Annotated in this window: 52 protein-coding genes and 1 tRNA gene (2 of these 53 only partly in view); 15 read left to right on the forward strand and 38 right to left on the reverse strand. The window is 36.5% G+C overall.

Annotated features, from left to right (window positions below; genetic code table 11):
• The 7 genes from AB1278_RS17895 to queG all read right to left on the reverse strand — a co-directional run.
• Nucleotides 1-434: the 5' end (the start) of an efflux RND transporter permease subunit gene (locus tag AB1278_RS17895; RefSeq protein WP_330745565.1), read on the reverse strand. 2689 nt of this gene lie to the left of the window's left edge; the window shows 434 of its 3123 coding nt (coding positions 1-434); its start codon is at nt 432-434; its stop codon lies off the left edge, out of view.
• Between the two features lie 28 nt (nt 435-462).
• Nucleotides 463-1551 carry an efflux RND transporter periplasmic adaptor subunit gene (locus AB1278_RS17900; RefSeq protein WP_110009172.1) on the reverse strand — a complete coding sequence of 363 codons (1089 nt, stop codon included), beginning with the start codon at nt 1549-1551 and terminating at the stop codon, nt 463-465.
• A 61-nt stretch (nt 1552-1612) separates the two neighbouring features.
• Complete coding sequence (locus AB1278_RS17905; protein ID WP_202839668.1) at nt 1613-1945, reverse strand: hypothetical protein; 333 nt, start codon at nt 1943-1945, stop codon at nt 1613-1615.
• A 321-nt stretch (nt 1946-2266) separates the two neighbouring features.
• The gene (locus AB1278_RS17910) at nt 2267-2719 is read right to left on the reverse strand and encodes an SRPBCC family protein (protein WP_429816159.1); all 453 of its coding nucleotides are present in this window, start codon (nt 2717-2719) and stop codon (nt 2267-2269) included.
• Nucleotides 2720-2765: 46 nt separating this feature from the next.
• Entirely contained in the window at nt 2766-3413 is a 648-nt protein-coding gene (locus AB1278_RS17915; protein ID WP_429816162.1) for a murein L,D-transpeptidase catalytic domain-containing protein, read from the reverse strand.
• Nucleotides 3414-3416: 3 nt separating this feature from the next.
• Nucleotides 3417-4100 carry a TIGR02117 family protein gene (locus AB1278_RS17920; RefSeq protein WP_429816165.1) on the reverse strand — a complete coding sequence of 228 codons (684 nt, stop codon included), beginning with the start codon at nt 4098-4100 and terminating at the stop codon, nt 3417-3419.
• 360 nt (nt 4101-4460) lie between these two features.
• Nucleotides 4461-5399 (reverse strand): tRNA epoxyqueuosine(34) reductase QueG, encoded by a 939-nt coding sequence (queG, locus tag AB1278_RS17925; protein WP_429817395.1) that lies wholly within the window; start codon nt 5397-5399, stop codon nt 4461-4463.
• A gap of 164 nt (nt 5400-5563) precedes the next feature.
• On the opposite strand from queG, the gene AB1278_RS17930 reads away from it, so the two are divergent.
• Together AB1278_RS17930 and AB1278_RS17935 are read left to right on the forward strand one after the other, a co-directional pair.
• Nucleotides 5564-5863 (forward strand): rhodanese-like domain-containing protein, encoded by a 300-nt coding sequence (locus tag AB1278_RS17930; RefSeq protein WP_047377132.1) that lies wholly within the window; start codon nt 5564-5566, stop codon nt 5861-5863.
• Nucleotides 5864-5891: 28 nt separating this feature from the next.
• Entirely contained in the window at nt 5892-6512 is a 621-nt protein-coding gene (locus AB1278_RS17935) for an HD domain-containing protein (protein ID WP_429816168.1), read from the forward strand.
• 70 nt (nt 6513-6582) lie between these two features.
• Here the strand turns inward: AB1278_RS17935 and AB1278_RS17940 are convergent, their stop codons facing one another.
• The 11 genes from AB1278_RS17940 to AB1278_RS17990 all read right to left on the reverse strand — a co-directional run bounded on the left by AB1278_RS17940 (nt 6583) and on the right by AB1278_RS17990 (nt 19213).
• Nucleotides 6583-7353 carry an alpha/beta fold hydrolase gene (locus tag AB1278_RS17940; protein WP_429816171.1) on the reverse strand — a complete coding sequence of 257 codons (771 nt, stop codon included), beginning with the start codon at nt 7351-7353 and terminating at the stop codon, nt 6583-6585.
• A gap of 14 nt (nt 7354-7367) precedes the next feature.
• Nucleotides 7368-8357: an NAD(P)H-dependent flavin oxidoreductase gene (locus tag AB1278_RS17945; protein WP_429816174.1), complete on the reverse strand. Its 990-nt coding sequence runs from the start codon at nt 8355-8357 to the stop codon at nt 7368-7370.
• A 123-nt stretch (nt 8358-8480) separates the two neighbouring features.
• On the reverse strand, nt 8481-9848 hold the full coding sequence (locus AB1278_RS17950; protein ID WP_202839682.1) for a peptidylprolyl isomerase: 1368 nt from the start codon (nt 9846-9848) through the stop codon (nt 8481-8483).
• An 86-nt stretch (nt 9849-9934) separates the two neighbouring features.
• A complete protein-coding gene (locus tag AB1278_RS17955) occupies nt 9935-10858 on the reverse strand; it encodes a PfkB family carbohydrate kinase (RefSeq protein WP_079240824.1) in 924 nt (307 codons plus the stop codon).
• 27 nt (nt 10859-10885) lie between these two features.
• Nucleotides 10886-11443 (reverse strand): gliding motility lipoprotein GldD, encoded by a 558-nt coding sequence (gene gldD / locus AB1278_RS17960; RefSeq protein WP_110009162.1) that lies wholly within the window; start codon nt 11441-11443, stop codon nt 10886-10888.
• Between the two features lie 44 nt (nt 11444-11487).
• Nucleotides 11488-12522: an A/G-specific adenine glycosylase gene (gene mutY, locus AB1278_RS17965; protein ID WP_343643918.1), complete on the reverse strand. Its 1035-nt coding sequence runs from the start codon at nt 12520-12522 to the stop codon at nt 11488-11490.
• A gap of 250 nt (nt 12523-12772) precedes the next feature.
• Nucleotides 12773-13924: a hypothetical protein gene (locus AB1278_RS17970; RefSeq protein ID WP_216445118.1), complete on the reverse strand. Its 1152-nt coding sequence runs from the start codon at nt 13922-13924 to the stop codon at nt 12773-12775.
• A gap of 16 nt (nt 13925-13940) precedes the next feature.
• Complete coding sequence (locus AB1278_RS17975) at nt 13941-16652, reverse strand: glycoside hydrolase family 19 protein (RefSeq protein WP_429816179.1); 2712 nt, start codon at nt 16650-16652, stop codon at nt 13941-13943.
• A gap of 195 nt (nt 16653-16847) precedes the next feature.
• The gene (locus tag AB1278_RS17980) at nt 16848-17306 is read right to left on the reverse strand and encodes a hypothetical protein (RefSeq protein WP_238349606.1); all 459 of its coding nucleotides are present in this window, start codon (nt 17304-17306) and stop codon (nt 16848-16850) included.
• A gap of 78 nt (nt 17307-17384) precedes the next feature.
• Complete coding sequence (locus AB1278_RS17985; protein ID WP_062676366.1) at nt 17385-18746, reverse strand: DUF5458 family protein; 1362 nt, start codon at nt 18744-18746, stop codon at nt 17385-17387.
• A gap of 20 nt (nt 18747-18766) precedes the next feature.
• On the reverse strand, nt 18767-19213 hold the full coding sequence (locus AB1278_RS17990) for a type VI secretion system contractile sheath small subunit (RefSeq protein WP_041461881.1): 447 nt from the start codon (nt 19211-19213) through the stop codon (nt 18767-18769).
• A gap of 354 nt (nt 19214-19567) precedes the next feature.
• Between AB1278_RS17990 and AB1278_RS17995 the strand changes: the two genes are divergently transcribed.
• Nucleotides 19568-20614 (forward strand): hypothetical protein, encoded by a 1047-nt coding sequence (locus AB1278_RS17995; protein WP_227944041.1) that lies wholly within the window; start codon nt 19568-19570, stop codon nt 20612-20614.
• A 58-nt stretch (nt 20615-20672) separates the two neighbouring features.
• Here AB1278_RS17995 and AB1278_RS18000 read toward each other — a convergent pair whose 3' ends face one another.
• The 4 genes from AB1278_RS18000 to AB1278_RS18015 form a co-directional block, all read right to left on the reverse strand.
• Nucleotides 20673-22769, reverse strand: a complete 2097-nt coding sequence (locus AB1278_RS18000; RefSeq protein ID WP_429816183.1) for a M13 family metallopeptidase — start codon at nt 22767-22769, stop codon at nt 20673-20675.
• 357 nt (nt 22770-23126) lie between these two features.
• Entirely contained in the window at nt 23127-25184 is a 2058-nt protein-coding gene (locus tag AB1278_RS18005) for a M13 family metallopeptidase (RefSeq protein WP_110010726.1), read from the reverse strand.
• A gap of 172 nt (nt 25185-25356) precedes the next feature.
• Nucleotides 25357-28755, reverse strand: coding sequence for a polysaccharide deacetylase family protein (locus AB1278_RS18010; protein WP_429816186.1), 3399 nt, complete (start codon nt 28753-28755; stop codon nt 25357-25359).
• A gap of 88 nt (nt 28756-28843) precedes the next feature.
• The gene (locus tag AB1278_RS18015; protein WP_202839713.1) at nt 28844-30094 is read right to left on the reverse strand and encodes a CinA family nicotinamide mononucleotide deamidase-related protein; all 1251 of its coding nucleotides are present in this window, start codon (nt 30092-30094) and stop codon (nt 28844-28846) included.
• Nucleotides 30095-30208: 114 nt separating this feature from the next.
• On the opposite strand from AB1278_RS18015, the gene AB1278_RS18020 reads away from it, so the two are divergent.
• Nucleotides 30209-30682 carry a hypothetical protein gene (locus AB1278_RS18020; RefSeq protein ID WP_110010729.1) on the forward strand — a complete coding sequence of 158 codons (474 nt, stop codon included), beginning with the start codon at nt 30209-30211 and terminating at the stop codon, nt 30680-30682.
• Between the two features lie 79 nt (nt 30683-30761).
• Here the strand turns inward: AB1278_RS18020 and AB1278_RS18025 are convergent, their stop codons facing one another.
• The 3 genes from AB1278_RS18025 to AB1278_RS18035 all read right to left on the reverse strand — a co-directional run bounded on the left by AB1278_RS18025 (nt 30762) and on the right by AB1278_RS18035 (nt 34007).
• Nucleotides 30762-31304 carry a lipocalin family protein gene (locus AB1278_RS18025; RefSeq protein WP_202839715.1) on the reverse strand — a complete coding sequence of 181 codons (543 nt, stop codon included), beginning with the start codon at nt 31302-31304 and terminating at the stop codon, nt 30762-30764.
• Nucleotides 31305-31376: 72 nt separating this feature from the next.
• Complete coding sequence (locus AB1278_RS18030) at nt 31377-32111, reverse strand: LytR/AlgR family response regulator transcription factor (RefSeq protein WP_110010731.1); 735 nt, start codon at nt 32109-32111, stop codon at nt 31377-31379.
• A 102-nt stretch (nt 32112-32213) separates the two neighbouring features.
• Entirely contained in the window at nt 32214-34007 is a 1794-nt protein-coding gene (locus AB1278_RS18035) for a tetratricopeptide repeat-containing sensor histidine kinase (protein ID WP_202839717.1), read from the reverse strand.
• Between the two features lie 138 nt (nt 34008-34145).
• On the opposite strand from AB1278_RS18035, the gene AB1278_RS18040 reads away from it, so the two are divergent.
• Together AB1278_RS18040 and AB1278_RS18045 are read left to right on the forward strand one after the other, a co-directional pair.
• A complete protein-coding gene (locus AB1278_RS18040) occupies nt 34146-34820 on the forward strand; it encodes an SIMPL domain-containing protein (RefSeq protein WP_202839719.1) in 675 nt (224 codons plus the stop codon).
• Nucleotides 34821-35161: 341 nt separating this feature from the next.
• Nucleotides 35162-36352 (forward strand): VWA domain-containing protein, encoded by a 1191-nt coding sequence (locus AB1278_RS18045; RefSeq protein WP_429816190.1) that lies wholly within the window; start codon nt 35162-35164, stop codon nt 36350-36352.
• A 233-nt stretch (nt 36353-36585) separates the two neighbouring features.
• Here AB1278_RS18045 and AB1278_RS18050 read toward each other — a convergent pair whose 3' ends face one another.
• Entirely contained in the window at nt 36586-37791 is a 1206-nt protein-coding gene (locus AB1278_RS18050; RefSeq protein WP_343643745.1) for an NAD(P)/FAD-dependent oxidoreductase, read from the reverse strand.
• Between the two features lie 114 nt (nt 37792-37905).
• Between AB1278_RS18050 and AB1278_RS18055 the strand changes: the two genes are divergently transcribed.
• A complete protein-coding gene (locus tag AB1278_RS18055) occupies nt 37906-38286 on the forward strand; it encodes an STAS/SEC14 domain-containing protein (RefSeq protein WP_110010742.1) in 381 nt (126 codons plus the stop codon).
• Nucleotides 38287-38356: 70 nt separating this feature from the next.
• On the opposite strand, the gene AB1278_RS18060 is transcribed toward AB1278_RS18055, so the two are convergent.
• Complete coding sequence (locus AB1278_RS18060) at nt 38357-39556, reverse strand: MFS transporter (RefSeq protein ID WP_202839725.1); 1200 nt, start codon at nt 39554-39556, stop codon at nt 38357-38359.
• 183 nt (nt 39557-39739) lie between these two features.
• On the opposite strand from AB1278_RS18060, the gene AB1278_RS18065 reads away from it, so the two are divergent.
• Entirely contained in the window at nt 39740-40633 is an 894-nt protein-coding gene (locus AB1278_RS18065) for an AraC family transcriptional regulator (protein ID WP_202839727.1), read from the forward strand.
• A gap of 252 nt (nt 40634-40885) precedes the next feature.
• On the opposite strand, the gene lipA is transcribed toward AB1278_RS18065, so the two are convergent.
• Nucleotides 40886-41752, reverse strand: coding sequence for a lipoyl synthase (lipA, locus tag AB1278_RS18070; protein ID WP_002981042.1), 867 nt, complete (start codon nt 41750-41752; stop codon nt 40886-40888).
• 115 nt (nt 41753-41867) lie between these two features.
• Between lipA and AB1278_RS18075 the strand changes: the two genes are divergently transcribed.
• Nucleotides 41868-42500, forward strand: a complete 633-nt coding sequence (locus AB1278_RS18075; protein WP_429816194.1) for a hypothetical protein — start codon at nt 41868-41870, stop codon at nt 42498-42500.
• Between the two features lie 160 nt (nt 42501-42660).
• Here the strand turns inward: AB1278_RS18075 and AB1278_RS18080 are convergent, their stop codons facing one another.
• Nucleotides 42661-43221, reverse strand: coding sequence for an RNA polymerase sigma factor (locus tag AB1278_RS18080; protein ID WP_110010746.1), 561 nt, complete (start codon nt 43219-43221; stop codon nt 42661-42663).
• Nucleotides 43222-43349: 128 nt separating this feature from the next.
• On the opposite strand from AB1278_RS18080, the gene tyrS reads away from it, so the two are divergent.
• On the forward strand, nt 43350-44645 hold the full coding sequence (tyrS, locus tag AB1278_RS18085) for a tyrosine--tRNA ligase (protein ID WP_227944052.1): 1296 nt from the start codon (nt 43350-43352) through the stop codon (nt 44643-44645).
• A 73-nt stretch (nt 44646-44718) separates the two neighbouring features.
• Here tyrS and AB1278_RS18090 read toward each other — a convergent pair whose 3' ends face one another.
• Complete coding sequence (locus AB1278_RS18090; RefSeq protein WP_202839733.1) at nt 44719-45138, reverse strand: hypothetical protein; 420 nt, start codon at nt 45136-45138, stop codon at nt 44719-44721.
• Nucleotides 45139-45337: 199 nt separating this feature from the next.
• On the opposite strand from AB1278_RS18090, the gene AB1278_RS18095 reads away from it, so the two are divergent.
• Nucleotides 45338-47311, forward strand: coding sequence for a tetratricopeptide repeat-containing sensor histidine kinase (locus AB1278_RS18095; protein WP_202839735.1), 1974 nt, complete (start codon nt 45338-45340; stop codon nt 47309-47311).
• Complete coding sequence (locus AB1278_RS18100; protein ID WP_395972732.1) at nt 47301-47939, forward strand: response regulator transcription factor; 639 nt, start codon at nt 47301-47303, stop codon at nt 47937-47939. Before AB1278_RS18095 ends, AB1278_RS18100 begins: the two co-directional genes overlap by 11 nt.
• 49 nt (nt 47940-47988) lie before the next feature.
• Here the strand turns inward: AB1278_RS18100 and AB1278_RS18105 are convergent, their stop codons facing one another.
• Entirely contained in the window at nt 47989-48420 is a 432-nt protein-coding gene (locus tag AB1278_RS18105; protein ID WP_238349608.1) for a hypothetical protein, read from the reverse strand.
• Nucleotides 48421-48663: 243 nt separating this feature from the next.
• Here AB1278_RS18105 and AB1278_RS18110 point away from each other — a divergent pair, with 243 nt between their 5' ends.
• The 3 genes from AB1278_RS18110 (at nt 48664) to AB1278_RS18120 (ending at nt 51273) form a co-directional block, all read left to right on the forward strand.
• Nucleotides 48664-49302, forward strand: a complete 639-nt coding sequence (locus AB1278_RS18110; RefSeq protein ID WP_110010752.1) for an alpha/beta hydrolase — start codon at nt 48664-48666, stop codon at nt 49300-49302.
• 120 nt (nt 49303-49422) lie between these two features.
• Nucleotides 49423-50742 carry a PDZ domain-containing protein gene (locus tag AB1278_RS18115; protein ID WP_202839740.1) on the forward strand — a complete coding sequence of 440 codons (1320 nt, stop codon included), beginning with the start codon at nt 49423-49425 and terminating at the stop codon, nt 50740-50742.
• A 3-nt stretch (nt 50743-50745) separates the two neighbouring features.
• A complete protein-coding gene (locus AB1278_RS18120) occupies nt 50746-51273 on the forward strand; it encodes a hypothetical protein (RefSeq protein ID WP_137905441.1) in 528 nt (175 codons plus the stop codon).
• On the opposite strand, the gene AB1278_RS18125 is transcribed toward AB1278_RS18120, so the two are convergent.
• From AB1278_RS18125 to AB1278_RS18155, 7 genes are all read right to left on the reverse strand, one after another.
• Entirely contained in the window at nt 51266-52309 is a 1044-nt protein-coding gene (locus tag AB1278_RS18125; protein ID WP_181397984.1) for a L,D-transpeptidase, read from the reverse strand. The genes AB1278_RS18120 and AB1278_RS18125 overlap by 8 nt on opposite strands.
• Nucleotides 52310-52758: 449 nt before the next feature.
• A tRNA-Asp gene (locus tag AB1278_RS18130) sits at nt 52759-52832 on the reverse strand.
• A 267-nt stretch (nt 52833-53099) separates the two neighbouring features.
• Nucleotides 53100-54287 carry a glycosyltransferase family 4 protein gene (locus tag AB1278_RS18135; protein ID WP_429816201.1) on the reverse strand — a complete coding sequence of 396 codons (1188 nt, stop codon included), beginning with the start codon at nt 54285-54287 and terminating at the stop codon, nt 53100-53102.
• Nucleotides 54287-55420: a glycosyltransferase gene (locus AB1278_RS18140; RefSeq protein WP_202839744.1), complete on the reverse strand. Its 1134-nt coding sequence runs from the start codon at nt 55418-55420 to the stop codon at nt 54287-54289. The genes AB1278_RS18135 and AB1278_RS18140 overlap by 1 nt, the downstream gene beginning before the upstream one ends.
• Nucleotides 55420-56520, reverse strand: coding sequence for a hypothetical protein (locus tag AB1278_RS18145; RefSeq protein WP_202839745.1), 1101 nt, complete (start codon nt 56518-56520; stop codon nt 55420-55422). Before AB1278_RS18145 ends, AB1278_RS18140 begins: the two co-directional genes overlap by 1 nt.
• Entirely contained in the window at nt 56504-57421 is a 918-nt protein-coding gene (locus tag AB1278_RS18150) for a glycosyltransferase (RefSeq protein ID WP_429816204.1), read from the reverse strand. The genes AB1278_RS18145 and AB1278_RS18150 overlap by 17 nt, the downstream gene beginning before the upstream one ends.
• A protein-coding gene (locus AB1278_RS18155) for an O-antigen ligase family protein (protein WP_429816207.1) crosses the window boundary here: on the reverse strand, nt 57411-57671 show its 3' portion. The gene runs 942 nt beyond the window's last position; the window shows 261 of its 1203 coding nt (coding positions 943-1203); its start codon lies beyond the right edge, outside the window; its stop codon occupies nt 57411-57413. The genes AB1278_RS18150 and AB1278_RS18155 overlap by 11 nt, the downstream gene beginning before the upstream one ends.

Consider the following 57671-nt stretch of genomic DNA (forward strand, 5'->3'; position numbering starts at 1 on the left):
GTACTGGTGATATTAAGGTACATCAGCATACTGTTCACCTCTTTTTCAGTAGTTACCCCGGCTCTGATTACTTCTTCAGGAAGTTCATCAAGAATAGTCGTTACTCTGTTTTGAACGTTTACTGCAGCCACATCAGGATCTGTTCCTACTTCAAAGAACACCTGAATAAGGGTAAGCCCGTCATTGGAAGTCACCGTAGACATATATGTCATCCCCGGCACCCCGTTGATGGCACGCTCCAGAGGAAGGGCTACCGCATTGGCAGACACTTCGGCGTTCGCTCCTGTATATTTTGCTGTAACGGTTACTGAAGGCGGTACAATATCGGGAAACTGGGTGATTGGCATTTTCAATAACGCCATAATTCCCAGCAATACAAATAATATGGAAATAACCAACGAAAGAACCTTCCGTCTTATAAACATTTCTACCATAGTCGATTGATTTAAAGATTATGAAAGGTTAATACTTCTTTTTGATTTTGATGATATCTCCATCTTTTAAAGACTGAGTTCCTTCATAAATGATTAAATCTCCTTTTTTAAGACCACTTTCCACCATATAAGAATCTCTCAGGGTAGTTCCGATCTTAATATTGGTCATTTTCACTTTATTCTGTTTATCTACTACAAAAACATAGGTCTTATCCTGAATGGAGAAGGTCGATTTTTGTGGAATAAGGATCGCATTATCCTGCTGTTCGGAAATGATAAGCTTTCCGGAAGTACCATGTTTGATCAAACGGTCCGGATTCGGGAAAAGCACTTTATAGCGGATAGAACCTGTAGTTCTGTCGATTTCCCCTTCGGCTGTTTTCAAAGCTCCGTTGAACTGGTAATTGACTCCATTAGGCAACGTCAATTCAATTTTTTGATGATTTCCGATTTTATCGTTAGCTAAAAGTTCAAAGTATAAGTTTTCAGGAATGGAGAAATAAGCATACACTTCGTTCAGTTGTGAAAGTGTGGTTAATAATGTTCCGTTTTCCACTAAACTTCCGTCTTTATGAGGAATCACGTCAATCACTCCATCAAAAGGTGCTGTAATTCTTGTAAAACTTATTTTCTGAAGAACCGTTCTCTTTTCTGCATCGGCAAAGGCATGTTTTGCTTTGGCAGAAGACAGTTTTGCCTTTACCATTTCCAACTCGTTATTGGCTACAAATTTCTTAGCATGAAGGCTCTGAATCTGCTTCAGCTCTACTTCTGCGATGCGGACATCTGCTTCAGTCTGTTTTAATGCTGCATTGGCTTTCAGAAGTTCCATTTGCAGCTCAGCATCATTGATTTTGAATAAAGCCTGTCCCTGCTGAACAAACTGTCCCTCGTTGACATAAATATGCTGGATAATACCTCCGATTCTGGAACGCATTTCAACATTTTTTTTAGCCTGGATATCGGTGACAAACTGGTTGCTCACCAATGTATCTTTTTCCTTGATTTCCAGTACGGGAACTTCTTTATCTTTTTGATTGTTTTTTTTCTTGTCTTTACTGCATGACACAGCGAATAATGTTGCAAGAATGCAAATTATTACAGTTTTAAAATACATTTTTAAATGTTTAAGTTATAAGATTTCCGTTAAAATGATTTGGCATTCAGAAACTTAAAACCTAATACAGCTGGAGGAGATGGAGAAAGGATTTAACGCCGCAAATCGTGGAAACCGCAATCTCAGGAAGGGAAATTTTTGGAATAACTTTTAATATTCCTGAAAAGTCTGCAATGGCAGAATCATTTTTTTTAACTGAATGTTTTACAATTTTTGAAGCAGCAGGCAGCGCATGCGTGTTCATATCTGCTTCCTCGTAAACATCCAGAACATGAATATTGGTTACAGGAGGAACATGAGGGATATTTCTCAATGATTTTTCCGCCCAATTCGAATTGAAAAGGGAAAAAACCAGTATGATATAGAATAAGAAAAATGACCTCAGACCTGCCATGTCAATCAGAATACTTTAGTTTTTCAGTAAAAACGATAGTTGTGCAAAAATAGGCATTTCTCCTGGAAAATCCGGCCATGGAATTGTTAAAAAAACTTAAACAATTAGTGAATAATTCTACTCATTCGTATTTGAATTCCTGAGGAATGACAATTGACCGCGAAGTTTATTCATGCAGTCTGCCATTCCGCAGAGAATATACCTCTGCAATTCAGAATAAAATAAGCAATGTAATATATCTGATTATTGACTCTTTTAAGTTTTGACTCTAAATTTTGCTTTTTTTATCCAAGCGGGCTAAAGCCCATTTCTATTGAGTATTTAGAACAATTTGCTCAGTATTCTAAAACGGTAATCAAAGATATGTTCCAGTTTCTTTTTCACGAAAAGATCGTGGACAATTTCTCCTAAAAATCCCATGGGAAGTTCATAGTCTATAGTATCCTTCATCAATACGCCTTCTTCATTGGAAATAAATTCATGATAGTGGTTCCATAGTTTGTACGGACCTTTTTTCTGAAAATCAATGAAACTTTTCTGAAAATCTACGTGGGTGATCTCCGTCCGCCACTTCATTTTGATACCGAATAATGGAGAAACATAATAATCGATGAGCATTCCTTCGTAGATTTCATCGTTTTCCATTTCAGTCAATACAATGAAGCCCATGTCTTTCGGAGTGATTTCTGAAAGATTGTTGGCTGAGGAAAAGAATTTCCATGCCGTTTCTATATCACAATTGAGCTGTTGTTCGCGGAAAAGGGTATGTTTCATAAGGTGGAATCAGTTAACACGATTGTTATGAAACAAAGGTAAAGATTTAATTATAGATCCACATCAGTACAGGTTTTCCCGATTTCTGAATCATCGGATCAATTTCCTTCATCGCGTTGTTGGAAACAGTCGGGCATCCCCATCCTTCGGGAGATCCGTTTGGGAAAACTTCATTATCGCTCATCATATCCCATGAATGAAAGACAATAAATCTTTTTAAAGCATTACTGTTGGTTTCTTCGAGGCCGTGCATGAGGTATTTTATATTGATTCCCCAGTCGCTGTAGCCTCTTCCTTCCAATTTATACTTTCCTAAAGATGAAAGGTGACTTCCATCCTCATTGCTGAAACCCGGATTGGCTTTAGAATCATCTTTACTCCATGAATTGGAACCGCAGCCATGTCCTACCAGATATTTCTTTGATATTTTATTATTTTTAAAATCCCAGATAAAAAAACGGTTAACACCGGAATGAAGGCTCATATCAATAAGAATGCAGAAGTCTTTGCTGAGGTTCTTTGAATTACAGAATTCCAATGCTTCTTCCGCTTTACTTTTTATTTTCGAAAGATCGGCTTCAGGCTTCTTTTCTGCCGCCAGAGGTCTATTGGTTATTATTGTATTGCTTTTCCTTTCCTGGGAACATGAACCCATCCAAAAGATGATAATGAACAACAGATAAATCCTCTTCATGTATTATTTATAGTGTTGAAAAATTCCGAAATCTGAAGGTGTCCAGAGTGCGGCTTTTTGTCCTGCAGCTTTTAAAGCGTTATTGCTCCAGGTATTGCAGGTATAAAGAAAGCTGTACGTTCCTTTTGCATCGTAAAAGGCATCATTATCACCGTATACGGCATCTGTTGGAATCAACATGAAGTTTCCGTTCTGGTCTCTGTCAAATTTATCTTCTACAAATTTTACCAGATTCTGATATTGATTTCTGCTGATCATAATCATTTTACAGTCGTCGCCTTCTTTCATCGTATTATAATAGGTACAGTGCATTGCGGAATCACTTAGCCAGAATGCAGCTTTTATGGCTGTTGAAAATTTCAGATCTGCCCATGTGGGAGTATCAAGATAAAACCCTTTGTCTCCCCATCCTATTCCTATATACTGATAATCTGTCTTTTTTGATCTGGTATTGGCAAAAGGAATTTTCCGGCTCCAGTCCTGAAGGTCATTTTTTACAGGCATTACGACATCGGTATGCACTCCGTTGGTATAAATATAGATTGGGATTTCTTTCTTCTGTCCGTCATCTTTTGCTGAAACGGGAATATAGGGAATCAGCAGCCCAAGGATGACATAAATAATCACAATTCCTAAAATAATTCCTAGCACTTTCAGGATATACATTAATATCGTTTTCACAGTCATGTTTTTTAACAAAATTTAATCTTTAATTTTTAGTAAAAGTATTTGTTTTAATCGAAAAAATGGCTATATTTAGTTACGAAATATTCATAAATATGCGTAAAAATACTAAATCCCAAAAAAGATTTAAAATAAGAGTAAAAACTGCTCCTAAAAGAATACAGAAAAGACGTTGATTTTCGGTGAGATTTTGATCTCCTGAAAATCAATTTTTCTTTATAGGAAAGGCTTTTTAAGAAACTTATTGATATAAATCTTCACCTCCTTAAAGCGAAAAATTTAAGGAATGGTCAATTATCAGCTTGGGTTTGGAACTTCAAAAAATTCCAAAAGAGGAATTGTCACCGAAAGTTCAAAGAAAAATCAGTCGGAAGTCTTCTGTAAAAACTCAATATTTCTCTTGAGACCAGCAAACTTGGTTCGTTTTACGGGAGATTTTCTGAAGATTTCCGAGAAAATTTCCTGGGTAAGTTCTTTCCACTCTCCTTTTTTAAAGTTTTTCAAGGCTTCATTGGGCTGGAAACGGCTCTGTTTATTGGGTGCAGAGAATCTGTTCCAGGGGCAGACATCCTGGCAGATATCGCAGCCAAACATCCAGTCTTCCATTTTATCTTTAAAATAATCCGGAATTTCATTTTTGAGTTCTATGGTTGCATAAGAAATGCATCGGCTTCCATCTATAATCTTTTCAGAAACAATGGCATCTGTGGGACATGCATCGATACATTTTCTGCAGCTTCCGCAATGATCTGTAGTGGCGTGGTCAGGAATCAGCTCCAGATCGCAGATGATTTCGGCCAGAAAATAAAAAGAACCGCTCTGTTTGGTAATGAGGTTGGCATTTTTCCCTACCCAGCCTATTCCTGATTTTTTGGCCCAGGCTCTTTCCAAAACCGGCGCAGAATCTACAAAGACACGAAATCCAAATTCCCCTATTTCTTTCTGCAGCTCTGCAACCATTTCACGGAGTATTTCTTTGATTACTTCATGATAGTCTTCTGCATAAGCATATTTTGAGATTTTAAAGTTCTCCAGCGTTGAAATTTTTTCTTCAGGAAAGTAATTGTAAGAAAGTGAAATCACAGATTTTGAACCTTCTACCAAAAGTCTCGGATCAAGTCTTTTGTCGAAATGATTTTCCATATACTTCATTTCGCCGTTATAATTATTCTTCAGCCATTTTTCAAGATGAGGAGCTTCTTCCTCCAGAAAATCAGCTTTGGAAATGCCACAACTCTGGAATCCAAAACTTTTTGCCCTGGATTTTATGAGTTGGGAATATTTTTCAGCGTCTGCATTCATTAATTTCACACTGCAAAATTAAGATTATTTTATCAATCTTCAGATTTCTGTCAAAGCATATCCCACTGATGGTTCTTTTCTGAAAAAATTATGTTTTAATTAGGATTTTTTTCAAAAAAAAAATACGTAATTTCGTTTCTAATTTAATGTTTAAATCAACAACTATGTCTTTAATAGAAGTAATACAATCAGGAAACTATGAATTAATCGACGTTCGTGAGCCAATGGAGCTTGAAATGGACGGTAATATAGATGGTGCTAAGAATATTCCTTTAGGTGAAGTAGAAGACAGACAGGATGAGATCCTATCTATTGAAAAGCCTGTTATCTTATTCTGCAGAAGTGGAAACAGAAGCGGAAAAGCATTGGATTATCTTAACGCTCAAGGATTAAAGGACGGTTACAACGGCGGAGGCTGGGCTGAGCTGAAGGCTGTTCTGGAAGCAAATCAGGGAACTTTTTAAAAGTTCCTTTTTTTTATATCTTATTTCTATGAATCTGAAAAACTATTTTGAAACGCTTTGTTCTTCTTTCACCGAAAACAAACAGCTGATCGACAGCCTGTGGAACGAACTTGAAACCAGATATTCTGAAAAAGGCAGACACCACCACAATCTTCTTCATCTTGAAAATATGTTCAGTGAACTTGAAGCTGTGAAAAGCGAGATTTCAGATTTTACAGCCATTTCTTTCTCCGTGTTTTACCATGACGTTATCTACGATGCTTCTTCTAAGTCTAATGAGGAGAAAAGTGCTTCCAAAGCAGAAAAAAGGCTTGGAGAACTTCATTTGAACAAAGACAGAATTTCACTCATTTCTGCGCAGATTCTGGCAACAAAATCACATCAACGTTGTGATGATGAAGACACCAATTATCTGCTGGATGCTGATCTTTCTGTATTGGGCAAAGATTTTAAAACGTATCTGGAATACACTCAGAATATCAGAAAAGAGTATTCTATTTACCCTGATTTCCTGTATAAACCGGGAAGAAAAAAAGTGCTCAAACATTTCCTTGAGCTTGAAAGTATTTTTAAAACAGAATATTTTAAGGAAAAATATGAAGCCCGGGCAAAAGAAAATATTGCTGCCGAACTTCAGTTATTGAAATAAAAATAGATCAATCTTTTTATTTAACAAAACAAATACACCCGTTAACAGGTGCCTTGTCTGATATTGTATATTAGAAATAATTGCTGATAAATCCGGCCGCTTTCTCCAATACAAGCTCAGGCACTTCTTTATGCGGTGTATGGCCTGTACCGGGAATGATATATTTTTCCGACCTTCCACTGACCTGAGCCACTGTTTTTTCTACCTGATCCAGTGTTCCGTATTCATCAGCCTCTCCCTGAATAAATAACAACGGAGCTGTAATATCTTTCAGGAAATACTCTATATTCCAGGTTCTGTAATCATCCCGTGTCCAGGTTTCTGTCCAGGCTCTGAAAAGCATTTCTACTTTATCACCATGATATTTCTGTAAACGTTCCGGAAGATTGGTCGTTTTGTAAGCTTCCCAGGCGTCGTAAACACCTTTTAAAGTTGTTTCTTCTACAAAAATATGACCAGCTTCACAGATAACGGCTTTTATTCTTTCGGGATATTTTGCAGCGGTGATCAAGGCTATCGTCCCACCATCACTGTGCCCGAACAGGACAACGTTATCAATATTCATTTCAATCAGTACATCATTCAACAGATCTGCTTCCAGTTCCATATAATGTACAGGTCTTTCATGAGTAGGCATGGGGAATGATTTTCCATATCCTAACCGGTCATAAGCAAGGGTATTGCATTGTGTCGCTCCGGATAATTTAGCCGGAAAATCTCTCCAAAGCTGCACAGATCCTAATGAATCATGCAGAAAAACAATCGTAGGCCTGTCCCGAAGCTGATTATTGTGTTCGATATATAATTTTTGTCCCTTTACATCAATTATCCTTCCTTCCATCGAATAAGATCATATTAAAAAACCGGCATTTTCGTTTCTTCAAATTCTTTTAAAAGATGACTGAAAACAGTTTCCACCGGAAGAATTTCATCAATTAAAGCAGAAACCTGACCTATTTCAAGTTCTCCCTCTTCCATATCTCCTTCAAACATTCCTTTTTTTGCTCTGGCTCTTCCTAAAGAGGCAATTAAAGCGTCTTTATCTCTTCCGTTCACATAAATATTTTCCAGCTCATTGAAGAATTTATTTTTAACCATTCTTACAGGAGCCAGTTCTTTCAACGTAAGGTGTGTATCTCCTTCCTGGAGTTCTGTAATTTTCTTTTTCCAGTTTTCATGGGCACTAGCTTCGTGGGTAGCAGCAAAACGGGAACCGATCTGTACACCGTCCGCACCAAGAATCATTGCAGCCTTAATTTGTGAACCTAAAGCAATTCCCCCGGCAGCGATTAACGGTTTAGAAATATGTTTCTTTACATTCGGAATAAGACAGAATGTGGTGGTTTCATCTCTTCCGTTGTGGCCTCCTGCTTCGAAACCTTCTGCAACAATGGCATCTACTCCGGCATCTTCACATTTTACAGCGAATTTGGTGGAAGAAACGACGTGAGCTACTTTTATTCCTTCTTTCTGAAGGGTTTCCGTATAGGTTTTCGGGTTACCGGCTGACGTAAATACAATTTTCACTCCTTCTTCAAGGATGATCTGAATAATTTCCTCAATATTAGGATATAACATCGGTACATTTACCCCGAATGGCTTATCTGTTGCGAGTTTACATTTCCGGATGTTTTCTCTCAGGATATCAGGATACATACTTCCTGCTCCTATTATTCCCAATCCTCCACAGTTGGAAACCGCAGAAGCAAGTCTCCATCCTGAATGCCAGATCATACCAGCCTGGATAATCGGATATTTAATAGTAAAAAGGTGTGAAATTCTATTGTGTGTTCCCTCCATGTCATGAAGTTTTTTTGCAGCGTTAAAATCTATAAAATTGCTCATGCGTAAAAATACTAAAAACAATGGTTTTCCGGGAAATATCTGTCAATATTTTCTATCATGGATTTTAGTATTTATAAAGTTTGATGATAAAAAAAACCTTCAGAAATTCTGAAGGTTTTGATTTTATTTTGTTAAGGATTGTTTCTTCCAGTTAGACTTAAAGTTACAGCTGTCGTAACGTCCGTCAATTGAAATAAAGGTTGTCGGTAACTTGGAGTTGACAAACTTTTCAACCATTTCACTTTTCTTTTTATTCAGTGCCATCTGCTTGATTCTGCTGAAGTCTGTCTCCAGAGTAATCTGGTGAGAAGGAATCACATCTTCCACTTTGATGATCTTGATTTGTTTTCTCTTGTTCTCTTCATCTTCAAAAGCAGTAGTAATATCACCTTTATTTAAACCTGCCAATTCGTAGCTGATTGTTCCGGGGATACTTTCTCTTTCAATTTTATCAGAACCATCGGCTCCAGGAATGATCCCGGCGTTGAATTTTGTTCTTTTATCATCTGAGAATTTAAAAGCCGCATCTTTGAATGTTATTTTACCATCGATAATAAGACCTCTGATACTGTCTAATTTTGCTTTTGCAGTTTTGATCTCATCATCAGTAGGAACAGCTTTCAACAAGATGTGTCTTGCATCATATACTTTACCGGATCTTTTCACCAACTGAATAATGTGAAATCCGAATTCAGATTCAACAGGATCTGAGATTTCATTTTCCTGAAGGTTCAATGCAGCAGCTTCGAATGGCTTCACCATCTGCCCTTTATTGATATTTTTATATAATCCTCCGTTGGCAGCTGACCCTTCATCTTCAGAATAAATTCTTGCCTGGCTTTCGAAAGTTTCCCCTCCGATAATATCCTGTTTGATTTTTTTTAGTCTGTTGATAAGGTCTTGTTTATGAGCTTCTGTAAGTGACGGGTAGATCATAATCTGAGCTAAAGTAACTTCATCTTTTACCTGTGGCAGCTGTGTTTTATACATATTGTAAAAATCAGTTACCTCATTTGGAGTTACGTCTGCTTTATCAGTAACTCTCTGGTACTTCGCCTGTCCGTAATACTGGTCTGTATCTATTTTTTCAATAGCATTTTTCAGTTCATACGCATTTCTGAACTTATAGGCTGCAAGCATTGTTTTTTCATCCGGAAACTGGGAAAGCATCTGACGGTATTTTGCATTAGCCTGTTCTTTGATTGCTGCAGAACGGTTTTCAATTAACGTATCTTTTTTTGCTTCGTATACAAGAAGTTTATTGCTGATAAGATTTTCCAGGAACTCACATTTGTCTGTGTTGGCAGCTCCCTGCTGTTTACCATAATTCATCTGCTCGATTACATCAGATTCCAATACAATCTCATCCCCGATAACAGCTGCAATGCCATCCACCAGATCTCCTTGTTTTAGCTGAGCATTCATCATATTTGAAGAGAATATCATGATGAAAATCCCAAGAAGAAAAGTTATTTTTAGTTTATTTGTCATTTTACTATTTTAACAAGTTGCAAATTTAGAATTCTTAACGAATTTCCTTCAATTTTTTATTATAAATATTTCTTAAAAAGACTTATTTATTGCAGTTCAACATCAAATGTTGTCAATTCTTTGAATTGTCTCAATCTGCTGAACATATCAGCTTCGTTTACTTCCTCTATCCTTTCTGTTCCGAATTTCTCTACGGTGAATGAAGCCATTGCAGATCCTACGATAAGAGCAGACTTCATCGTTTCGAAATCAATTTTTCCTTTTTTAGCAAGATATGCCGCGAAACCTCCGGCGAAAGTATCTCCGGCTCCTGTAGGATCGAAAACATCTTCTAAAGGAAGTGCCGGGATAGCAAATACTTTATTGTCATGGAAAAGTAAAGCTCCGTGCTCTCCTTTTTTAATGATCACATATTCAGGACCCATAGTGTGGATCTTTTTAGCTGCTTTCACTAAAGAATATTCTCCTGAAAGCTGTCTTGCCTCTTCATCATTGATGGTAATAACATCTGTTTTTGCAATCATATCCATTAAGATATCCCATGCAGAATCCATCCAGAAATTCATGGTATCAAGGATAACCAGCTTAGGACGGTTGTTCATTTTTTCAAGTACAGATAACTGAACTCCAGGGTGTAGGTTTCCAAGTAGTAAAATTTCGGCATCCTGCATTGAATCCGGGATTTTCGGATCAAAGTTCTCCAACACATTTACTTCTGTAGCCAAAGTATCTCTTGTATTCAGATCGTTGTGGTATTTTCCGGACCAGAAGAATGTTTTTCCTTCTTTCACGATTTCAATTCCTTCAATGTTTACATCTCTGTCTGTGAACATATCCAGATGTTCCTGTGGAAAGTCTCCTCCTACTACAGAAACAATTCCGGATTTAACGCCTAAAATTGATGAAGTGATCCCGATATAAGTGGCTGCACCTCCTAAAATTTTGTCCGTTTTACCAAATGGTGTTTCAATTGCATCAAATGCAACACTTCCTACAACTAAAAGTTTCATATATTTTTCAATGTATATTAAAAGTAATTATTTTTTCCATTCAAAAGTGTCCAGCAGATGTTTCATATCATTTTTGATATAATTTACTGCGGGAGCAAGAGAGTCCGGTTTTGGCCTCGTGTTAAAGTATAAGTAAGCAGTTACGAAGTGTTTCGTACTGTCTGTAATGTAGAATTGCAGATTGGAAGCGCTCTGCCCTTTCAGTTCATAGAAGTTCCCGTATACTTTCTTTTCAGGGTATTCGAAGGATTTTGTATCTATAGAACTGGCTTTGATGGTATGTTCATACACCATTTTTTCAGCTTCCTTGATATGGTCAGCAAAGTCGTTTTGTATCGGATAATAAGTAACGAAAAGCTTAGCTTTCATTTTCGGATAGTTCAGATAAAACCAGCAAGGTTTTTTGGCTGGCGTTATGGAAGCAAAGTCCGAATACTCAAAGGTATAGGCGCAATCGTTTTCAAACTTCTGGTATTTCGGTGCGGGATATTCAAGACGCAGTTCTCCATAAGGTTTTGGTGAAGGGTCTTTTCCACATGAAATTAAAAGCAGCGATACAAAAATAAAAATGACTTTTTTAATCATTTTGCAAAAGTACAAATTAGATTTCAGATTTCAGAAGACAAATTTCAGTCTTTCAGTGCGTTTTGAATGTAAATTTCCAAAGGCTTCGGAAAGGATTTTTCATGAGAGTCTTCAAGGTCTGTAATCAGGTATTGATTTTCAGCGATAAAATCATTCCATTGTTTTTCTGAAGTAACCTCGACATTCCAAATTTCAATGCTTAAATTCTTATGAGTCAGTTTATGGGTAACTGTTTTTGAACCTGTAATGAAGGGTTCCATATCGGAAGGAATAGCTGTGGGAAATTCAAATAATTTCTTCCATATGAAGTCATCTGCTCTCTGACGGATCAGAAACTGTCCTTTTTTATGAACAAAATAATAGGTCAAAGCAAGATCTTCTGCTTTTACTTTTTTTGTTTTTACAGGATAATCTGAAATTTTTTGCATGGAAAATGCCAGACAATCTTCATTTACAGGGCATTCTCCGCACAACGGATTTTTGGGTTTACAGATTTCCGAGCCGATATCCATCATAGCCTGATTAAAGTCTCCTACATTTTCCGGCATTACAAGGGCGGCCAGTTCAGAAAAATAGGTAAACGCTCTTGAATTTGAAATATCAAAATCATCGGCAAAAAGACGGCTCAGAACACGGTAGAAATTTCCGTCAACGGCAGGCATTCTTCCCCCGAAGCAGATGCTTGAAACAGCTGCTGCAGTATATTTCCCTACTCCTTTCAGTTTTAAAATTTCTTCATATTCGTGAGGAAAGACACCCTGATAATCGTTCATGATCTGCCGGGCCGCTTTATGAATATTGATGGCTCTTGAATAATATCCCAATCCTTTCCAATAGAGTAAAACTTCGTTTTCTTCAGCTTCTGCCAATGTTTTTACATCGGGAAATCGTTTAATGAAATTATTATAATGATTCAATCCCTGATTGATTCTCGTCTGCTGAAATACAATTTCACAGATCCAGATTTTGTACGGATCTTTTGTCTGTCTGAAAGGCAGATCTCTTGCATTATTTCTGTACCACTCCAAAAGCCTGTTTCCTATATGAAGGAATTCTGAACCTGTTCTATTTTTTTCCAAAAACCAATCTTATTTTAAATCATTGAAGAGATGATTTTCTCTTCATCCTGAACATTGTTTCTATGCTGCAAAGATAGGTTTATTTTATTTTTCCTGTTTTTGATGTTGAAGGAGTTTTTTTGTGAATCCGTTATTGTATAACTTTTTTACTCTTATCTATTCCTACTATTTGCGTATGAAAAAAAGATAAATAATTAAAAAGTTCTCATCAGGATATATAGTTTATGAACTAGTTGATATTTATTAGGATTTATTGATAATCATCATCTTGGGGTGAAGTTGTACTCTCGTTTTCTAGGCCACCGCTTTCAATATATTTTTTTAAATATGGATAACCAAAATAGTTGTGTTTTTTTAAAATATCTAGTACTTCAGGGTGATTCATTGTGCTTTTATTTTGAAGGTAGAACAATGTAGTAGCTTGCGAGTTCCAAGAATCCGTATTTAAACCTTTATAGTTGTTGAATGCAGGGATTTCTATATTGGATATATTTGCTACAATTTCAGCCTTTTCATCAGGTGAAAATAGAGATTTTATACTGTCATTATAAAGTATACCAATCACATAATTTGATAATGCAGAGACATATTTATCATTATTTTTAGTTGTGTTTTTTTCTATATACTTAAGTAAGTTTTTTCTAATACTTAGTTTTCCTTCACAATTTTTTACAAATAAAATATTTCCTATTTTTTGAGAGGATTCTGGCGTTTCTTTGGAATATTCTTGAAATAGATCATTTAGAATTACTTCATTTATTTTATCCTCTTTATCAAAGCCAAAATTTACAAGTAATATTTTTAAAAAATCCTTGTCATTAGCTAATAACCAAGCCAAGTCTCCTTTACTGTTGTTAAATAAATATTTGTTTCTAGCAATAATAGTTTGATTTAAATTTACTTTCAAATTATTGTTTTTTAACTCCACAATATCATTTAAAAGAGGCAGATCTGTTAAAATTTTAAGATTGGGATAAACATATATATGATCATAAGTGTAATCAAATTCTGTTTGTTTAATATTTTGTTCCTGTGACGAATTGACAAAATAAGTAGTGAAATTTTGATGCTGCTTTACTGAGGTACATGAACAATCTTCCTGTGTTTCAAAAATATCCTTAATTTGCTTTGAAAAAAAGCTGTTTTCAGGTACTTTATAACCATTTTCTTTCAATCCTTGTAAGGTTAACTCTCCACCTAATTCTAAATCTTTATCTATTAGCTTATACTGATTTGATGTATTTGTGTCATTTTCAGAAAGCTCAATTTTTTCTTGAAGCCTCATATGTTTTTTTATAAAATCTATATCATTATTTATATTTTCAACTGTTGTATTTTTCTCTTTATTTTGACAGCAAATAAGACTTGTTGCTGAAAAGAAAATGATTACAAATTTTTTCATTTTTTATTATTACTAATTATCTATATCCGATATGAAAATGATCTTGATGAACACCGGTAGCTTTGCCAGTTGTGTTCTTTATTCCCTTTTTATATGCGTAGTTTTTTATAAATTTCCATTTGACAGCTACATCTAATATATTTTCTAAATCTTTTATGAATGCTTCTTCATTTTTATATGTTTTCATAGCATCCTTCCAAAGTGTTTGTGCGCCATTTGTACTTCCTGGATATCTTATATCAACATCATTTCCTGCTATGTTGTGTCCCGCATGTCCAATATTTCTGCCATCGTAAGCCGAAATATCATTAAAATATAGTGCTTTTGAATACTTATTTAATGGTAAAGAGTAAAAGAAACCTAATAATGCAGCACAGACTTTTTCATTTACCCAGTTATCTCCACCTTTATCTCTTGTTCCAAACCTTCCCCAATTAGGTCCTGTTTCGGGAAAAGGTAAAAGATTGTTACTGTTTTTTTTGATATTATAAGTTTTGATTTTCTGCCCTGATTGATAAATGTTATATTCATAATCCATACTATCGGATTTTGTGGTTATTTTTTTAACTTCAAAAGTATCTACATTAATGTCATATTGATTTTTATCTCCTTTTTCTGTATCATTATCTTTCTTTCCATATATGCATTCGTTTACTTTAAATAAAATAGATGTTATTTCATCGAATGATTTTTTCTTTCCCTTCCAATCTACATCTGTTCCAATTAATTTTGAAATTAAATTTACATTTTTTTCTCCATTAGCTTTTTTCTGAATTGTTCTTTCATCTGCAACCCAGTATCCCATACAAGCTAGCATTGCAACTTCTGCATTAGTGCCTACTTTATTAGCTCCTTCATCAGATATAATTTCAATATTAGCATATTTTTCAGTGTATTTACTAGCTGCTGTATAATTATTTCTACCTGTTAGTTGAATGAATCCTCTTCCTCGGTATCTCCAACCATCTCCATCTTTTGTATTTCCTAATTTGGCTTTAACTGGACGGTTCTTATCATCATATACTAAATTTGCTATCATCTCCTGATTAGCTTTTTGTATACCATTATCATTCGCTTTGTTTAAATCTTTTCGACCATATTTATTAGCATCTTCTTTATGAATGTCAAAATATGAGAAAGGCCGACTTTTAAATTCCCCGTCAAGATAGTAGCCTCCTATTTTTTTTATTGGGTCTCCCTTAACCCAATTTTTGCCTTTATATCTGTCACCTTCAATTAATCTCTTAACAGAATAATTTAAGCCTTCATCTTTAATATGTAAAGATGTTCCAGCTTCTATTCTGGTTTGTGCAAAAAAATGAGCCTTATTCCAACATGTATTCATCTGAAATTTTGACATATATTTATTATATGCTTCCATGACTGATTTAAGTTTAGTTTCATCTTGACAGTCAGGGAATATTTTTTTCATTTGATCTAAAGTAACATCTTTGTCACAATTCGGACATTTTCCGGTTTCAGGTTTAGGAGCTTGAGTCTTCTGCACCACCACCGCACTCTTCACCTTCTCCATTTCCATCAGTCCATCCGAATTTACCCCAAATTTCTGAGATTCTGCAGAAAGATCTTTGGAGATAATTTCTATAAAATAGTTTTGTGTATAGGAATTCAGATTGCCGATAGGAAAGCCTATTCCTTTTTCAGAACTCACTTTTGTAATGATAAATCCTGAGGTATCATATACATCGGCAGGAATTTTAATCATTGCACTTCTATAAACTTCATGAGTGGATGTGGAATCATATTTCCAGATGACATATTGGATGTGTTTTCCCACCATATTTTTGGAGTGAATTCTGACCCTAACTTTATCTCCTACAGCTACTTTGGAAAGCTCTTTTCCTGTATCATCAATGAAAACCGCTTCTATAATATTACCTTTAGGATCCGGCTGTTTGGGACCACCTTCTGGTCCGACAGGAAATTTTGGTGTGTGTTTCTCAGGCTGCGGCTTAGGTTTGGGTTGAGGTTGTCCCTTATAATCAGGGTTGACTACATCTACATTCACCTGGCTGGCTCCCTGAATTTGCCCTGAATAAGTGGCTGTAACATAATATTCATGATTCGCGCCTTCATTTCTGTCACCTTTCATCAGAAACTGATTAGCCATCTGACGAAGAATTTTTTCATCAGACATTAAATGAATAGATACTTCCGCAATTCCTTTTTCATTGACGCGAGCCTTATAGCTGCGGATGTGACGGTTGTTTTTGTTAATACCGGCATCGTGCCCTTTTCCAGGAGCGTCATCTTCCCAAAGGTGAAATTCAATTTCTTTATTAAACATTGCGATGCAGTGAGCCTGCGCAATAAGAGTATCACGGTAGCTGGCCGTATTGAAATCTTTTGTTCCTCTGTTAAAGAGGACTACTTTATCAATCTTCGGAACCTTGTTGCTGATAGGAACTATTATAAGGCTGCCAGCCAGTTCCCTGGTAACAGGAAGGCCGGGTAAAATCCCTTTTTTAATTTCATACACCTTCATTTGAAATTCTACTCCCAGCGCTATTTCTCCAAAGTTGTATGTCACTTTTTCACCGGTCTTGGGCTTTCCGGTGATGTCTTTCCAGCTTCCGTTTTTCTGTTTCTTATAAAGATACCATTCAAAGTCCCCATTCAGTACAAATGAAAGTACTGAAGGCTTTATTTCGTAGGAACATGTTGTTCCAACCCGAGGATTCTGATCCCCGGCAATATTTCCTGTCATCGCTGATAGAATTTAAATAGCTTTCAGTCGGAAGTTATTGGGACAGGTACTACTTTTCAGATTAAATTGTAGGAGAGGATGAAGGATTATATCCTCATACAGAGTTACATTCTTTTTCATTTTGTTTTTGTGTTTGTTCAAAAACAAAAGTAAAAAAAATCATGATATAGTGATATAAAAAACCTGAATTTAAAGTTAATTCTTCTCAACAGAATATACCGGAGCCGCTTTTAACCACTGATACTTAAGGTTTCTGTCTTTGGCTATAAAACGATACCCTTCAAGCTTCTTCAGATACACATACATAGAATCTGTATTTTTGATCTTTAATTTGTATTGAGATAAAAACAGCATTGGCATATCTACCATAGAATCTCTTACTGTTTTCAATACTTTTCCGGATTTTACTTTATAGAGATAGAATGATTTTCCGCGGCCTTTTGAACTGTCTGAAAGTTTTACCTCTGAACTTGCAAGTACGAGTTCACTTCCATCAAAACATTCATCTTCATTCATGATGTATGCTTTTCCTTCCTGACGTTCCTGTGCGAAAAGATCATTTTCGTAAGTGCCCGGACTTTGGTATTTTTTTTCACAACTTATCAAAAGCACCATTGATAACATAGGTAAACCAATGATAAGTTTCTTATTCATATTCAATTTCATAGGTGTTGGTTGAAAAAAAACCGATGTAATATTGCATCGGTTTTTGTTATGTAAAGTATGTTTATGTTACTCCTGAGTATATTCTGCATCCCATTCGTTACCATCATCTCCTTTGTGTCCGTCCAATTTAATAACGAAACTTTTTGTAGGGAAATAAGGGGTCATACGGATATCCAGCCATACTCTGTCTTTGTTTACTCTATCCTGCTCGAAACGAACAATTTTGAATTTCTCGATCAGCTTGTCCGGTCCTTTGATATTGTCAAGGAACGTTACAATCTGTCTTCTTAAATCGTCTTCGTTTTTAGCATTCCAGTTTTCGAAAGCTCTTCTGTTAAGGAAATCAAGTAATACTTTGGTTACATAGTCGAATACACGAACTACGGAATACGTCTGAAGACCGATATTGTCTCCTGTAAATAAGGTCTTCGCTGAGAAAGCCATAATTTTTCCGTATTCGTTAACCATTGGTACAAGACCCATTTTTTCCAGCTGAGAAATTTCACTTTTCTTAAGCTCGAATTTTACAGCGTCTACTTCGTTGATATTACCATGTTTTTTACCTGCTGCTACCTGAGACATCAGTGTTTTATGGATTTTTCCTGCTAATGAAGTGGAAGGTGGAAGTTCTACGTTTTCTTCTTCCCCCACTTCTTCAGCTTTACCACGTCCTACCAGCCAGTTACACGTCATAATAACGTTACTTCTGTGAAGCTCACCTCCTGTAAGGTTGGCAGAGTGGAATAAGTCTACTACATCATCCGGCTTATCAAGGTTGGCGAAGTCTGTAACCATCATTACTTTGTTTTCGTTACAGATTTTTGCCCACTTCTCGATGACCTTGTTTGATCCTAAATATCCAGGTATGGCAAGGATTGAGTAGTTATCTCTAAGGTCAAGACGATCATAATAATTTTTGAATTCTTCTGAAATAGCATCAATGAACAAAGGATTATCCAGATCGGAAACCTGCTCAAGGCTTGCATTGACGATACTTACGTTATCCACTTTATCCAATTCCGTATTTTTATAGAATTGAGCTACTGTTCTGTAGTTGGTTTCCAGCATACGAACAGCATCCAGTGTATTTTTTAAGTTTTTCTTTAAATTCTCGTCGGCCTGTTGTGCTTTACTTTTGCACGTATCAGCCATTTTATCAGCAGATTCGCTACCTTCTAAAAGGTTTACCCAAAGGTTGATCTTCTGAAGAAGTTCTTTTCTTTCTTCTGCTTTATTGCTATCGTTCAGGAAGATTTCTTTTCTTGCCTTTCTTGTGGGGTTCATATTGGCAATACCGTCTACAACGGATTCAACAAAGCCAAATCCTCCCATTTTATTGAGCTCTGCAAGCGGGTTACCCTTCGGCTGCCCTGCGTGTTGCTGCTGACCCTGCTGCTGGCTTTCTTGTGCCTGTAATTTGCTATCCATGATTTAATGTAAGTCTTTAATTATTTTTCAAGTTCTTGTGCCACTTCTTTCAATACCTCTATGAACGCCGCTCTTGTCTGATCGTTCTCCAGCATATTGCGCAGAATTTTGTTTGTTTTCAGCTGACGTACTATTTTATTGTACTGCTCCTGTTCCATGCTCAATTGCTGCAGATAATCTGACTTCTGAGTAAGGCTTTTAGGGGTAAAGTCTCCAAGGTTTTGAAAACGGAATTCTTCTTCTACCACTCCACCATCTTCTGTTTCGTGCTGTACCGATACTGAAGGCTGGAAATGTCTGAAAACGTCTTCCACTGTTTTTAATCCTGTTACGATTTCAGGGGTATAAGACTCTTCTGTTGTAAGCTGGCTTACTATCAGTGATTTATTTTCCTGTATTTCCTGAATAGCTTCATTAGCGTCTACTTTTACCTCGTTTCCGCCAACACCATAATTAAACATTGCCATATTATTGTTATTTTGAGATTTACTATTTTGGTTTGGATCTGTCCTCGAGTAATTTACCGATGAATCAAATAAATTACCAATCCAATGTTTAAATTTAAAAAAAAACTGTAACATACAAAATTTTACTAAGATTTTTCTTGGATCATCTAAATTCTTCTGCATTTATTCAACATAAAATCACCGTATTACGATATCACTAAGCTATGAAAAAATAAATAAAGTCTTCCAAGAAAAATAAAATAAAATTTTTGTCCGCTTTACTCTTTTAAAAACATGTCTGATAAATGTTAAAATAAGAATTGCTAAGATTTTACAAAAAATTATTCTTTATATTTAAACAAAGTGAACAGTGTCATGAAAGATGTAAAAATAGCATTCAGAAAACCGATATTTCCAGTTTCAGAAGCATTACAGCAATATTTGGAAAAGTACAACAGAACCACCAAAATTAAGTTTCTGTATGAAGATCTTTTGAGATTTAATGATAGTGTGAGTATTCTGGATAAGGAAGGAAAAGATACCTTATGGCTTGGAGTATTGTATTCTGAATATGAGTTTAAAGAAATAGAAGCTAATTTAAATAAAATTTACACCCTCCTTCATTCTGATGGAGATACCGCTACGCTACCTTATCTGACAGTGGATACCATCGATTTTTGTACTTTCGGAAATTCAAAACCCTTCCGGATCCGGGTGAGAAATGTACTGAATGATAATTATACCTATTTTTATATTAAACAGGCTGATGCTTCCCGGATATTCGGGCTGGAACTTGAAGACCTGCTTTCTCCCAACCGGATTAACTTTCTGGTGTATAAAAACACTCTGATTGAAGAGCATATCCTAGGAATTCCCGGGGATGTCTTTATTCAGAAACATCTGCCCAACTGTACAGAACTGGAAAAAGCACAGATCTCCAAGGAATTTGTGAAATTCAATGAACGCTGCCTTATCGGGCTTCTTGGGGACATGCGTTCTTATAATTATGTGGTGATTCCCATCCATGATTTCGACCAGGTGATTTACAGAATCCGCCCCATCGATTTTGATCAGCAGACTTACGAGGGAAATCTGAAAGTATACCTTCCCCAGTATTTTAAAGAAAACAATCAGATGGTGAATATGGTTCTGGAAAAACTAAAGCCAAGTTCTATAGAACAGTACCGTAAGGAAGTGCGTTCGCAGATCGTAAAAAGAGTTACGAGCAGCCAAAACAGGTTTTATGAGCTCATTTCTATTATGAAAAAAGATAATATTGCGCCGGAAGCCAATGTCATAGAACTAAGGACAGCCTTACAAAAACTCACCTACGATGTCAATTTCAAGTATTGTAAAACCATGGGAGATATTATGGAAACCGGAATAAAGTTTGTGCTCCGGAACTATAAGAAAGAATATTAAAAAGAGAATCCGCCTCAAGTGAGGCGGATTCTTTCTTGTCTAACAATTTAAGGTAAAATTACCAGATTTTTATTCTGTCCTGAGGAGCTTTATACATTTTGTCTCCCGGTTTGATATCAAATGCTTTGATGAATGAGTCCTGATTGACCAACGGACCAAATGCCCTGAACATTCCCGGAGAGTGAGGATCGGTTTTCACCTGGTTGATCATATACTGATCGGTAGCTTTCGTTCTCCAAACCGTTGCCCAGCTCATGAAAAATCTCTGATCCTGAGTGAATCCGCTGATCTTTCCAGGGTTTCCTTTATCTTTTAAATACATCTGAAGGGCATCGTAAGCCACTGCTACTCCACCTAAGTCACCAATGTTTTCACCACTTGTAAATTTACCGTTCACGAAGCTTCCTTTTACTGGTTCATAAGCACTGTACTGAGCAGCTAACTGACCTACTTTTGCATCAAAGTTTTTACGGTCTGCATCCGTCCACCAGTTATTCAGGTTACCATCTCCATCGAAACGGGAACCGCTGTCGTCAAATCCGTGAGAAATTTCGTGACCGATAACGGCTCCGATTCCTCCGAAGTTCACTGCAGCATCCGCTTTAGGATTGTAGAAAGGAGGCTGAAGAATAGCTGCCGGGAATACAATTTCGTTGTTTGATCCGCTGTAGTAAGCATTTACAGTTTGTGGAGACATTCCCCATTCTGTTTTGTCAACCGGTTTACCTACTTTATCCAAGCTTCTCTGATATTGCCATGCTGCTACATTCTGAAGGTTTGAATAAAGCGTAGCTCCTTCTTTTGGAGATTCTACTTTCAACTGTGTATAATCTTTCCATTTATCCGGATAAGCAATTTTTACGGTAAACTTGGATAATTTTTCCTGAGCTTTTACTTTGGTTTCCGGAGACATCCAGTCTATATTGGCAATATGTGTTTTGAATGATTTTAAAAGATAATCAATATACGTTTCCATCTGCTTTTTCGCTTCAGGAGTGAAGTATTTGTCAACATACAGTTTTCCGAAAGCTTCACCAAGAACACCATTGACAAGGGTAAGCCCTCTCTTGTTCATCGGACGTTGTTCTTTTTGCCCCTGTAAATATTTCGCATAGAAATCAAATCTGATCTGCTCTAAATTGTCATCCAGGTTGCTTGCATTTCCGTTGATGATATGGTATTTCAGATAATCTTTCAGTAAAGGGAGATTTTTCTGGGTAATGAACTGATCCATATTCTGGTAGTATTTCAGTTCGCCAATGATCACTCTGTCTGTGTTTACGCCTGCATCTTTAAGGTATTTGGCAAGATCAACGTTTTTCACAAGACCCGATAATTCAGATACATTTTTAGGGTTGTATCTTAAGTTGGCATCTCTGTTCTGCTCAAGTGTCAGCAAGTAATTAGCAAGCTGTTTTTCAAAGTCTACGACATTCTGTGCAGCCTGAGTTGTATTTTTATATCCTAAAACTCCGAATAATTTTCCAACATAAGTCTGATATTCAGCCAGTGTTTTAGTATTGGCATCATTTACTTTCTGGTAATAGTCTCTCCCCAAACCAAGATCCGGACCACCAAGATACACCGCATTCATCTTGGAATTCTTCATATCAGCACCTACTCTCCATCCGTAGAAAGAATTATCTCCTAATCTTGTAGCTTCCAAAAGGTATTTCTGAAGATCTCCAAGGGTTTTAATAGCATCTACTTTGGCAAGATCAGCTTTGATAGGTGCCAGACCTTCAGCGTTTCTCTTATTTGTATCCATAAAAGAAGCGTAAAGATTCTGGATTTTCTGCCCTTCTGATCCTGCAGGATATGATTCTGTAAGAATTTTGTTCAAAATATCTAATGAAGCATCATCTACATTTTCTCTCAAAGCATTGAAAGATCCCCAGTTTGCTTTATCGGCAGGAATCTGAGTCGTTTTCACCCAGTTTCCGTTCACATAGCTAAAAAAGTCATCCTGTGGACGGACACTTGTATCCATATACGATAAATTAATTCCCTCTTCTTTTGCTTCTTCTTTTACCGGTTCGGCTACTTTTGCCGTAGCTTCAGTTTTATTGTCTGTCCCTGCAGTCTTAGCTGTACCACACGAATTAAGAAATACAATACCTGAAAGGGCAAGTATTCCAATATTTAGCTTTTTCATTAAAGATAATTTTTGATTTTACACAAACTTATCAAATATACAAACTTTAATGATATGTAGTGAATGATAATTAATATATGGTGAAAAGCGAAAAATTCAATGTTTAATGTTTAATGTTATTAGGTATAGAACCACCCCGTCAAAAATTCTTTGAATTTTTGCCACCCCTCCGTGGGAGGGGAATGATGGGAGCCGTTATTGTAACGATTGTCCCTTCGATTACTTATTACTTATTATTTATCACCTATTTTCCCTAATCCCTAAAACCTGCTACCTACCATCTGCTACCTGCTACCTACCATCTATCACCTGCTACCTAAAAAAACAAAACCGCCCATTGCTGAGCGGTTGTTATTTTTACCAGATTTTGATTCTGTCTTCCGGAGCTTTGTATAATTTGTCTCCTTTTTTCACATCAAATGCTTTATAGAAAGCGTCAACGTTGATTAGCGGACCGAAGCTTCTGAAGTATCCAGGAGAATGCGGGTCAGTTTTCACCTGATTCACCATATATTTCTCACTTGATAATGTTCTCCAAACGGTTGCCCAGCTTAGGAAGAATCTCTGATCCTGAGTAAATCCGCTGATTTTCCCTGGGTTTCCTTTGTCTTTTAAATACATCTGAAGAGCATCATAAGCGATGTTTACACCTCCTAAGTCAGCGATATTTTCACCGTTTGTGAAAGTACCGTTTACAAAAGTTCCTTTTACAGGCTCGTATTTGTCATACTGAGAAGCAAGAGCTTTGGTTGCTTTTTCGAAGTTGGCTTTATCTTCCGGAGTCCACCAGTCTACTAAGTTACCATCTGCATCGAACTGTGCACCTGAATCATCAAATCCGTGGCTCATTTCGTGACCGATAACTGCACCGATACCTCCGAAGTTTACAGCAGCATCAGCTTTAGGGTTAAAGAATGGCGGCTGAAGGATGGCAGCAGGGAATACAATCTCGTTATTTACCGGGTTATAATATGCATTTACAGTCTGTGGAGTCATTCCCCATTCTGTTTTATCCACCGGCTTGCCAATTTTAGCTAAATCTTTATTGTATTGCCATTCGGTAATGTTCTGAAGGTTCTGATATAGGTTTCCTCCCTTAGCTTCAGAAACGATATTTAATTTTGAATAGTCTTTCCATTTATCCGGATAAGCAACTTTTACAGTGAACTTGTTCAGCTTCTGCATTGCTTTTTCCTTAGTGGTAGAAGACATCCATGCTAAGTTATTGATATGAACTGCGAAACTCTTCTTTAAATAGTCAATCAGTTCTACCATCTGAGCTTTTGCTTCAGCAGGGAAATATTTCTCAACATATAGTTTTCCGAAAGCTTCTCCCAAAGTACCGTTGATCAATTCAAACCCTCTCTTGTTAAGAGCTCTCTGTTCCTGCTGGCCTCTAAGGTATTTGCCATAGAAAGCAAACTTCATATTTCCTAAGTTTTCGCTTAAGTAAGAAGCACTTCCGTGGATCATATGGAATTTAAGATAATCTTTGATCACAGGAAGGTCCTGAGCATTGATCAATTTATCAAAATTCTTATAGAATCCTAATTCGCTGATAATGACCTTATCCGTATTTACTCCTACTTTTTTAAGGTAACCAGGGATGTCTACTCCTTTCACCAATGCTGAAAGTTCAGCCATTGTTTTAGGATTGTACTGAAGTGTATTGTCACGGCTCTGTTCATTTGTCAGATAGGTATTTGCAACACTTTTTTCAAAGTTTACAATACCTTTTGCAGCCTCATCAGCATTTTTATATCCTAATTCTTTTAGCATTGAAGCTACATATTTCTGATATTCAGCAATAGCTTCTGTATTTTTTTCGTTTACTTTCTGATAGTAGTCTCTTCCTAAACCTAAAGTGGCATTTCCTAAATAAACGGCGTTCATTTTAGAATCTTTAAGATCTGCATCCACTCCCCATCCGTAAAGAATGTTCTCTCCTTCTTTCGTTACAGAAGTAAGGTAGTTCTGAAGATCAGCCATATTTTTAATAGCATCAATCTTATTCAGATTTTCCTGGATTGGTTTAATTCCGTCTGCATTTCTTTTCTCCATGTTCATGTATGTAGCATACAGATCCTGGATCTTTTTCCCTTCACTTCCGTCAGCAAATTTATCTTTCAGAAGAGAATTCAGGATGGTCATGGAATTGTTATCCGTATCCTCCGCCAGTTTGTTGAAGCTTCCCCATGTTGGTTTGTCAGATGGAATTTTGGCTGTTTTCATCCATGTTCCACTCACATAGTTGTAAAAGTCATCCTGAGGACGTACAGAAGTGTCCATCAGGCTAAGGTCTAAGCCTTTATCTGTGTTATTCACTGCTACTTTAGCAGCTTTTGCTTGTGCGCTCATAGTCGTCTGAGTACAGATCCCTGCTATTAAAAACAAAGAAAGCGTTATTTTTTTCATTATGATAACAATTTATAGAATATGTATGATTTATTTTGAATTTGTTACTTGAATATGAAAACAAATTTAAATAAATAACATGAAAGCTTCTTAAGTGGAAGTTGGGAGCAGGAAGCTGTGATGAAAATCCGGAACTTCCAGCCTCATTCTTCCTTCCTGCCTTTATTAGTTATCATGAAGTTGCTATCTCTTTTACATTTCCGGTTCTTTTCAGAACTCCCCAGGACTGCATTTCGCCTTTCAGTGCTTTTCTTAAACTTTTAAATAATACAATATACATCAGCCATCTATACCCGAATCTCTGTGGAATGATATACAGCAGATTGGTTAATTTTTCCCGCTGCATGATGAATGCCACTAAAGCCAGGGAAGCATCTACCAAAAGGAAGATCAGATAATAGATAAATATTTTGTCTCCGTTTCCGGAAAGAATTCCAAAGAACATAATCACATCTGCCATCGGCGAGAAAAATGGTATGATGTATTGGAATAATAAAATATTCGGCATCGCCCAAAGTCCCAATCCTTTATATCTGGGGTTAAGGAAAGTCTGTCTCTGTTTCCAGAACATCTGCATGATTCCGTAGGTCCATCGGAAACGTTGTTTTAAAAACTGATTGGCGGTTTCCGGAGCTTCTGTGACGGCAATTGCTCTGTTCTCGTTAGCCACCGTATATCCGGCTTTTAAAATTTTTACGGTAATATCACAATCTTCCGCCAGGGTATCGGATGAATAGCCTCCCGTTTCAATAACCACAGCTCTTTTAAATGCCCCGATAGCACCCGGAATTACAGTAATGCCATTTATGTGAGCATACGCCAGTCTGTCGAAGTTCTGACTCGTTGTATATTCTATAGCCTGCCATTTGGTAAGCCAGTTGACTCTGTTTCCGACTTTCACATTTCCTGCAACAGCTGCTATTTTTTCTTCAGGGCTTGAATTTAAAAACCTTGCAATCAGATATTTTACGGCATCCTGCTGCAGTTTGGTATCTGCATCAATACATACTACATATTCGGCATCGGTCTGTGATATTCCGAAATTTAAAGCAGTTGCTTTTCCACCGTTTCTTTTGGTGAAAATTTTCAGCTTCAGATGATCAGGAAATGCAGCTTTTGCTTTTTCATAAGTAGAATCTTTACTTCCGTCATCTACCATAATGATGTCAAAGTTAGGATACGTCTGTTTCAATAAGTTATGCAGGGAAGACACAATATTCACTTCTTCATTATAAGCAGGAACTATGATGGAAACTTTCGGATAAGATTTCAGAACCGGAAGCTCGCCCAGCTTTCTTTCTTTGTTTCTTTCTTTAAAAGCCCAGTATGCCATCAGCAATAATCTGATCAATCCTAATACAATGAAAATAGTAAATAATGCCACGAGAAAATGACTTACTCCATAGATAATGGTAGCCAAAACAAGGTTCAGCTGCATGATGTAATATGACTTCGTTTTAGGTACTTCAGGCATCAGTTCACTTCTGCTTTTGTGTAAGATATTGGTCAGGTTCGTAAAATGATAACCCTGTTTCTGAAGGGTCGGAATCAGAATCTTTAAAGCTTTTACCGTTTCTTCTCTGGTATCTCCTCCTGCATCGTGAAGAAGAATGATATTCCCTCTCTCCTGTTTGATTCCGGCTAATACCCTTTTTACAATTTCATCTGCTTTTATTCCCGGCTGCCAGTCTTCAGGATCTATATTTTCTCCAATATCAAGATAATTCTGCTGTCTGGCCAAAGCTACCGGAATAATCTCTTCCGAAGTGGTAGGTTCAGAGTCTGCGTTGTATGGTGCTCTGAACAGGATTGTACTGTGTCCCGTCACACACTCTATAAGCAAACGGGTAAGTTTCATTTCAAGCAAAGCTCTTTCCGGACTTACTTTTGCAACATTTTCATGGGTAAAGGTGTGATTTCCTATTTCATGTCCTTCTCTATAAATTCTTTTCACAAGCGGAAGGTTTTTTTCTGCATTTAAGCCTACCAAAAAGAAAGCGGCCGGAACATGATATCTTGACAATACATCCAAAACCTGCGGTGTATAGATTTCATCCGGACCATCATCAAAGGTAAGCACGAGTTCTTTCTGAGGAGCACTGCCATATTTCTTCACTTCATAAGAACTTGGATAGGTAACATAGTTTTCGTCTGTGATAATTTTCTCTTTCGGATCAACTTCCAATGCAATTTTTCCGTCATGAGGCGTATTCAGGACATCCAGCACTTCCCCGTCTCCAATGTAATCCACCATGGTCTGCCCTTTTACATTTTCCAATGTTTTTAAGTTCAGTTTGGATAGCCCTGCAAACGTAAGATCTTTATCATAGAAGTTCCATACTCTGCTGTCTTCACTTCCCAGTCTCCAGAGTGCAGTTCCTGCCAAAGGATATTCTGAAGAGAAACGCATTGTATTGAAGATAGAAGCCGCATCATTGAAAAATACAGTGTGGGTAAGATTTTTGGAATCCGTATAAGAATAATTTAAATTAAACGTATTGTCATTAAAATCTATAACCGCTTTACTGGCACTGGCTTTCGTAATTGCCTGCATATAAGTAACAGAAGTATTGTCATCCGGATTAGAGCTCCAGTCATAGCCATAAGCTCCAAGGCCCAGAATTATTTTTTGCGGGGAAGTTTGTTTTACAATTTTTCCTGTCTGCTGTTCGATCCATTTCTGAGAAGACACCGGACCGGCATCGCTTCCTGCAGAGTATTCATCATAAGCCATCAGCACAAAATAATCTACATAAGGATTCAGTCCTGGAATATTGTAATCATCATTGTCCGTCATGATATCCATGGTAACCAGTAACTGGTTTTTTCTGAAAGTCTCTGAAAGCTCTTTCATAAAAGCAATCAGATTTTCATCAGAATTCAGGTTCATATCTTCAAAGTCAATATTAATTCCTTTGAAGTGGTATTTTTTACATTGCTGAGTGATTTTTTGGATCAGATGAGTTCTTTTCTGAGGATCGTTAAGAACTTTTATCAGTCCTTCCGAGCGGAATTCTCTGTCAAAGTTATTACTCAGCATCGGCATGGCAGCCACACCTGTTCTTTTGATCACTTTATAGCCTTCCGGATCTACATTGGTTTTCAGATCTCCGGTTTTAGGATCAAGGAAAAACCATTCGGGGAAAACAAGATTCACGTGTCTGATATTTCTTTTCAGAGACATCAGAGACTGAGGATCCCAGGCTACATAAAATGCAGAACGGATTCCTCCCGGAAACTGAGCCCAGTTTCTGTTCTGATTTTTATATCTTTCTGCTCTTGCTTTCTCAATCTTGTCGAGATTGGTGTGAATTGTTTTTTCAGAAATAAAGCTTCTGAAACCTTTATATTCTTTAGAAATTTTATTCTCCTGAAGGTAAGGTTTATTGGCTGTAATTACTGCTTTATAATCTTCTTTAAAAGGAATTTTAGGACTTTTGTCCAGAGTCATCATCAGACCTAAAGCAAGAAGAAGCAGTACTCCTATAAAAATAAAGACACGGCTTCCCCATTGCACACTTTTCCAGCGTTTTTTGCTGCTGGTCTGAAAAATCTGTTTGGAATTTTCCACGATTTTGAAATTTATTGAATGGCTTTCAAAAAGCGTGAAAAACTGTATAAAAATTAATTAAAAAAAAATTAAAAAAACAATCCTCTATCTAACTGTTTATAAGAAGGCTAACCAAATCCTGAATCACCTTCTGGGAAACGAAATTCATAAAATCTACCCTTTCCAGATGCGGCATGTATAATTTTGAGGTTACTTCCTGATCATTGATTCTGATCGTATAGTAAACTGTTCCAACATCCTTACCGTCTTCTCCTTTCCCCGGACCCGCAACACCGGTTGTAGAAAGGGAAATATGAGTTTCAAACAATTCCTGACAGCCTTTTGCCATTTCCTGTGCCACCTGTTCGCTCACCACGGTAAACTGTTCTACGGTCTTTTCAGAAACATTTAAAATTTTAATCTTTTTCTCTGTGGCATAGGCAACCACTCCACCCAGGAAATATTTCGAGCTGCCGGAAACTGAAGTAATCATTTTTGCCAGTTCACCTCCTGTACAACTCTCTGCTGTGGAGATCGTCATGTTTCTTTCGGTAAGCATTTCTGCCAGAATATTTTCAATTTTATCCTCAGATACTGCAATGACATGGCCTTCTACCAAAGGAAGCAATTTCTGGATTTCTTCTTCTGTTATTTGCTTCAACTGCTCTTCGTTATCACCGGAAGCTGTCAGACGAAGCTTTACACGGGTTCCCACCGGAAGATAAGACAGTGCAATATTTTCCGGAAGTGCCAGTTCCCAGTCTTCAATTTTGTCCGCAAGGATACTTTCAGGAATTCCGACCACAGAAACAATCCGGGTATGGATATAATGCAGACTGAATCTTTGCTGTAAATAAGGAATAATCTGATCTTTAATAAGCGGTTTCACCTCATAAGGAACCCCCGGAAGGCTGTAGCACAATTTTCCGTCCTGTTCCATCATCATACAGGGTGCCGTTCCGTAATGGTTCTGAAAAACGATGGATTTGGTAGGGACAAATGCCTGTTCGCGGTTTCTTTCGAGAATATCTGCTCTTCCACGTCGTTCCATATAGCCTTTCAAATGATTGAATGTCACCTCATCCAAAGCAATTTCATCATCGAAATATTCAGCCAGTGCTTTTTTGGTTTTATCATCACGGGTTGGCCCGAGGCCTCCTGTTGTAATGACTAAATCGCCGGTTTCAAAAGCGGTTTTCAATGCATTTTTAATGGTTTCAATTTCGTCTGAGATCGTAAGAATCTGAATGACTTTTATTCCTATATTTTTAAGTTCAGTCGCAATAAAATTAGAATTGGTATCTACCGTATTTCCGGAAAGGATTTCATCACCGATAGTAATCAGAACAGCTTTTTCCATATGTTTTTTTGTTGAAAAAAATTCTATGCAAATGACGGAAAATTCTGTGGCAGCGGCAATATAAATTGATTTTTTCTATTTTTGAAGAAATTATCTAAAACTACAATACAAATTATGTCTAAATATGATGATGCTTCATGGCATTATGGCGGTGATTTTCCGGAAGGCCTTCCTCAGAAAAACGGGGCTACCCACACAGGAATGTTCCTGAACTGGTGTATCCATAACGATCTGATCTCTGATGAACTGAAGGAAGATGGTGAAGAGGAAATAGAAAAAGTAAAGCGAAGAGAAATAACCGGTGCTGAATTCATTATGGATTCCTGCGACGGAAAATTCTCAGAATATGACCTGAATGAACTGGGAAATCTTTTTGCAAAGGATTATTATGCTGATGATACCGATTTTGGAAACAGATACAGCTCATTCGCTGATGATTACGTGAATATTTTTGATGCTAAAGCAGAAGAAAATGACTATGAATATGAAACTTTCTATCACATTGAGGATACCTATGAAAATTATGATCTGATGAAACAGGTGATAGATCACCGTTTTGAAGAATGGAAAGAATATATTAACAGCTAAAACATAAAAGGGCAAAATTGTACATAATATACTTATCTGCATTTTTGCCCTTCCACTATTTTGCGATTTGGATTATTCTTTACTGATTATGTCTTACCCAGATCAGCTCATCGGTATTATAGCCGATTTTTTTTGCTTTCTGGAGGAAACGCTGACGGATACTTTCCGGAATGCTGGTGGTACGGGAAAGGATCCACAGATATTTTAAACTGCTTCCTGCCACAAGAGCATATTGATAGTCTTCATCAATATCTATGACGTTGTAACCGGCCCAGATCGGTTTAAAAAATGAAACTTTCAAACGGGCTTCTGCAGGATCTTTTACAAATTTTGCTTCCCCGATAGATTCATTCCATACTTTTTTAGTGTAATCATAACCTTTATTTCTTACCTGAATGGTACCATCCGGATTCTCTGTATACTCTGCAGTAACATTGTCCATGTTTTTCTCGAACCTGTAATCGAAACGGGCGACCTCATACCACTTGCCCAGATATTTTTTAAGATTAAAATTCTTTACCGCAGATGCTCCTCTGGGAATTCTTACAGAACAGGAATTGAAAATAATAAGCCCCAGTGCTCCCAATGAAACGGGAAGTATAATTTTATGAATGGTTTTCATGACAGGAATATTTTGGTGGTTATGATAGAACGTCAAAAATAATGCCTTTGGTCTGTTAAGGACCCATAAATTCTATGAAAATACTTTCAGGAAATTATCTTTAAAGCTTCCTGAAACCTCTATTTCCGTATCATCCGCCAGCATCACGGTTCCGCTTTTATGATAGGATTTTACAAAACCTGTATTAATGATATGAGACCTGTGAACCCTGACAAACGGGTTTTCCAGAAGATCATCAAAGTGTTTCAGAAACCGGCACACCATCTTCTTTGAACCATCGGTAAGGTATACCTGAGTAAAATTTCCATCCGCCTGAAGTCTTACAATATCTTCTGTTTTTACAACGTCAAATCCCTGTAAAGTTGGCAAAATCAGCTGCTGTTTCTCAGGTTTTAATTTCAGATTCTCAAGAAGGATCTTATTCCGGTTGAGCTCTTCTTTTTTCTCAAGGCTTTCCGCCACTTTATTCACTGCCAGAATCAGTTCCTGAATATCGATAGGTTTTAAAATATAATAGCTTGCTGATTTATTTAAAGCCTGTAAAGAATATTGTGAAAATGCAGTAATGAAAATGGTTTCATAGGAGAAATCTTTGGTAGCTTCCAGCACATCAAAAGCATTTCCGAAAGGCATTTCTACATCCAGAAAGACCAGTTGAGGCTGCTTTTCAGCAATTAACGGAACTGCTTCTTTGATATTTTCAGCTTCACCCAGAATTTCCACCTGCGGACAGTATTTGGTAAGATAGCTTCGTAAAACTTCTCTTGCTATAAGTTCATCGTCAACAATGACAGCTTTTATTTTCATTTGAACAGATTTTAGGTGGCAGATAACAGATTGCAGATGCAAATTAGTGATATTTAACCAATCGTACAATTGGTCCAAAACTTACAGTCCGCCTTAATCCTGCTAAGCAAGATTCATCCGGATAGTCACCAAAACTCCACTGTTATTTTCTTTATCCTTTATAGAGCAGGTGATGTCTTTTTTATACAGATCGTTCAGGAGCTGAATTCTTTCCAGTGTATTTTTCATTCCCCTGCCCTCTCTTGTTTTTTGATGTTCTGTTTTTTGCTTTTTACTTTCCTCAATACCTATTCCGTTGTCTTCAATAAGGATTTTAAGATGCGATTCACTTTTTTCGAAGCTTAATGTTAAAAATCCTTTTTCGGTTCTGTAACGGAGTCCGTGCCAGACAGCATTTTCCAGAAATGGCTGTATCAGCATTCCCGGAACCTGAAGGTTTTGCATATTCAGATTTTCATCTACTTCAATTTCGTAATCGAATTTATCTGCAAAACGGGTCTTTTCAAGCGCCAGATAATTTTGCAAAAGGTCAAGCTCCTGCTGAAAAGGAATAAAATCTTCGGTGGAATTTTCCATTACACCGCGCATCAGCTTCGAAAATTTTGTAAGATACTGATTCGCTTCAAGCTCATTATTGGTGGCTATAAAATGGTTGACACTATTTAAACTGTTAAAAATAAAATGAGGATTCATCTCTCTTCGCAGCGACTGAAGAGCTATTTTCTTATTTTTAATCTGAACTTTTTTCAGCATTCTGAAAATGAAAATAATAAGTCCGGTGAGTACAATCAACGCTCCGATCAGACTGTAATTAAAGACGTTTTTCTTTCTGATCAGTTCATCTTTCAACTCTTTTTCTTTTTCCAGCTGTGAAATTCTCTGTTCTGTATCTTCCAGAATTTTATTATCAACCAGGCTTCTGTCTTTGGAAACGAGATTGGGAAGTTTTCCCAAAAAGTCTCTGTATAACTGAACGGAGGCATCAATATTTCCTGAGATCGCATAAAGGCTGTCCAGCTTTTTTACACTTTTCTGTGCTTCCAGTGTATGACCTTTGTCCAGCGCAATTCCGTAGGCATTTTTTAAAAGATCTACGGCTTCCTCAGGATCATTTTTTTTAATATAGATATCTGCCAGTTCCTGAATCTGATTGACTTTTTCCTGCGAGTTTTCTTTTACAAAGTCTTCTTTCAAAACTTTCTTCTTGGCTTCAATAGCTTTTTCGAAGTTTTTGTTTTCAACATACAGGTCTGCCAGCTTCTGATTGATGGCAAGAGCCTGTTGAGGAGCTTCTTTTTTAGAAATTTTATAGGCTGTATTCAGGTTTTCTTCAGCACTGGAAACATCTTTCTGTTTCAGGTTAACATCTGCCAGCTGGCTGTAGCTTTCTGCAAGGTCTCCCTGATCATTTTCCTTTTTAGTCAGATTGATATTATTCTGAATCGCTTCTGCTTTCAGTTCGGGTGTAGGAGAAGAAAGTCTTGCCGCATCATTAGAATTCACAGCTTTACTTTTTTCGCTGTAACTTACCTGTGCAGCCATGCTGTAATTGCTGATAGCAGGAGTTATTTTATTCTGTTTCTCCTGTGACTGGGCTAATCTTCGGGTTGCTTTCTCGATATTGGGCTTATCATTGAGCTTTTCATACAGTTTTTTCGCTTTTGTATAATACTCTTCACTTTTGGGAAAGTTTCCGCTATTGAAAAATGTTTCACCGATATTATAGTAAGAATCTGCTTGGGCAGGCTCATTTTTGGTGTCCATTGCTCTTTTCAACTTCTTTGTTTCTACCTGCACTTCTTCCACAGCAGCACTGCTGTTAGTAGTGGTTTGGGAAAAGATTGTATTTCCCGAAAGCACCAATAAGAATAGAGTAAAGAATTTAAGCATTTTCATAAAACAAAGATATACATATATATAGTCTGCTCAAAAACTATTCACCAAGTGAAAGTTCCATTTCACCAAGTCTCCAGGATTCCGGTTACTGATCTGTGTAATTTTACATCAGAATTAAAAATTTAAAAACAGGAAATTATGAAATTGAAACATTTTTTATTAATCGGAATTTTAACTCTTGGAAGTTTTGTAAACGCTCAGGAAGTAAAGAAAAATGCAATTGAAGTAACAGGAGTGGCAGAAATGGAAGTAGAACCGGATGAAATTATCTTCAGTATCGGGATAAAAGCTGATAATAAAAACGATCTGGCAGATAATGAAAAGAAATTATTTGATATTTTGAAAAATGCAGGGGTAAAGAATGAGGATATCAAATTCAAATCCATGTATCAGAATATTTACTCTAAAACCGCTAAGTTTTCCAAAAATTATCACTTTAAAGCCGGTACAAAATCAAACCTCAGCAAAATCTTTGAAGACCTGAATCAAAAGTGGGTAAGCAGCCTGAATATTGCGGAGGTAAAGAATACCAAAATTGCAGATTTCAGAAAAGCAGTGAAGATCAACGCTTTGAAAGCAGCCAAAGAGAAAGCAGACTACTTACTGGAAAGTATGGGTAAAAAGACAGGAAATGCCCTTGAAATTGTAGAGATAGAAGATTACACCAGCGATATGATTATGCCGGCAGCCTACAAAGGAAGAGCAAGCAATATCCAGCTGGAAATGGCTGATGCTCCGGTAGATTTTTCTTTTGATAATATTGAAAACATCAAGCTGAAATACAGCATTAAAACAAAATACGAAATCCTTTAAAATAACAGATTTGAGAAAGCTGCCTTTTGGGCAGTTTTTTTGTTTTTTACTATTGGGTTATTGCGTTTTTGACTGAAGAAAAATACCTGTCGATCTATTAAAGTTTTTCGAATGGTAAAGGCTTCGACTCCGCTCAGCCTGACAGTATTGAAATGACACATTAGATTATTACGATCACATATAATCAGATCCTTCCGTTTTTATTATCCACCAAGTGAAACCTTCCGTTCACCAAGTTTCCCGATTTCCAGCCTTAAATAAAGATAATTTTACTTCAGGAATTTAAAATAATAGGATTTAAAAATTTCCGATTACAACAAATAACCAATAAAAACAACAATATGACAACGTTAAAAATCTTAGCACTTGCAGCCGGTACAGCTTTGTTAAGCTCCGGAAACATGCAGGAAAACCGCTCTGCAAATAGTAATACTGACAATCATTTACCGTTACAAAAAACAACATTAATTCCAGTAACCTCAACGGTAAAAGACAATAAAATTCAGGTTGCTCTTCTCCTGGATACTTCCAATAGTATGGACGGATTGATTGATCAGGCAAAATCCAGACTGTGGAATATTGTGAATACACTTACCACTCTTAAGTACAACGGAATGGCTCCCGAGATCGAAATTGCCCTTTATGAATATGGCAACGACGGAATCCGTGATGAAAATTACATCCGCCAGGTAACTCCTCTCACTCAGGATCTGGATCTTGTCTCTGAAAAATTATTTACCTTAAGAACCAATGGAGGCAGTGAATATTGCGGTGCAGTGATCCGTGATGCCTCTGCCAACCTCAATTGGGATGGGAATGAAAAAAGTATGAAACTGATTTATATTGCCGGTAACGAAGCATTTGATCAGGGAAAAATAAATTATAAAGAGGTTGTTTCAAAAGCAAAAGCTAAAAATATTTACACCAACACCATTTTCTGTGGAAGCCGCGAAGAGGGAATCCAGACATTCTGGCAAAACGGAGCATCCCTTGGAGGAGGAAAATATTTCAATATCGACAGCGACAGAAGAGTGATGTATATTGAAACACCTTACGACAAAAGAATTTCTGAATGCAATGCCAGGTTAAATGATACTTATATCTACTACGGAAATCATGGCTCAGAATACAGGCTTAAACAGATCACACAGGATAAAAATGCAGAAGCCCAATCGGCATCCAACCTGGTGGAAAGAGCAGTTGCCAAATCCAAAAAGAACGCTTACAAAAATGATCACTGGGATCTGGTAGATAAAGCTGAAAAAGATGCCGGATTTATTGCGACAGTAAAAGAAAGTGAACTTCCTGCAGAGTTGAAAGGAAAAAGTAAGGAAGAAATTCAAAAAGCGATTGCTGTCAAATCAGCAGCACGTGATACAATTCAAAAGGAAATAGAAGAACTTTCCAGAAAACGCAAGGCTTATATTGATTCCGAAATGAAAAAAAGAGGAAATGATGATTCTGATGATTTGGGAAAAGCCATTGAGAGCTCAATTCTTGAACTTGCGAAAAAGAACGGGTATAGTTTGTAGTTAAAGCGGGTTAAGGCCCGCTTTTATGCTATTCGGCACCATTATGATAAGTGCTCTTTATCTTACAATAATTTAGCTTAGATTCTTACGGAATGACACAATTGAAATAATGATTTATGCAGTCAGTATATCATTCCGTAGGAATCTAAGTAACCTTTTTACACCTGGCATTCGCAAACCTGAAGCTTAAAATATGTAGAAGATTCAAAATCTTTGTGACTTTTGTGGTAAGATCATCTTCCAAACTTAAAATATCTTGATAACGGATGCTTTTTGCCTTTCATAAACAAAGAAGTCATTTCCATTCCCGCGACTGAAAAAGTAATGCCGTTTCCTCCGAAACCCAACACAAAATAAGAATTTTTAAATTTTTTATGCTCGCTGATATAGGGTAAACCGTCTTTTGTTTCCCCAAAAGTTCCAGCCCAGACAAAGTCTGTATAGAAATGATAATCGGGTTTTATTTTCTTTAATGTTTTGATGATCTTTTGTTCTTTTTGATCTAAAATAGCATCACGCTTTTCTGCATTATAAAAATCCTCATCTTCGCCTCCTATTAAAAGCCTTCCGTCATCAGTAGTCCGCATATAGAGATAAGGAGTATCGGTATTCCATACTAATGTGCTGCTGATGTTTTTGAACTTGTCTTTATCAATTTCAGAGACGGCCGCATAAGTACTTTTCAGGTTGACAAAGTTTTCTTTGATCAGGTTTTTGCTTTCATATCCTATACAGTAAATCATCTTTTTTGCTTTGATCTGAAATCCGCTGTCCGTGGTAACCAGATTAAATCCTTTACGCTCCTCCACTTTTACCATTTCAGTTTTATCAAATACTTTCAATCCTTTCTTTGCATTATGCATGAAAAGCTCATGAGCGAATTGAAAAGCATCAATGCTTGCACCTTGTTTTGATAAGATTCCGCCATAGGTATTTTCAAATCCGAACTGTTTCAGAACACGACCTGCAGACAGCCACTTTACTTCAAATCCCGCAGCCTTTCTCGCCTCATATTCTTTTGTCAGCCATTCCAGATCTTTCTTTTTAGAGACATAATACAATGATTTTTTGCGTTTGAAACCTGCTTTGGATCTTATGGTTTTTGTGATTTTTTCCAGGGTATCAATAGCATCGCTACAGGCCTTATAGCTTAAGACCGCACCTTTTTTTCCTATCTGATCTATCAGCTCATACAGAGGAATATCTATTTCGTACTGTAACATTGAAGTGGTGGCGGAAGTACTTCCGTTGCAAAGTTCGCGTTTATCAATCAGGATGGTTTTGTACCCGTCTTTTATCATCTGATGAGCAATCAGGCTTCCCGTAATCCCACCTCCTATAACGAGAACATCACATTCTTCATTTGATTTTAACGATGGATAAGATGCTAACAATCCGTTTTTTATAAGCCAGAAAGGTTCATTTGATTTGAGATTCATATTAATATTTTACACTGAAACTAACAACATTTATACCTTTTTTAACAATTTTCTACTAAATTATGGTGTAATTATTGTTATTCTTTTAAACTGAACCACCATAAAATATTTATTATGATAACAATTATTCCAGAAGCCCCGGAGAATGTTGCGGCATTCAATGCGACGGGTGAAGTAACGAAAGAGGATTTTGAAAAACTGGTAATTCCGCGTGTAAAAGAGAAGGTAGAGCAGTTCGGTGAGCTGAATTATTTATTGTATTTGGATACCGATCTGGATAATTTTACCATGGGTGCATGGCTTGAAGATTTATTGTTGGGACTGAAAAATCTTACCAACTGGAACCGCTCAGCCATTGTTACGGATAAAGAAGGGATACGGAATTTTACCAGTGTTTTCAGTGTTCTGATGCCGGGAGAGTTCAAATCTTTCCCAAAAGAAAATTTATACAATGCCCTCTACTGGTGTAAAAACGGAGATGAGGTAGAGGCATAACATTTATTTGATAAAAAATCGCCTGTTTCTTACTGAAACAGGCGATGTTATTTTTAACTGTGACTTCTTTTTATTTATCACATGATACGCATTCTGCAGCCATCTCTTCTTTCTCAGTTTTTGAACCATACAGGTACATATATCTTACACTTATAACCAGTCCGATAAAGGTCATCCCCACTCCCACCAACGATGGATAGTTGAATGAATAACCATATTCCAAAGGAATTCCTCCAAGGAAAGCTCCCATTGCATTGGCAATATTGAAACCGGCCTGCATAAAAGCTGCGGCCATCATTTCACTTTTCGGGGCAGCTTTCATCATCATAATATTGATGGGTGATGCGATAGACATGGATAGAGCGCCACACATGAACGTCAGTACCAAAGCAATATTTTTATATTCTGCAAGGAAGAAAACACCTCCGAGAGAAATCATCATCAGGAAGATCAGGAGTACACAGGTTTTTTCAGGACCTAATTTATCCGAAACAACTCCTCCCACAAGATTTCCTACTACCATTCCGGCTCCGGCAAGTACCATTACATAAGCCATCTGGCTGCTTTTGATCCCGGCAACAACAGTCATTAAAGGAGTAATATAGCTCAGCCATGTGAACAATCCTCCAAATCCAATGGCTGTAATAGCCAATACCAGCCACGACTGTTTATTTTTAAGGAATTTCAGTTCTTCCATGAAATGGGTATTCTGGTTGGATTCCAGATTGGGAAGCCACATTTTTAAAAATAAAATGGCAAAAAGACCAATCACTGCTACAATCGCAAAGTACAGTCTCCAATGGAAGGTATGCCCGATATAGGTGACCAGAGGCACCATTGCGAGATTGGCAACCGTAAGCCCTGTAAACATCATCGATATATAAAATGCTTCTTTTCCTTTTCCTGCCATTCTTGAAGCCACTACTGTTCCTACACCGAAGAAGGCTCCATGCGGAAGTCCGGACATAAAGCGGATAACCAGCATACTGTTGTATCCCGGTGCAATAGCCGAAAGCGCATTAAATAATGTAAAAAGGATCATAAAAGCCATCAGGACTTTTTTCGGAGGGAATTTTACAGAATATCCAATCAGGATTGGAGCTCCGATAACCACGCCCATGGCATATGCTGAAATCAAATGTCCGGCTTGCGGAATCGTAATCTGTAATGTTTTGGCAATATCCGGCAGCAGTCCCATGACGGTAAATTCCGTAGTTCCTATCCCTAAACCACCAATTGCCAGTGGTATTATTCTTTTGTCAATCTTCATTGTCTCTAAATCTTTTTCTGAATTAATTTCCTTCAAGTTAAAGGATCACCTGAGTATCTTTATTTTGAAAGTGCAAAAATCGCAAGAAAGTTTGAATTTCACTCCTACTTGAATGATAAAAATTTGCTCCATATTAACCTTTTTAATTAATTTTAAATTCAGAAACAATCAAATAAGAACAAAATGAAGATCCAGAAAGAAATTATTGAGTTTGAAAAAGGGAAATCCTTCAAGCTATTTTCTCCTTCTCTGAAAAACTGTTTTTTCTGGCATTATCATCCGGAAATTGAACTGGTATATGTAGAAGCTGTGAACGGAATCCGCCACGTTGGTAAAAACATTTCCGGCTTTACAGACAGTGATCTTTTACTGATTGGTTCCAACGTTCCTCATCTTAATTTTGACTATGGTATTCAGACCGAATGCAGGCAGCTTGTATTACAGATGCGGGAAAGCTTCCTTCAGGACATTATTCTTCCTGTTCCGGAATTTGAGAATATTAAGAACCTTTTGGAACGGTCCTATCTCGGACTTTCATTTTCCGGAGAAACCAAAATTACAGTTGTTGAAAAACTACAGGCTATTAAAGATAAAAACTCTTTTGAATCATTGGTTGGGCTGATTGAAATTCTGCAAATCCTGGCCCATTCCGCCGAAGTGAAAGAACTGAATAAGGAAGATACCCGGATCAAATGGTTTTTGAATGATAAAATCAGAATGGGAACCATCTACGATTATATCCACGAAAATTATGACCGGAAACCCAATGTCAATGAAGTGGCCCAGGTTGTCAGCTTGAGTACTCCTGCTTTCTGCCGGTATTTTAAAAAGCAGACGAATATGACTTTTACTGATTTTGTTAACAATTACAGGATCAATCAGGCTAAAATATTTCTGCTGAAAGATCAGTCTGTAACGGAAGTTTGTTTTCAGGTAGGTTTTGAAAGTCTTTCTTATTTTAATAAATTGTTTAAGCAGCATACGGGAGAAACACCTTCCGAGTTTAAGAAGAAACATTTCAGACCGATTGAAATTAATGGGAAGATTGGAGTGATTAAGAAGGATACGACTTGTTAAGTAATTTTTGTGATTGCGGACTAAAGTCCGCTGCTATGGATACTTTTGTGAGTGTTGTATCAACCACCCCGTCAAAAATTCTTTGAATTTTTGCCACCCCTCCAAAGGATGGGAATGATTGCAGCCGTTATTGTAACGATTGCCACCTTCATTAGTAACCACTAATATCTGCAACCTATCACCTATAATCTGCTACCTGATCCCTGCTACCTAAAAAACAAAAAACCGCTCATTGCTGAACGGTCTGTATTTTTAGTGAATATGTTTTTCTGCGTGGTAAGAACTTCTTACAAGAGGAGAACTTTCAACGTGTCTGAACCCTAAGCTTCTGGCGAAATCCCCGAACTCATCAAATTCTTCAGGCGTGATAAATTTCTTTACCGGAAGATGTTTTTTAGTCGGCTGAAGATATTGTCCAAGGGTGATGACATCTACATTGGCATTTCTGATATCTTCGATGGTCTGGAAAACCTCATCTTTAGTTTCTCCCAATCCAAGCATTACTCCTGTTTTGGTTCTTCTTTGTCCGGCTTCTTTCAGATATCTTAATACTTCAAGGCTTCTTTCATATTTTGCCTGGATTCTTACTTCTCTGGTCAGACGTTTTACCGTTTCCATATTATGAGAGATTACTTCAGGAGCTACTTCTACTAATCTGTCAAGGTGTTTTGTGATACCCTGAAAGTCAGGAATCAATGTTTCCATTGTGGTTCCCGGAGAAATTCTTCTTACGGCATTCACTGTTTCTCCCCAAAGAATAGATCCCATATCTTTCAGATCATCGCGGTCTACAGAAGTAAGCACGGCATGTTTGATCTTCATTAACTTGATGGATCTTGCTACTTTTTCAGGCTCATCCCAGTTTACGTCAAGTGGTTTTCCTGTTTTTACACCACAGAATCCACAGCTTCTCGTACAGATATTTCCTAAAATCATGAAAGTAGCTGTACCTTCACCCCAACATTCTCCCATGTTCGGGCAGCTTCCGCTTTGGCAAATGGTGTTTAATTTATATTTATCAACCAAAGTTCTCAGCTCTCTGTAATTCTTTCCGGTAGGAAGTTTTACGCGGATCCATTTTGGTTTTTGAACGGTAGTGTCTTGAACTGAATTTTCCATTTCTAAAATTGAAGTTCAAAGTTAAGGATTTTTTAATGGAAACCATCAACCGGAAATATTGATGAAACTGATCATCCGAAATTCATTTGTATATTTATGGCTCCAAAATATTCTTATGAAAAAAATATTCTTCCTTTTATCCGCGATATGCGGAACATTTTCTCTTGCCCAAAAACAATTTCAGCCTGCAGGTTCCACGGTTATTGAGACTGTAGACGGAGATCTTGATAGTGATAAAATTCCTGAAAAAGTAATTATCTACAACACAAAGGACACTACTGATATGGGAAACATCCGTGAAATCCAGATCCTGAAAAAGGTTGGCGGTGCATGGACAATCCTTGAAAAATCCAGAAATGCTGTTATGGAAAGCAACGGCGGAGGTATGATGGGTGACCCTTACAGAGAAACGAAAATAGAAAAAGGAATTCTGATTATTTCTCAAAACGGCGGAAGCAGCTGGAAATGGGATGTTACAGACCAATACAGATTTCAGAACGGACATTTTGAACTGATAGGAACCTCCTCTACTTCGGGAAGGCCGGGAGATTACTGGAAAGATATAGATTTTAACCTTTCAACAGGACAGCTGAACTATTCCAAAGAAGTAGAAAATACAGCTGAATATGGTAAATCCTTAAAGGAAACTTATATTAAAAAAGGGCTGAAAATTAATTTGCAAAACAGGAATCAGGAAAAGCAGCAGAAAATAATTCTTCCAAAAACAAAAGAAGAGGTTTATTTCTAAATAAAAGTCGTGGGATGTAAGTTTGGGCTGAAGCCAATTGTAAATCTTGTTGTTCTGGCGAAGGAAGAATTTTATTGATGAACAAATTTATGAGATTCTTCACTCCATTTCATTTCGTTCAGAATGACAAGTCCGTTTCTATTGAATAATATTATTGAATTTAATGATCATCAAACTCATTATTTTTCAGGAGTTCTGCCAGGACTTTTTTGGCCCGCATGACCCTTACTTTGGTATTGGCGACTGAAATTCCCAATTCATCAGCAATTTCTTTGATACTTTTTTCTTCAAAAAATCTCAATCTGATAATGTCCTGATAATTGGCATCCAGGGATTCTATGGTTTTGATGATTTTCTTCTGTTCCTCTTCGGAGATAAGCAGTTCTTCCGGTGATTTTGCGTATTGGTTTTTGACCTCATCAAGATTTTCAACAGCGTCTTCGTTGTCGCGGTTTTTCTTTCTCCAGAAATCAATCACGGTATTCTGGGCAATGGTAAGCACCCAGGTTTTAAACTGAAAATGAGGATCGAACATATCCAGTTTTGACAGTACTTTTGAAAAAACATTGACAGTAATTTCATCGGCATCATTTTCATCTCTCACTTTCTTCATAACAAAGGAGAAGACATCCACCCAAAAAACATTGATGAGTTTAGTCTGGGCCTTCTGGTCTTTATCCTTGGCCTTCTGGATGAGCAGGAATAGCTGTTCGTCGTTCATTAATAACAAATATAGATTATTTGGGCTGAAAAACAAAGTATAGGAAAGGTAAAATGGTAAAAAGGCTTTACCCTTAATACTTCGGAATTTACTATCTTTGCATCTTAAAATTTTAAAGTTAAAAATCAATGAATTCCTTTATAGAAGAACTGAAATGGCGTGGTCTGTTTGCCGATATGATGCCAGGAACCGATGAACAACTGAATAAAGAGGTAACTACTGCATATATTGGTTTTGATCCTACCGCCGATTCTTTACATATCGGAAGTCTTATCCAGATAAAAATCCTGGCTCACTTCCAGCTGCATGGCCACAAACCTATTGCTCTGGTAGGAGGTGCTACTGGAATGATCGGAGATCCATCCGGGAAATCTGCTGAAAGAAATCTTCTGGATGAGGAAACTCTTTTACATTATGTAGACTGTTTAAAGAAACAGCTTTCAAAGTTCCTTAATTTTGAAGGAAATGAGCCTAACAAAGCTGAGCTGGTAAACAACTACGACTGGATGAAGAATATTTCTTTCCTTGATTTTGCTAAAAATGTCGGAAAGAATATCACGGTCAACTATATGATGGCAAAAGATTCCGTAAAAAAAAGATTCTCAGGAGAATCCGGTGCAGACGGAATGAGCTTTACAGAATTCACGTACCAGTTAATCCAGGGATATGATTTCCTTCATTTATACCAAAACAATAATGTGAAGCTTCAAATGGGAGGTTCTGACCAGTGGGGAAACATCACTACAGGAACAGAATTGATCCGTAGAAAAGCTCAGGGTGAAGCTTTTGCTTTAACAGTTCCTTTAATTACGAAAGCAGACGGTTCCAAATTCGGAAAGTCTGAAAGCGGGGAAAATTACTGGCTGGATAAAAAGAAAACTTCTCCTTACAAGTTCTACCAGTTCTGGCTGAATGCTACGGATGAGGATGCTGAAAGATTTATTAAATTCTATACTTTCTTAGGAAAAGAAGAAATTGAAGCTTTAATTGAAGAACATAAAACAGCCCCACACGAAAGAAAGCTTCAGAAGAAACTTGCGGAAGAAGTTACCGTTTGGGTACATGGAAGAGAAGAGTATGAAAAAGCATTGAAAGCTTCTGAAATTCTTTTTGGCCGTTCTACTGCTGAAGATCTTGTAAGCCTTGATGAGGAAACTTTCCTGGAAGTTTTTGATGGTGTTCCTCAGAAAGAAATTGCAAAAGCTGATGTTCTGGGAGTGAATATTGTTGATCTTCTTTCTGAAAAATCAGGGTTCTTGAAATCTAAAAGTGAGGCACAAAGAGAGATTAAAGGAAATTCAATTTCTGTCAACAAGCAAAAAGTAAATGATACTTTTACAGCCAATGAAACAGATCTTATTGATGGTAAATTTTTATTGCTTCAAAAAGGTAAGAAAAGCTACTTTATTGTCAAAGTAAGCTAATCTGAAACACTATATAAAAATCGGCGCTGGGATTCATCTCAGCGCCGATTTCATTTCCTAAATAAATTTAATATTAAAATGTATAGCTTGTAGTAGCCGACAAATATTGTCCACTGGAAGTTCCTTCTTTCTTCAGTTCTCCGTCTACCCAGATCTGAACTTTCAAAGTTGCAGAAGCATCCGGTCCGACAGCGTTTACTCCAACGGTGGCATTGTATGCTCCCGGTTCTGATGTTACCTCAGGGCTGCTCCATGTTGTTCCGCTAAGACTTGTTGCAGTGGTAGGGTTACCGTCAATTCCGTACACCGCTACTTCAATATTACTGCCTGAAGAAGCGATTGCTTTAAAGACCACTTTATGACTTTTCCCTGCTCCATTCACATTGTTGTCGTCATCATCGTTACTGCATGACACTGTAAATCCAATAAGCATTGCTGCTATTACTGCAACGAATGCGCCTCTTAACAGCTTATTCATACTCATTTTTTTCATAATCTTTTGTTTAAATTTTAGTTACTATATTGAATATTCTATGATCCATGATTTGATATCTGCAAAGCTATGAGCATCACCTACGTCTATCAATCCTGAAAAACCAGTAATTTTTTCTACCTAAATTCCGGTATTTTTTATGCTAAAATTTTTAATTAAATTGAGCGTTTAAAAAAATATTTTACAGAATTGATCCATAATGAAGAGATTACTTGTCCTGTTAAGCCTGTTTTTGTCTTTGGCATTACAATCCCAGCAAATCATTCCGCTTAATGAGAAATCTTATATAGACAGCTTACAAAGCATTACAAGAGGAAATCATCCTGATACTTCAAAAGCAACGGCCTTTTTCCTTTTATCTAATTATTACAGGAACAATGATTCTGTTTTGAGTAAAAAATATCTTTCCAACGGAAAAATACTGGCGCAAAGCCATCCTTTTATTTCAGCCAAATATTATTATTACGAAGGACAGTATAATCTGGACAGGAATAAGAAGAAAGCTGCTGTTTCTTATCAGCAGGCTATTCAGTCTCTATCAAAATTTAAAAATGAAGAATCCGATTTTCTTCAGGCTCTTGCCTGGTACAGCTACGGAGTTTCGCAAAAGGATAAAGAGGGCTATATTCCTTTGGTTAAAATCATGCTTGAAAAGAGTATTCCGTTGGTTGAAAAATATAAGAACAGCAGAAACCTGGGATTCCTGTATACTCAGCTTGCCGTTATTCTTACTTATAATGCCCAGTTTAAAAAAGCTGAAGGTTATAATAACAAAGCCCTGGAAATTCTTGAAAAACAATATCCGAATTCTGCTGAGCTATTTTTTACCTATCTCAATTCTGCCAACAATTTCTGTTATCAGGCTAATGGGGATCAGGCTGAAAAGTATTTGAATAAAGCCGAAAAGCTTATCAGGGAATATCCTGAATCTTCATCCAATGCTTTTTATTATTACAGCAAAACCCTGTTGTATATTACCCGGCAGAAAAATGAGGAAGCTCTTCCTGTAATAGAAAAAGGGATTTTTTATACCAGAAAGTACAATCAGAATCTCCTGGCTCAAATGTTTTATTTCAATAAGTTTGACATTTTAAAGAAACTTAAAAGATATAAGGAAGCTAAGGCTACCCTGGAAGATGTTTTAACGGAAAAATCCCTGGCTATTGATCTTAATAACAGAAAAACTTTTTATAAGCAGCTTTCCTTGCTTAATGAAGAATTGGGAGATACTAAAGAAGCGCTCCTGTGGGAACAAAGATATTCCAAACTCAACGATAGTTTGAATACAGAAAATGTAAAGCTTGAAATCAACAAACTCGAAACTAAATTCAATACCGCTGAAAAAGAAAGAAAAATAGCAACTTTAAATGCTGAGAAAAACCAAAAAGATCTGGAAGTTAATAAGAAAAACTCTTATTTGTGGGGAATGGGTCTTGTTTTATTGTTGGCGTTAAGTCTTCTGATCTTCCTGTTTATTATTTTCAGAAAAAACAAAAAAATAAATGAACAGAGAATCAATGATATTAAGCAAAAGGAAGAATTATCGTTAACCAAAGCTATTCTTGATGGTGAAGAAAGGGAAAGAGAACGTATCGCAAGGGATCTTCATGATGGCCTTGGAGGAATGCTTGCGGGTGTGAAAATCAATTTTTCTACCTGGTCTTCCAGTCATTTAAACCCTGAAAAAGATCAGGAGTTTTATAAAATTCTCGGACAGCTGGACAGTTCTGTAAGTGAACTCCGCCATGTGGCCAGAAATTTAATGCCTGAATCATTGCTTAATTTTGGTTTGGAAACTGCCATCTGTGATTTGTGTGAATTTTACAGCAGAAAAAATCTCGAAATTGACTTTCAGGCTATTGATATTGATAAAGCTTTACCTTTAAATATCCAGCTTAATATTTACAGGATTGTACAGGAGTTACTGGCCAATGCTGTAAAACATGCCAAAGCCAGCAGTATTCTACTTCAATGTTCACAGTCCGGCGAAAATTTTCTCATTACGATTGAAGATAACGGAAAAGGATTTGATAAAAATATAGAAAATACCACCAAAAGTATGGGACTTCGCAATCTGAAAAACAGAGTCAACTACCTGAAAGGAAAAATGGAAATCAATTCTGACCACCAGGGAACAGCAATTAATATAGAACTCAATATCAATGGAGAATGAAAAAATAAATATTGTCATTGTAGATGATCATCCTATTGTCATTGAAGGATTAAAAATGATGCTGAAAAGCCAGCCTTTATTTAATGTAGCGGGAAGTTTTGCATCCGGTGAGGAAACACTGGGTTTTATCCGGTCAGAAATGGTAGATATTGTTCTTCTGGACATTTCGCTCCCTGATTCCAACGGTACAGATCTCTGCAGAGAAATAAAAAAAATATCACCCAATACCTCTGTCATTATGTTCAGCAACCGTTCGGAAAGAAGTATTATTATGCAGTCTATACAAAACGGAGCAAGCGGCTATCTTCTTAAAAATACGTCCATTGATGATCTTGTAGTATCTATAAGAGGGGCGCTTTCCGGAGATATTGTTTTCTGCAATGAGACCAAGCAGATAATCAGCCTTCCTTCTCAAAATATCCTCCCTGTTCCGAGGCTCACTAAAAGGGAGAAACAAATTCTACAGATGGTAGCACAGGGGAAAACAAGCAATGTAATTGCTGAAGAACTTTTCTTAAGTCCTCTTACCGTAGACACCCACCGCAAGAATCTGCTGCAGAAATTTCATGCAAAGAATTCAACAGAATTGATCAGTCTGGCTGTACAGCAGGGTTTGATTGAAGAATGAAAAAAAACCGCTTTGAAAGCGGTTTCTTTTATATAATGTTTAAAATAATTTACGGTTCTAAGAAGCTGTAATCAATAGAAGCAACTAATACACCTTTACCTTTTTTCTTAACAGTTCTTACTACTTCTCCATCAATGTAAAGATTGATTGTTAATTCAGAGTTATCATCCGGCATTGATGCGTTGGCATCAAGATTCAGTTGTGCCTGGCTGGAATTCACAAAGAATTCACCACTTGTCCATGGCGAAGTTACAGGAGACTGTGGAGTATTGTATATGGTGTTCTGCGTTGTACCTACCTGTGTTACAACACTTATTATTTCTCCTCCGGAAGTTGTCTTCACTTCGAATTGAACCACATGATCCTGAAACTCTTCATCGTCATCTTTTTTACAAGAATTGACAATGGTGATTACAGAAAATAATAAAACGAATAAAAAAGAAAGTCTAAGTAAACTTTTTGAATTGTAAAATTGCTTCATTTCTCCAAATAGATTTTTTAATGTTTCAAATATAAGTTTTTTATTAATATAAAAATAACTTTTATGAAAATTTTCCAATAAAGATTTCCAAATAATATCAAATCAATAAAAATAAAAAAATCACGAAAAATTCAAAAATACACCACAGATAATTAATCATTACACATACATCATCGTGCAGCAGAAGTTCATTGTATGAATAATAAAGTTAAGATTCTGCAGGTATTTAATTATCTTTGCTGTATGAATTTAGATTACTTAGTAAGAGAGCCGGAACATATTACTTCCCAAACTCCCATTCTTTTTATGCTTCATGGCTATGGCAGCAATGAGCAGGATCTTTTCAGTTTTAGAGAAACGCTTCCCAATGACTGGATCATTGTAAGTTTCAGGGCTCCCCGTGATACTCAGTTTGAAGGATACTCATGGTATGATATCAATTTTAATGATCCCGAAAATTTTATCGATGTCCCTCAGGCCAATGAATCTTTACATGCAGTTCTGGAAAGTATGTTGAAGATTATTAACCACTATGGACTTACGGAAAGCAAAGCTCACCTTTGCGGCTTCAGCCAGGGAGGAATACTGTGCTACGCTCTGGCTTTAAAACATCCTGAGCTTTTCAATCGTGTTGCCTGTATGAGCAGCTATCCTGAAGAAAAAATTCTGGACGGTATTGTAAAAGATAAAAAGAAACTGGAAGGACTTCGTTTCTTCATTTCTCATGGTACGGATGATGCTGTGATACCGCTTGAGTGGGGAAGAAAAGCCGCAGATCTGCTTTATGATCTCAGCTGTTACTTTACGTTCAGAGAGTATATGAGCGGACATGGCGTCAATCAGAAAAATTATATGGATTTGATGGACTTTTTTTCAAAATAAACAAAGACTGTTTTGAAATAAATTCAACAAAAAAACCTACATTATTGTAGTTTATATAAACATTCCAGCTTTTGGAATGTTTTTTTATTATCATATAGATAAATTCAGTAAATTCAGTAAATGAAATTTAGATTGTTTTTACTGGGATTATTGCTTAGCATTTTTGTAAGTGCCCAGAACACTTTTGAACTAATTAATACTAAAAAAGCGGTTATTCCTTTTCGGTTTATCAACAATCTTATCTTTATCCCTATCAATGTTAATGGTGCTGATCTTACCTTCCTGCTGGATACCGGAGTTTCGGAAACCATACTTTTTAGTCTGGAAAATAAGGAAGTAAAGCTAAGCAATATAGAAAAAGTAAAGTTTTCAGGTCTTGGAGGAAGTTTAAGTATTGACGGCCTGAAATCGGAACGCAATATTGGCAAAATAGGAGATGCTATTGTCAATACCTCTATGTCTCTTTACATTATTATTGATGAAGAGTTTAATATTTCGCCTCATGTAGGAATTCCTGTAAATGGAGTGATTGGCTATCATTTTTTTAAAGACCATCCTATTTATATAGATTATACATCAAAGAAAATAACCGTTTATGAAAATATTGCCCTCCTGGAAAAGAAAATCAGACGGTTTGAAGAGTTTCCCATTACCATTGAAAAGAATAAGCCTTATTTGCATGCCGATGTAGAAATGACCAATGAAAAGAAAGATTCAAAATTACTGATTGACCTTGGAAACAGTGATGCTATCTGGCTCTTCCCTGCTCTTATTAAAAATTTCGTTTACAACAGACCCAATATTGATGATTTCCTTGGCCGCGGTTTCAACGGAGATATCTATGGCAAAAGAAGCAGAATTCATAATTTTTACCTCGGAAATTTTAAATTTGAAAAGCCACTTACTGCTATGCCGGATGAATTTTCTATCCAGCATGTTAATTTGGTAGAAAACAGAAAAGGTTCCATAGGAAGTGAAATTATGCGTAGATTTACTGTAGTTTTTGATTATCCCAATCAAAAGTTATATCTTAAGAAGAACAGAAACTTTGACGATCCTTTTCATTTTAATATGAGCGGACTGGATTTCAGACAAGACGGATTGGAATGGCAGCAGGATAGAATAAATATTGAAACTCAAAAATCAGCTAAAGTAGTAAATGAAGTTTATAAAGAAGCTTTTCGGTATAAATTCAGTCTGAAACCTATATTCTCCATTGCAGGAGTAAGAAAAGACTCTCCAGCCTATGAAGCAGGCCTTAAAAAAGATGACAAAGTTCTGAGCATTAACGGAGAACGAACTGCAGACATGACTCTCGAAAAGATCATGGAACTTATGAAGTCCAGCGAGGGCAGAAATATTACCATGATCATTCAAAGGAAAAACGAAGAACTTACATTCCGCTTCATGCTTGAAGACCCAATTCCTTATCAAGAATAAAATATGAATACTGAAGAAAGCACCTTAGACAGAATAAGAACCAGACCCAGATTTAAAATGTTTACTCATCTTACCAAAGAAGAGTATGCTGAAAATCTTAAAAAATATATGGAAGAGCATAAAGATGAATTTTCAGGAAATATTAATAAGGAGGTTGCTACCATTTGGGTAAAAACAGAATATGATAATTACTGGAAGCCCTGCCTTGCCTTAAGGGTAGAAATGGAAGATGAGCATACGGCAATACGCGGAGTATTTGGCCCTAGCTCCGCAGTGTGGACGTTTTTTATGTTTCTTTACTTTTCTTTTTCTATTCTGTGGATGACATTCTTCACGATGTATTACGTGGAGAAACAGATAAAAAGCGCCGAATACCCATGGGCACTGAGCGCTTCTTTTGTCATGTTATTGTTTATTCTTCTTACGTATATTGCTGCAAGATTCGGGCAGCATAAAGGTAAGGAGGAAATGATCAAACTTAGAAAATTTGCTGAAGAATCTACTTTGCAATTTGAAAAGAAAATCAATTAGATAAAGGTTCTGCAGGCTTTTCATTCTGAACAGGTGCAGATGCTGCTTTTGCTGCTTTGATAGAATCCACCACTTTTTCTCTGTTGCTTTGTTCTTTAAGCATTTTTGGAACGTCCGGCTCTAAAAGCTTCGTCAATTCTTCAACGGAAATATTGTTGGCATTAGGATCGTCCAAAAGATTTCTCCATGGTTTTCTTCCTCCCCATTTGTAATCTCCGAATACCATTACCGCTGTTCCTTTGGCTTTTGTTGTAGCACCGCCGGGATTCAGAATCCAGGTATCTGCATAAGAATACAGCCATTGGGCATCTTTCCTCAGCAATCGGAGACATGAGTGGGAAGCAGGATATCCCGGAAGGGTATATTCATGCCATCCAATTCCTCCGATATTGTGAATATTAAAGTTATAAGGAAGTTTCCATTCAGTACTTACCGTAGAAATGGCAAGTTTCTTTTTCCAGTTGGCAAAAGTAAGCCCTCTTGTGGTCTGGGCTGCTTTTTTACCCATACTTGTCGGGCCCCATTTTACAAGACTTCCATTGGAATATACAGCAAAAGCCTGTATAGGATATGAGAATATGACAAACTTTTTCACTCCGCTTAATACATCCAGCTGCATTGGAAACGGTGAATATGCCATCAATGTTGTATCTATTTTTGCAGGAACAACCAAAGTATCGGCATTCCATTTACTTTTAGAGTCCAGCCTGTTTAAAGCTAAAATAGCAGTTCTCTCTTCTACACTGTATTTCTTGCTGAATTCTGCATACACAGAATCACGCATTTTTTTATCCTTCGGAAGAACAAAGGCATTATAGAAACCATTCTCCTGCATAACAGGCGGAACAGATTCTTTTTTCACTACAGGAACAGAATCTTTCTTTATGGAATCCTTTTCTACCTCCGAAGCTTCCGAAGAAGCAACAGTATCTTTAAAAGTATCACTTATCTTTTCTATTTCCTTTTTACAGGAAATCAAGAAAAAAGCGCATAAACAGACATAAAGAAAGGATTTTTTCACAGATATGTTTTTCATAAATAAATCGGCCATTTAGTTTGGCTACCCAGTACAAATATCAGACCTAAATTTGAATCATAAAAGATATTCTTAAAAATACCGTAAAAAAACGGAGGTTTAAGGATTGCAAATGAGGAGTTATAGTTAGTTCATTTTTATAAGGTTAGAATTCCAGACAGGGATTCCGGGAGTCTCACATAAACATTATTCTCCTTTCCAGTTCTTTTTGAAAATAGTTTTACACCAAGATCAGTTTACATTAAAAAATTCAGTATAAATCTCACAATACATAAAAAAGCAATCAGCAACAGTATGTAAAACTGAACTTTATTTACTTTTCTATTCCCGAATTTCCAGACGAGAATTCTGTCAATGATAAATTATCACTTTTACAGGAATGAAATTGAATAGTAAATGGAAGGGGGGGGGAAATAAAAAAGCCTTCTATTTCTAGAAGACTTTTTTTGCGATCCGGACGGGACTCGAACCCGCGACCTCCGCCGTGACAGGGCGGCATTCTAACCAGCTGAACTACCGGATCAATTAAAGTAGCATTTGCTTTTAACTGGTGCAAATATATAGCTTTTTTTAACTTTTCCAAAGAAACCTATTTCTTTTCTTTCAAAGCAATCTGTAAAATACACATTTTCAAATATAAAAATTAAAGATATAACTGCTATTAGACACCTTTATTTTAAATTTCACTTAGAAAATTTAAGAAAATAGATTATAAACACACACAAAATCAACATTCCTGTTACTTTAAATTCTAAGATGATAAATTCCCTGTACTATTTAACTACCGGGCTTATTCTGTTTGTTCGATAACTTCAACAAATTTTTTACAAAGAATGGACTTGTCATAAACTGTTTCAGCCAATTTTCTTGAATTTTGTCCCATGCTATTTACCACCTCAGGATTGTCCTTCAAATAGAGTACTTTTTCTACAAGTTCTTCCGGACGGTTGGGGTTTACATAATATCCGCAATGGTATTTTTCAGCTATATCTTTCGTCCATCCGGCGGAGTTTACAATAATCGGTTTTCCTGCAGACAATGAATCGAAAAGTTTGTTGGGAGAGTTGGTATACAAAATCGGAATATCCAGAAAGGAAATCATAGAAACATCGGAAAAATTAACAATCTCAGATACGTCTGTCATAGGGAACTTTCCGAGAAACTTCACATTTTTAAGGTTGTTTTTCTCTACTTCATCTACCAAATCCTGTTCGGTAGAACCACCTCCTACAAACAAAAATTCTATATCTTCTCTATCTTTTAATAACTTGGCAGATTCAATAATTGAATGAGCTCCATTTGCCAATCCCAGAGACCCAAAATGAACTATTTTGAAGGAATCTTTTTTTAAACCAAGCTTTTCCATCAGTTGATCGTTTTTTCCCCTAGGCCAGAATTCGTCCATTTTAGCCATATTAGGAATCATTGATGTTTTTTCTTTTGGAATATATTTTACGACTCCATCCTGCATACCGGGAGAAAGTGCAATAACACGGGAAGCGTTTTTATAAATCGTTTTTTCCAGCAGACGAGTTGTTTTAATTGTCCAGCTGTTTTTTATGGCTCCCATTTGTATAGGCACCTCAGGCCAGAGATCCCTTACTTCAAAAACAAAAGGTTTCTTTTTAAACCACTTTAATATAAGTGCCGGAATACCTATTGTAAGAGGAGTAGATGTAGCAATCACCAAATCAATATCTTTCTGTTTCCATCCTACTACAGATGATTTGTACATAAATTTCAGGAAAGCCTTTAATCTTCTGGAAACACTCATATTCTGGTCATAGTCTTCTTTTATATAAACGACTTCAATACCATCAATGTTTACCACTTTAATATCCTCTGAAAATTTCGATGATGAGGTGAGCATAGTAACTTTATGCCCGTTTTTAATAAGTTCTTGTGCTAGCCAATACGATCTTGTTCCTCCGGGTTCCTGAGGAGTTACGAAATATTGGTGGATGTATAATATGTTCATTATTTTTTTTCTGTATATAATTGTTGGTATACTTCAGCTATTCTCTTCCAGTCATGATTTTCTAACAATTGCTCCATATCAAAACTATAATGATCTTGTTTTTGGATTAAACGTTCAAGCGCCCGTTCGATCGCAGAAACAGAAATGTCTTCCACTTTTTCCCCAATAGAATCATCATAAAAACCGTCGATCCCTTCATTTTGTGTGTACATCACCGGTAAACCCTGCAGAAGGGCTTCTATATACACCAGGCCAAAGGTTTCTGCTTTGGAAGGCATTGTAAAGAAATCACTTCGTTCGTAGTAGGATTTTAAAACAGGCAGACTCTCAACTTTTCCTACAAACTCAAAGGAAGGGTCGTTTTTAATAGAATCAAGGATTCTTTTCTCGTCATTTCCTCCTCCTCCAATCAGTGTTAATTTTATCTTATTCTGAACCTTGTGATTATAATTCTTAACAGCATTAATAAGGTTAAAGACATTTTTTCCCTTATTAAATTTCCCTATATAAAGCAACTGAATGCTTTTTTCATTCTTAACAACATTCCTTTTCATCACCTTTGATTCGATCCAGTAAGGATCTACACCATTTGGGACCACTGTGAGTTTTTGCTGTACATTCTCCAGGATATGAGACAGTCTTGAATCTTCAAGCATTCTTTTTTTATAGACTGCCGAAATGGTTATGATCTTATTCGCATTCTGAAGAATTTTTTTTCCGTAGCCTCTTTCGTGCAGAAAATATTTCAAAAACACATTAAGATCAGTATTACGCACTGCTACTATGTAGGGAATATTATATTTTTTATGAAGTTCATAGGCCGCTCCGCCATCGCTGTACCATGTGTGAGCATGAATAAATTTGACAGTCTTGAGATCTATTTTTGCTTCAATGTCCCGTACAATTTTTTTAATTTTTCTCTTATACAAAACCCGATCTGCATATTTTGATAAAATATGGCTGTAGATAATCTGAGAGCGGTTATTTTTAAAATTTATTTTATTTTTTCCTATTCTGGAAGCCTCCCGAAATGGATTGTATACAATCTGCTCCACCCCGTTACTATCCAGCTCCCTCACTAAATTTTTATAAACTGTGGATCCTGAGTAATCGTTTGTAATGTGAAGTATCATTATGGATAAATTGAATTAAACTGCAGCTCTAAAGAGGAATTGTTAATTTTATTACTATAATTTGTAAGGTTTTTCTCGACCAAAGGATATAAACTTGTATCAAAATAGATAAGTTTCATCCAGCCATCCGATATTTTCCATCCTGTATTTTGTACACTTGGATTTGTAGTACCGTCTACATTATCAGCAATACTGTCTCCTTTAAGAATCTTAAGCTTCAGGGTATTGCAGAGGTAACTGAAATTAAAGTCGGTCCAATTGGCATTTCCCAATTCTTTTGCCTTTATTAAATATAATACGACATGATTTCCATGTGATACATCCTGTATAACGGGCTTATAATTCTTAATTTTCTGTAAAGCCTTACAAAAAGCATCCGGATACGTACTGTTCCATGTATAATACAAAACGCTACCTGTGCTTTTGTTTAAGATCAGTGCTTTTTTCAGCTGCTGATCAAACTGATTTACAAACACGGAATATGAGTTTTTATTAGATTCGTCATATTTCATCAGATATAGTGCAACAACTGCCCAGTTTGCTCCGGTATGAAGCCTCTGATGAAACAATAAAGAATAATCTCCATACTGGCTAAAACTTCTGGCTTTCCATTTATCGAAAGAGTATTTTAAACCACTTTCTATCGCCGGCTGATAATTTGTATACAGTTTATTCTTAGCTAAAATATCCAAAAATTCGCCAATGTATCTGAAAAAATATCCTTCTGAAATTAAATGCTCCTGTCCGTTCACTTTTGCATTCTGATTACCTTTTCCCACATTCATCACCCAGCCATTTTTTTGGTAAGATGTCTTTGAATTGGTGTCAATCAGGATTGGTTTTATGACAGAAATATTAGTATCAATATATTTCTTATCTTTTGTTTTAAGATACATATTGTTATTGGCATTGATAAAATATCCTAATGCCATGAAATCGTAAGTATTTTTACTTACCGACGACAATTCCATTTTTTGCAAACCATAGCTTTTGGATGCCTGCATATCTGCATTATACCTGCTTACTCTGTTTTGCTGAGCATACGAAAAGCTAAACAGTAGTACCGCACTAATCTTTATAAAATCACTTAAATATTTCATAATTATTAATATTATAATTTTGAATCAGATTCTGTAACTGCTTATCATTACCTCCATCGGCAACGTTTTCCTGGCTTAGTTTAAAAATTGAATTTTTATTTTCAATGGGAATCAGGTTTGAAAAATAATTGGATTTCACAGTCTTTGTCTTATTCAACTGAGCCATCATATTCAGCCAGACATCATCCGCCATAAAACATAAGCTGACAAAAGCCTCTTTGTTTAAAACTTCTTCACTAAAAAAATTAGTCTTATACAAAGTTCCTCCCCCACTTGTGTGAAATAGATCAAATGTCGGTCCAAAATTTCCAAAAACCTTTTTCCACTTAGAATATCTGCTTATTGTATCATCATCATTTCTCACAATTTTATGTGCTCTGTGACAACAGATTGTATCAGGAAATTTTTCATGTAAATCCATTAAATCTTTAATGATATTTGATGGATAAAAGATATCATCATCTATTGTTATGATAACGTCATTTTGATATTCTTTAAAGGCGTAGTAATATTTTTTATGAGACCTGATATCTTCGTCTACAAATTTTATTTCCAGTTGATTCTTTTTATAGTACCCCATCAAATTATCCGGTATATCTTTTAATTCATTCGGAAACTGATCTTTTGCCAAATACAATACAATTTTATTTGGAAGCTGACTTTGACGTAACATACATTCTATAACCATCCATAATTTGGATATCCTTCCCGGGAATGTTGTCAATGATACAATAATATTTTCCGACGATTGTTCGGGTAGTACTATTTCTTTTTTAGTGTTTTTAAGATATATCGGAAAGACAAAATTTGAAAACTTTCTAATAGAAAATCTCGCTAAAGACTGAACTTTAGTAAGTTTTCTTAACGATGAATATTTTCTATCTATATAATCAATTAACATTTTTAGCTATCGTTTTATAAAATGATGATATACAATAAAGACTTGCTAGCCAAATCCACATGTAAGGATTATTTAAATAAACACTATTAATTGTAAACGCCAATGGCATTACAAGTAATGATCCTAACAAAATATAGTTTGGAATTTCACGCTTTTTAAAATTTTTTTTCGGGTTAAAAATTTTATATAACAATAAAAGAAATGTAAAGAAGACAACAATTCCATATTGAGAAAGTAATTCTATAAATAA

This window comes from Chryseobacterium sp. NRRL B-14798 (assembly GCF_050470705.1).
GTDB lineage: Bacteria > Bacteroidota > Bacteroidia > Flavobacteriales > Weeksellaceae > Chryseobacterium > Chryseobacterium cupriresistens.

Excerpts from the sequence above, each read along its gene's own strand:
- AB1278_RS18050 (WP_343643745.1), bottom strand. The coding sequence starts at position 37,791 with ATGAATCTCAAATCAAATGAACCTTTCTGGCTTATAAAAAACGGATTG.
- AB1278_RS18075 (WP_429816194.1), top strand. The coding sequence starts at position 41,868 with ATGAAAAAAATATTCTTCCTTTTATCCGCGATATGCGGAACATTTTCT.
- AB1278_RS17905 (WP_202839668.1), bottom strand. The coding sequence starts at position 1,945 with ATGGCAGGTCTGAGGTCATTTTTCTTATTCTATATCATACTGGTTTTT.
- AB1278_RS17990 (WP_041461881.1), bottom strand. The coding sequence starts at position 19,213 with ATGGCAATGTTTAATTATGGTGTTGGCGGAAACGAGGTAAAAGTAGAC.
- AB1278_RS18120 (WP_137905441.1), top strand. The coding sequence starts at position 50,746 with ATGAATACTGAAGAAAGCACCTTAGACAGAATAAGAACCAGACCCAGA.
- AB1278_RS18145 (WP_202839745.1), bottom strand. The coding sequence starts at position 56,520 with ATGAAATATTTAAGTGATTTTATAAAGATTAGTGCGGTACTACTGTTT.
- AB1278_RS18100 (WP_395972732.1), top strand. The coding sequence starts at position 47,301 with ATGGAGAATGAAAAAATAAATATTGTCATTGTAGATGATCATCCTATT.
- AB1278_RS18060 (WP_202839725.1), bottom strand. The coding sequence starts at position 39,556 with ATGAAGATTGACAAAAGAATAATACCACTGGCAATTGGTGGTTTAGGG.
- AB1278_RS17910 (WP_429816159.1), bottom strand. The coding sequence starts at position 2,719 with ATGAAACATACCCTTTTCCGCGAACAACAGCTCAATTGTGATATAGAA.
- AB1278_RS18125 (WP_181397984.1), bottom strand. The coding sequence starts at position 52,309 with ATGAAAAACATATCTGTGAAAAAATCCTTTCTTTATGTCTGTTTATGC.
- AB1278_RS17945 (WP_429816174.1), bottom strand. The coding sequence starts at position 8,357 with ATGAGCAATTTTATAGATTTTAACGCTGCAAAAAAACTTCATGACATG.
- AB1278_RS18115 (WP_202839740.1), top strand. The coding sequence starts at position 49,423 with ATGAAATTTAGATTGTTTTTACTGGGATTATTGCTTAGCATTTTTGTA.
- AB1278_RS18065 (WP_202839727.1), top strand. The coding sequence starts at position 39,740 with ATGAAGATCCAGAAAGAAATTATTGAGTTTGAAAAAGGGAAATCCTTC.
- tyrS (WP_227944052.1), top strand. The coding sequence starts at position 43,350 with ATGAATTCCTTTATAGAAGAACTGAAATGGCGTGGTCTGTTTGCCGAT.
- AB1278_RS17950 (WP_202839682.1), bottom strand. The coding sequence starts at position 9,848 with ATGACAAATAAACTAAAAATAACTTTTCTTCTTGGGATTTTCATCATG.
- lipA (WP_002981042.1), bottom strand. The coding sequence starts at position 41,752 with ATGGAAAATTCAGTTCAAGACACTACCGTTCAAAAACCAAAATGGATC.
- AB1278_RS18025 (WP_202839715.1), bottom strand. The coding sequence starts at position 31,304 with ATGAAAACCATTCATAAAATTATACTTCCCGTTTCATTGGGAGCACTG.
- AB1278_RS18080 (WP_110010746.1), bottom strand. The coding sequence starts at position 43,221 with ATGAACGACGAACAGCTATTCCTGCTCATCCAGAAGGCCAAGGATAAA.
- AB1278_RS18110 (WP_110010752.1), top strand. The coding sequence starts at position 48,664 with ATGAATTTAGATTACTTAGTAAGAGAGCCGGAACATATTACTTCCCAA.
- AB1278_RS18135 (WP_429816201.1), bottom strand. The coding sequence starts at position 54,287 with ATGAACATATTATACATCCACCAATATTTCGTAACTCCTCAGGAACCC.
- AB1278_RS17955 (WP_079240824.1), bottom strand. The coding sequence starts at position 10,858 with ATGAAACTTTTAGTTGTAGGAAGTGTTGCATTTGATGCAATTGAAACA.
- AB1278_RS18045 (WP_429816190.1), top strand. The coding sequence starts at position 35,162 with ATGACAACGTTAAAAATCTTAGCACTTGCAGCCGGTACAGCTTTGTTA.
- AB1278_RS18035 (WP_202839717.1), bottom strand. The coding sequence starts at position 34,007 with ATGAAAATGCTTAAATTCTTTACTCTATTCTTATTGGTGCTTTCGGGA.
- AB1278_RS18000 (WP_429816183.1), bottom strand. The coding sequence starts at position 22,769 with ATGAAAAAGCTAAATATTGGAATACTTGCCCTTTCAGGTATTGTATTT.
- AB1278_RS18030 (WP_110010731.1), bottom strand. The coding sequence starts at position 32,111 with ATGAAAATAAAAGCTGTCATTGTTGACGATGAACTTATAGCAAGAGAA.
- AB1278_RS18020 (WP_110010729.1), top strand. The coding sequence starts at position 30,209 with ATGTCTAAATATGATGATGCTTCATGGCATTATGGCGGTGATTTTCCG.
- AB1278_RS18150 (WP_429816204.1), bottom strand. The coding sequence starts at position 57,421 with ATGTTAATTGATTATATAGATAGAAAATATTCATCGTTAAGAAAACTT.
- queG (WP_429817395.1), bottom strand. The coding sequence starts at position 5,399 with ATGAATGCAGACGCTGAAAAATATTCCCAACTCATAAAATCCAGGGCA.
- AB1278_RS18105 (WP_238349608.1), bottom strand. The coding sequence starts at position 48,420 with ATGAAGCAATTTTACAATTCAAAAAGTTTACTTAGACTTTCTTTTTTA.
- AB1278_RS17980 (WP_238349606.1), bottom strand. The coding sequence starts at position 17,306 with ATGAATAAGAAACTTATCATTGGTTTACCTATGTTATCAATGGTGCTT.
- AB1278_RS17940 (WP_429816171.1), bottom strand. The coding sequence starts at position 7,353 with ATGGAAGGAAGGATAATTGATGTAAAGGGACAAAAATTATATATCGAA.
- AB1278_RS18040 (WP_202839719.1), top strand. The coding sequence starts at position 34,146 with ATGAAATTGAAACATTTTTTATTAATCGGAATTTTAACTCTTGGAAGT.
- AB1278_RS17970 (WP_216445118.1), bottom strand. The coding sequence starts at position 13,924 with ATGAAAAAATTTGTAATCATTTTCTTTTCAGCAACAAGTCTTATTTGC.
- AB1278_RS18055 (WP_110010742.1), top strand. The coding sequence starts at position 37,906 with ATGATAACAATTATTCCAGAAGCCCCGGAGAATGTTGCGGCATTCAAT.
- AB1278_RS18095 (WP_202839735.1), top strand. The coding sequence starts at position 45,338 with ATGAAGAGATTACTTGTCCTGTTAAGCCTGTTTTTGTCTTTGGCATTA.
- AB1278_RS17975 (WP_429816179.1), bottom strand. The coding sequence starts at position 16,652 with ATGACAGGAAATATTGCCGGGGATCAGAATCCTCGGGTTGGAACAACA.
- gldD (WP_110009162.1), bottom strand. The coding sequence starts at position 11,443 with ATGATTAAAAAAGTCATTTTTATTTTTGTATCGCTGCTTTTAATTTCA.
- AB1278_RS18140 (WP_202839744.1), bottom strand. The coding sequence starts at position 55,420 with ATGATACTTCACATTACAAACGATTACTCAGGATCCACAGTTTATAAA.
- AB1278_RS17930 (WP_047377132.1), top strand. The coding sequence starts at position 5,564 with ATGTCTTTAATAGAAGTAATACAATCAGGAAACTATGAATTAATCGAC.
- AB1278_RS18005 (WP_110010726.1), bottom strand. The coding sequence starts at position 25,184 with ATGAAAAAAATAACGCTTTCTTTGTTTTTAATAGCAGGGATCTGTACT.
- AB1278_RS17920 (WP_429816165.1), bottom strand. The coding sequence starts at position 4,100 with ATGACTGTGAAAACGATATTAATGTATATCCTGAAAGTGCTAGGAATT.
- AB1278_RS17900 (WP_110009172.1), bottom strand. The coding sequence starts at position 1,551 with ATGTATTTTAAAACTGTAATAATTTGCATTCTTGCAACATTATTCGCT.
- AB1278_RS17935 (WP_429816168.1), top strand. The coding sequence starts at position 5,892 with ATGAATCTGAAAAACTATTTTGAAACGCTTTGTTCTTCTTTCACCGAA.
- AB1278_RS17915 (WP_429816162.1), bottom strand. The coding sequence starts at position 3,413 with ATGAAGAGGATTTATCTGTTGTTCATTATCATCTTTTGGATGGGTTCA.
- AB1278_RS18015 (WP_202839713.1), bottom strand. The coding sequence starts at position 30,094 with ATGGAAAAAGCTGTTCTGATTACTATCGGTGATGAAATCCTTTCCGGA.
- AB1278_RS17995 (WP_227944041.1), top strand. The coding sequence starts at position 19,568 with ATGAAAGATGTAAAAATAGCATTCAGAAAACCGATATTTCCAGTTTCA.
- AB1278_RS17985 (WP_062676366.1), bottom strand. The coding sequence starts at position 18,746 with ATGGATAGCAAATTACAGGCACAAGAAAGCCAGCAGCAGGGTCAGCAG.
- AB1278_RS18090 (WP_202839733.1), bottom strand. The coding sequence starts at position 45,138 with ATGAAAAAAATGAGTATGAATAAGCTGTTAAGAGGCGCATTCGTTGCA.